Source organism: Chroococcidiopsis sp. [FACHB-1243] (genome assembly GCF_014696895.1).
GTDB lineage: Bacteria > Cyanobacteriota > Cyanobacteriia > Cyanobacteriales > Chroococcidiopsidaceae > Chroococcidiopsis.
The window spans coordinates 1-57671 of record NZ_JACJQX010000021.1 but is presented as its reverse complement, the minus strand read 5'-3'; the positions used below and the strand labels follow the sequence as shown (position 1 = coordinate 57671).

The following is a 57671-nucleotide window of genomic DNA, read 5'->3' as shown; positions in this document are numbered from 1 at the left end:
CAGCCACGCTGTCAGTGTCAATGGTAGATACTTCTGAATCGGACGTTGTGCCATTTTCACTTTGAGGCAAAGGAGGTGCTTGCCCAGGCAAAACGACTTGCACGATCGCAGATTTGGGATTTTTCACTTCCCTGTCTAAGCGTACTAGGGGCGATACGCCCATGACGGCGTAAATTGCCTGTTCCTCGGGTGTCATTTCCACCACAATTGTTTCTGGTGGATCGATCGCGACTTTGACGGGTTCCGGCTTTATGGGTTTAGACCGCTCTGGTTTTTCTATCCAGCCGCGATGGTCGCGACTTAGCGTTCCGCCTGCGGCATCGCGGCGATCGCTATAGGAAACTTCAGCGGCAATTGCCCCTTCCGATTCTACTTCTGGATCTGGATCTCGGTCGTTGAGCAGGGTAAGTGAATTAGCCGCTGCCCGTGGATTTTCTTCTTTGTAGCCCCCCTCGCCGATGCGCCGCCGCCGCCGCCGCCGATTATTCCCCGCGTCGCCAATTTCTTGATAATTGGGATGGTTGATCGGCATTAAGTCTTGGCGATCGCTATCGAAGTCATTACTAAAACTTTCTGCTTCCAATCCCCAACTACTACTACTAGTACTTTCGCGGGGTTCTACTGACCGAGGGTTGGGCATGACGCGGTATGAGTCCCGTGCTGGCTGTGGGACTGACCATTCGGGTTCTCGTGCTGCTGATGGCATTGATACTTCTCGTTCTTCCGATTCTCCTGGCAGGTGTACGACATGTCCTAAGCCGCCGCATGTAGGACAGGTGCGCCCAAAGAGTTCGTAAATATTTTGACCTTGGCGTTTGCGGGTCAGTTCGACTAAACCCAATTCTGACAGTTGGGCAATTTGCGGTCTGGCTTTGTCCGCTCTTAAGGCTTTATTAAAATGCTCTAAGACTTGTAACTGGTCGCGGCGCGATTCCATATCAATGAAATCTACCACGATCACCCCTGCCAGGTTACGCAAGCGCAACTGTCGGGCAATTTCTGTTGCCGCTTCGCAGTTCGTCCACAGTACGGTTTCTCTTGCCGTAGCGGAACGGGTAAAAGAACCAGAGTTTACATCGATGACCGTTAATGCTTCCGTCGGTTGAATAATGATATAACCGCCAGAAGGCAACTCAACTCGCGGTTTGAGGGCTTCGCGAATTGCGGCATTGATGCGGAAATATTCCAAAATGGGAATGCGTTCGCGATGGTGGTCGATCAACAACCCTTGAGGCGGCTGTCCGCCACCCCAATTCATCAAGTATTGCTTGACCCGCTTGAGTCCGGTAGCAGAGTCTACCACGATGCGATTTACGTCCGAGCCATACATATCTCGCAAGACGCGCTGAATAAAATCGTCATCGCGGTTAAGTAAAGAGGGAGCGCGGGTAGATTGCGCTTTCAGTAACACCTCTTCCCACTGTTTTTGGATCGCCTCTAGGTCTTCAATAATTGCTTCTTCTGGCTTGCCTTCGGCTTCAGTACGAATTAACAAGCCCATGCCAGCAGGTTTAATTAAAATTGCTAAAGCCCGCAAGCGGTTGCGTTCGTTTTCATTTCTGATCCGTTGCGATAAGTTAACTCCCCGTCCAAACGGCATCAAAACTACGTAGCGACTGGGTAAAGTGATATTACCCGTGAGCCTGGGTCCTTTATTGCCCGTCGGCTCTTTCATAACTTGGACTAAAACTTTTTGCTGCGGTGCGAGTAGTTCTGTAATCGCTGCCGCAGTCCGTTTCAGCTTTAACGGTCCGAGATCGGTAACATGGATAAAACCGTTTCGTTCTGAATCGCCGATGTTTACGAAAGCTGCATCTATACCTGGTAAAACGTTTTCTACGACACCGAGGTAAATATCACCAACTTGATGTCGTCCGGTAGCAACGACGAGTTCTTGAATTTGATCTTCTGAAAAAACAGCAGCAATGTGATGCTGCTCTGCTATGATAATTTGTTTTGGCATTCAATTCCCTCAAAAATTCGCAGCATCAGAAGCTTTGAGGTCTCCTCTCTCGCTTCGATTGACTGAAGGTAGGCGCTGCTGGAAATAATAGTGGCGCTCACCACGCTCGATCGCAACTAAATCTAAAGATGCTGGCAGTTTAAAAGCATAACAAAATGTTTTCAAAACTGCTGCATACATAAGTCTGCTCTGAGAACCGAGCATTTTTTGTAGTTTTAATCTTGTCTCCCATCCTGATTTGCGGACAGGAGCACAATATTAGTTCGCAAACACCTAATTCACAGACACCTAAAAAGCCTATTTTGCCTGTCATTGGCTTCAAGAAACGCTCTTAGCGACTAATGAGACGACCGCTCCGTTTCAAGTGCTATGCAAAAGAATCGTGGATGCTTCTCAATAATTTTCGCTACTGTCCCATTTGGGAGAGCGAATCAGAAACCCAATGCAGCGCTAGAAAACTTCTGTTAGCTCAATTTTAACTCATGCTTGAGAAAAAGCAATTAATTGGAGAAGTCGTAAGTCGTAAGTCGGAACTAACTGCTCCCTGCTCCCTGCTCCCCGATAACTGGTCACTGTAAAATGAGTTGCTGGCGATGGATGTGGAGCAGTTGGATTTCTTGGCGGGCAGCTTGCTCTAGCATGAACGTGACGTGTTCTGGTTTCAGGTGATTGCCGTCCTGAGAGCAACTACCCGTATAGCGCAAGTTAAAGGTATTGTCTGATTCTCCTGTATCTGGGTTGTGTGGTGGAACTAATTCTAATTCAAATAGGCGATCGCGCAAGTTCACCTGATAAGTTTTCTGAGATTTTGTCGTCTGCTCCCACCAAATTTCAGTTGAATTTTTAATAGTTTCTATCCATTCCTGGCGTTGTGTCGGTGTTGTCGTTTGAGTTGTCGCTATTGTCAGGATGTACTCTGCTCCCGTTAGAGTCTTCATTGCCGCAGGTGCTTTTAAATCGAGCGCGATCGCATCGTATATAGGTATGTCTGTTGGTAACTGGCTGCTCAGTTGTTGCCGAAAAACTGCTGGCTCGACGATTTGAGTTAGTTCAAAATCGACAATCTCTCCACTACTCGTTACTCCCAAAGGAAGAGCCAGCGCTACAGAAATCCTCGGGCTGGGGCTAAATCCGGCTGTAAAGGATACGGGCAATGTGGCTCGTCGGACGGCGCGATCGAACAGGCGCATCAAGTCGAGATGGCTCACTAGCGCCATATCTCCCAGCTTGCCAAACCGGAGGCGCAGTCTTTGAACTTTGGTATTGTTAGGAACGTACTGTCCGGCAAATTGGGAAATTGGTGGTGGTTCGATGACAATGTTGTGACCGAAATCGACTCCACAAACGCCGCAGTGAGAACAACCATCAAAAGAGCAATCAGGGACGGTTGCAGCCTCCATAGCGCGTTGCAGATCTTCCTTGAGCCACTTTTTGTCGATCCCCGTGTCGATGCGATCCCAAGGCAGAGGGCGATCTAGGGAGTCGGGAGTCGGGAAAGAAAGTAGGTTTTGCTCCCTCTGCTTCCTCTGCTCCTCTGCTCCTCTGCTCCCAGCTCGTCCCAGCTCGTCCCTGCTCCCTTGGATCAAATTCCACTCGCCTTGCTCGACTTGACGATACTTCCAGGTTAAGCCAGATTCGGCGATCGCTTGTCCCCAAGCGTTATACGCGCTTTCTACGCTGTCGTACCATGAGTCCATTCCCGCACCCAGTTCCCAAGCGCGACGTAATACGACAGATAAACGGCGATCGCCTCGTCCGATGAAGTCTTCCATTGCCGAGATCCGCACGTCGGTAAAATTAACTTTGACTCCTCTCATGCGCCGAAACTCTTGGCGTAATAATTCTTGCTTGCGCTGGAATTCGCCTGTAGAGACAGAATGCCATTGAAACGGGGTGTGGGGTTTGGGTGTAAAGTTGGAAATTGTTAAATTGAATGCCAAAGGTTTTCTACCTTGGGCGCGACATTCCCTTTGCAGCCATGCTACTGTTTCCGCGATCCCCAAGACATCGACATCTGTTTCCCCAGGTAAGCCAATCATAAAGTAAAGCTTGATTTTGTCCCAACCATGTTCCCAAGCTGTTTTTACACCTCGCAATAATTCTTCATTCGTCAATCCCTTGTTTACGATATCTCGCATCCGCTGAGTTCCAGCTTCTGGGGCAAAAGTCAACCCGCTTTGGCGATAACCTCCCAAAATATTTGCGATATTTTCATCAAAACGGTCTACTCGCTGGCTGGGAAGCGAAAGGGAAATATTTTCATTTTGCAAGCGGTTTTTAATCTCCATTCCTACAGCAGGAAGAGATAAATAGTCGGAACAACTGAGGGAAAGTAGGGAAAATTCATTGTATCCCGTCGCCCTCATGCCCGTTTCAATCGCCTCGACAACCTGCTCCGGTTCTACGTCCCGTGCGGGACGAGTCAGCATTCCTGGTTGGCAAAAGCGACAGCCGCGAGTGCAACCGCGCCGAATTTCGATCGTCAGGCGATCGTGGACTGTCTCGACGTAGGGAACTAAGCCTGTAGAATAAGCTGGGATGGGCGTAGCAACGCGCCGAATTATTTTCTCTGGAACGTCTGGACGATTGAGGTGAATGGAACCATCCATTGCCAGATCGTAAAATCGCGGTACGTAGACCCCTGGGATCTGCGCTAGATCCAGCAAAAGTTCTTCTCGATTTAACCCTGCTGCTTTACCTTCTGCTATGACTAAACCGATCTCTGGTAACAGTTCTTCTCCGTCGCCTAGAGCAATGAAATCAAAAAAATCAGCATAGGGTTCGGGGTTTGATGTCGCCGTCTGCCCGCCTGCAAAAATGAGTGGATAATGAGAAATTAGTAGCTGCTCCCCTGCTCCCAGCTCGTCCCTGCTCCCTGCTCCCTTCCAAGCTTGCCTTTCACGCCAAGTTAGAGGAATACCAGCTAAATCCAACATTTCTAAAATATTGGTAGCTCCTAACTCGTAACTGAGGCTGAAGCCTAAAATATCAAACTCTGTTAACGATCTTCTCGATTCAACAGCAAATAGGGGCGTATGCGTCTCGCGTAGCTTTGCTGCCAGGTCGGGAGCTGGGAGGTAGGCGCGATCGCACATTTGGCGGGGCTGTGCATTCAAAATATTGTATAGAATGACGTGCCCTAGATTAGATGCACCAACTTCATACAACTCAGGATATGTCAGTATCCAGCGTACATCTGCCGATTGCCAACTCTTACGTATAGCTCCTAATTCGTTGCCTAAGTAGCGAGCCGGACGTTGAATTTCAGCCGTTAGTAATGTTTCTACCGCAACTGCCATTTTACGCCTCTCGTGCCAATCCCTGACTTATCACTCTAAAGCTAGCATCAATCGGCGATCGCGTCTGGAAGAACAGTACTTGCTGCTGCGAAACATCAGACAGTCATATATCAAATAGTCATAAATTATTCGCATCTAGCTTCGCGCTAAGCTGCTGTAACCTCTACAGGTGTATCTAGAATTTCAAATACGCTATCTAGTTGAGTCAACTCAAAGATAATCCGAATTGAAGGTGCAACCGAGCAAAGGTGGAAACTTTTTCCGAGCGATTGCGCCACTCTCAATCCATGAACTAATACCATCAGACCGGCACTATCCATTGACTCTACTTGTTCTAGATTGACGACAACAGAGTCGTGTGTTGCCTGTGTAACTTCTGCAGTCAGGTATTGCTGAAAGTCAGCGGCATTCGCTGCATTAAAGTGACCGTTAGGGCGGATTACTGTAGCTCTAGGAGCAGTCATTGTTTGCATCATTAACGCTTCCGTGCAAATTGGTGAAATCGAATGGGGTTAAATTGAATAGGGTGAAATCGAAATCAAATGAAATCAAATGGGTCTATGATATGAGGTATTTTTCCTTTTGTCTTGCTTTTTCTATTTAGCTCTTTTTTACTTAAATCTTAAATATTTATTAAATCGTTCATTGTGATTCCAAGCTACCAGCGTTTCTTCTAAAAAAAAAGTATTTAACTATACCAACGAGAACATCTTCATCAATTATTTACATAGCACTCGATTGATTCAAATTAGCGATTGAAATTCGTACCAATAGAATACCACTCAGCGTAATTTTCCTACTGATTAACCAATTTCACATGCAAAACAATCTTTCGCCAAGCGATTTCGTGCAGTATGGCTGACTTTTGCTGACTTTTTATTGAGATAAATCTCTCGTACATAGCCAGGTTAAATGATTTCTAGATTCTACGATACTCGCATGATACATCAACATCTACCAGATGGTAGAAACCGAGAAGATCGAGCAGTTTGACTTGATTTTTCCAATTTGTGTGACTGAGTATACAGTTGAGTTTAACTCATAGACAGATAGCTTGAGATCCATAACGGTTAATCGTCAGTAAATACTAGTTTAAAGGGTAAATCCCCGCGACCGAAAATTAAGATAATTTGTTCCTCAAATACATATTAATTTTTGATAATTCCGATCCTGAAACATCAGAATTATGAATGTTATTGACCGTGAAGATCGCATTCTGATAATTCGATCTGATTTGCAAAAGACTGATACAACAGCCGATCGCCAATTCTAAGCCATGAGAAATTAACGATAACAACCAAGTTCCCATCGATCGTTAGAAATTACTATAGATTGCATCAGAAATCCAAATGGAAATATGAGAAATTTTTGAGCAGCAGGCAGCGAGTGGCAACCAGCGATCGGTTTCCAACAACCAACAACTAACAACGTCTTCACTTCTCGTCGAGCAGCAAAGCCTGTTGAATGAATTGATGCAATCGTTTGAAGGCAGCCGGATCGTGCTCTAATGGCGGTTCCCAAGCTGACAGTTGCATCAGCAACGGTATCACCTCAGTATCAATTGCCGGACGGAATAAAGAGGGAGGGCAGAGAAGATCGGCTCCAGAACGGAGGTCGAGTAGTGTTGGTGAGATCGATAGCTGCTCATCGTCAAAAAATTCCACGAGTAATAAAGGTCGAAACCACCCAATTTGGCGCGATTCCACTACTTGAATGACTTCAGCATATAGGTGAGTAGCTTGATGGGTTGTACAAACGATTTGTCGCGGTTGAAAGTCACATAAAGAGTTCGTCACAGCTCGCCTCCAGTTCTTCAGTCATGTGCGATCGCTACGGTCGTTGGATTTCGATGCTATAAATATTTAATAAGTTAATCAGTTTCAATCGAGATTTAAACCAAAAGTCGTTAGTCAGAACAAGAGGAGTAAGCAGTGTCCGTCGAAACCCTGGAGCAGCGTTCAACAGTTCGTAAACTCGCACCTCGGTATCGCGTGTTGCTTCATAATGATGACTTTAATCCTATGGAGCATGTGGTGCAGGTATTGATGCAGACTGTACCCAGCCTCACCCAACCACAAGCAGTAGATATTATGATGGAAGCCCATACAAATGGCATCGCTTTAGTCATTACCTGCGCTCAAGAACACGCTGAGTTTTACTGTGAAACCCTCAAAAATCATGGTTTGACCAGTACGATTGAGCCAGATGAGTAAATAGGAAGTCATAAGTCGTAAGTCATAAGTGTAGAATCTTTTACCACTTACTACTCCCCACTCACTACTCACTACTTGCTAATTGTTAAAATTCAATTTTGCCAGAATAGCCCTTTACCCAGCCCCCTTGAGGCTGGTCATTTTTATCTTAGTACTGCTGCTACTATGGTTGCCTGTAGCTGCACCAATTCATTGGTGGGTGGATGACAAAAACTTAGTGAATATTTTCACCTTGCCGTTGCTGTATGGAATATTTATTATCCTGTTGCGGCTGTGGGGAAAGTCTATCTATCGTCAGCCACAGGTGTTACAAGAATATGGTTTAGTTACAACTAGGCAGAATAGGCAGGAGCTACTGATAGGTTTGGGGCTTGGGGTTGCCAGTGTTTTGAGCCTATTTTTGCTAGAAGGCTGGTTGGGTTTGCTATGGTGGCGACAACCCTCTATTTTTTTATGGCGATTTGTCGTTGAAGGGTTAATCGTTGCTCTAGCTTATGGTTTTGCGGAAGAGTTACTTTTCCGGGGATGGCTGTTAGATGAGTTACAGCGAGATTACAATCCTCGGACAGCGCTCTGGACAAATGCTTGCATATTTGCCGCACTGCACTTTATTAAACCACTAGCAGAAATTCGTCGAACCCTGCTGCAATTTCCAGCTTTGGTGTTGTTAGGCTTAACTCTTGTATGGGCAAAACGCTATGGCAAAGGTCGTTTGGGTTTACCAATTGGTCTTCATGCTGGGTTAATTTGGGGTTATTACGCAATTAATGTCGGGCAAATGGTGCAATATAACGATCGCGTCCCAGAATGGTTAACTGGTATCGATCGCAATCCTCTCGCTGGTGGAATGGGAATGTTATTTTTAGGCGCGATCGCTTTGGGCATGAGAAGATTTAGCCACAAGTCGCGTTAATCGTTCTTCTCGTAGGCACGAGCGCTTTTATATCTCTCGATCGAGCCCCAAGTTGTCTGGCATCAATTACGGCTTTTCTTTTGCTCGACTCGTTGTCTTTTTTCTAATAAACGTTGCTGAATTTCTTGACTAGCAAACAAGTTATTCACTTCGCGAAAAACTCGTTCGACGCGCTCATCATGTGTTGGTAAATTAAAGCAAGTTTGTAAATGTTGCTTTTGACTAGTCAGGATTCGAGGTTGTGGCGAGAATTCTGGAAACATAGGACGGCTCTGTATTTCTGTTTGAATACAGCATAAAGATTACACCCAATCACAACATTGCCACTACCTCCATAAGAATAAGAGTTTCTCTATCTAAAGAGTAGTTAGAGATAGTGGAATTCCGACTTACAACTTACAAGCAAGCGCTTAATTCTGAATTCTTATCCTAGTCCTTACTTTTTGGAAAATTGTTGTTGGCTGTCCGACTATGACCTCAAAATGAGCGCGCAAGCGGCGGGGAATGAGTAACAATAGGTAAGCCGCAATAAGTGTCATCACAGTTTGGCGTGGTGATTCTAGAACGATCCGCCAATAGGAAGCTATGGCTTGATGCATCAATTGAATCGCGATCGCGTCGGATTTCCAGCGAATCGCACTCCGAGCTAGATAGCGTAAGTGATACGCTCTCATCACCGCCTCCCAATTCCTATCTAGTTGGGTTGCGTAAGTATGAAATTTGGCAATTAATTGTTCTCCTGCTGCCAATTGTCGATCTAATTGAGCTGAGAGTCCGCTAGAGTGAACGCGATATAAAGTTAAAGCTTCAGGAATTCCTTCAATTTGCCATTTGGTTTGCAATAAGATTCGCAACCACAGATCGACATCGCCGCCAGAATAACGAAATTGTTCGTCAAAGTAGCAGTCTAATGAATATTGGCGAGGTGAAAATGCGATCGCGGCAAAGACTTCCCGTCTGACGACAGCAGCCGAACCGTTGCCTATAGGATTACACCGCATTAGATATGAGGGAGTAATTCCCTTAAGTTTCGGTGTTTGATACGAGCCTAAAAATTTACCTGCTTCGTCGATAAAAGCAGAACGGCTGAAACTGACTCCAACTTCTGCGGAATTAACGAGATGATTGACGTGATGCTCTAATTTATCCCGTCGCCACAAGTCATCACCATCAATAAATGCTAAATAATCTCCTTTTGCTTGCCGAATACCTGCGTTTCTTGCTCCTGGCAAGCCGCGATTTTGTTGGCGAATAATTCTAATTCTTGAGTCGTTAAATTGCTGACAAATTTCTATACTATTATCTGGAGAACCATCGTCAACAAGCAACACTTCAATATATTTATATGTCTGAGACAGCACGGATTCTAGTGTTGCAGCGATATATTTTTCGCTATTGTAAATTAGCACAATTACTGAAACTAATTTCATTCATTCAGCAATCCTAGATAAGATTGGTTGACGCTAAACGCTCCGCTACACTGCGTGAAGACGGTTAACAGTTGATAGTTGTTGGTTGAACTCTACTATGTGTCTTCCTCGTCCCTCGCTTGTGCCTCTCTCCTCACCCCTCATAGTGTTATGAGTCTGACTTGATGCCAGAGTCTTTCTCACTGCTTGAATGACATCTAATTCATCTTGGCGAGTCAACTTTGCAGAAAGCGGCAGACTTACCGTCTGCCGCCCAATTCGCATTGCTTGAGGATAGTCTTCTGGTTGCCAACCAAATCTTTGCTGATAGTAATCGTGTTCTGGAATACTGAGATAGTGTACGCCCACACCAATGTGTTCTGCTGTCATAGCGTTGAGAAAAGTGTCGCGATCGCATCCAGTTTTTTTCTCGTCAATAAGTATTGGATAAAGATGATAAGCATGGCGAGTATGGGTTTCTGGTTCGGTAGGAAGTACCAAGGGTAGATCGACAAAAGCTCGGTTGTAGTGCTGCCAAATCTCTTGACGGCGCTGCCAACGGGGTTCTACTTGCTTCAGTTGATGGATACCAAGGGCAGCTTGTAGATCCATCATGTTGTATTTGAAACCGCTTTCCAGAACTTGATAGTGTTTGTATCCCTCTTCGCTAAACCGCTTCCAAGCATCTTTACTGATACCATGCAAGCTCAACGCTTTGATTCGGGTGGCATCTTCGGAGTTACGGGCTAAAATCATGCCACCTTCGCCCGTGCAAATATTTTTGGTGGCATAGAAACTAAAACAGCCAAAGTCACCAAAAGTACCTGCTTTTTTACCTTTATATTCTGTTTCAATCGCGTGAGCGCAGTCTTCGACGATTTTCAAGCCGTAGCGCGAGGCAAGATTGCATAAAGCATCCATCTCACACGGTCTGCCTGCAAAGTGGACTGGTAGGATCGCCTTTGTTCTAGGGGTAATTTTTGCTTCGACTTGGACAGGATCGATATTCATCGTGACGGGATCGACATCTGCTAGCACGGGTATCGCGCCCACATGAGTAATAGCGTTGACCGTGGCGCAAAACGTCAGGGGACTGGTAATGACTTCGTCTCCTGGTTGTAAGGAAGCCGCGAGTAGGCTCAAGTGTAGTGCTGCACCACAGGAATTCACAGCGATCGCATTATCTGCTCCTTTATATACCCCAAAATCTCGCTCAAACTGAGCTACTTTAGGTCCTGTTCCCAACCAGCCACTTTTGAGCGTTGCGATCGCTTCTTCTATTTCTGCTGCTTCAATAACAGGCGCGCCAAATACCAGAAACTCTTCTTGAGAACGAATAGGACTGTTTGTCATTCAATTTCTTCCATTTCCCAGATGAAATGTGCTACTTGATTCCTGCCAACGAACGAATAAATCCTGCACGCATTAGCTATAGCTTTCTGTATCGACTCCTACTAAATAGGGGTCGTTTTGTTCGGGAACTTGTTCGGGAAATACTGCAATTCTGAATTGAATCAAATCCAGTCGGGCGATCGCTCATCCGAAAACGGCTGCTCGCCATTTCTATTTATTTTTTAAAAATATAAATTTATACTAGCAACCATGCCAAGGCTATAGTACTAACACTACAAAAGTCAAGCTTTAGCGTACCCCAATTCTTCTATTCAAAAAAAGGATAAGCATTATGCCTATCCCCACAAATTTGTTTTCATCACTCCAATTGGTATTTCTAAGACACTAACTGCGTTGGTTGTGGTAATTCTTTGCCTTCTTCTTGCAATTCTTCAACCAACATCTCTAATACTTCCTTAGCATTGGCAAGGGCTGCTTCATAGGTTTCACCATGAGTAGTTGGTTGATTTGTAAAGTTTTGAAATTCTGGCAGATACACCAGATAGCAAGCGTCATCTTCTGACCACTGAATGGTGATTGTATATTTCATTCTCCATTCTCCTTTTCAATTGATTCTAATCTTGCCAAAGCATCTTTAACTTCTTTCTCTTGATATGGTTTAGCATCATCTCCATCATTCCCCGATAAAGTAATCCGGTAGTTAAGAACTGGGTGAAACCATCTGCTATGACTATCTTTACCCCTATTCTTTAACAGAATAAATCCTGCTCGATTTAATATAGTTTTCAGCTCTTTAATTTTCTTAGGCACATGTTTACTTGCTATTGTTCGCCGATCGCTGGTGACTGTTTCACCACGGTTCCCAACAAGCAAGCACCAGCCAAATTAACTCCTACAAGATTAGTTCCTTCTAACTCCGCACACAGAAGGTTAGCACCTGAAAGGTTAGCACCTGCTAAATTTGCTCCCCGCAAGTCTGCTTCTTCTAAATTGGCTTCATTTAACAACGCGCCCTGTAAATCTGCCTGAGTGAGATTGGCTCCTTGTAAATTTGCATTAGAAAAATTGACACCCCGTAAATCTGCTCCTCTGAGATCTGCGCCCTGCAAGTTAGCACTCATCAGGTTTGCGCCACTCAAAAATGCTCCGGCGATCGCGCTTTGGGCTAGTTTCGCGCCCATCAAATTTGCGCCTCGGAGGTTACTACCTCGCAAATCGGCACTTGTCATGTCAGCCTGCATCAAATTGGCTCCCAAAAAATTAGCCCGCAAATCTGCACCGCAAAGCTTGCTACCGAGTAGGTTAGCGCCTTCCAGACGCGATCGTTCTAACTTGGAGCCAGAAAAATCGGTTCCAACTAAGTTAGCCCCTGCCAAATTCATTTCTGCCAGATTTAACCCTGCTAGATCTTCATCCTCTAGATTAGCTCCCGGCAGTTGTTTAATTTTGCCCTCACGCACAGATGTAATATCCACAAATCTCTGTCTCTAAATTTCTACTAATTTCTGTCTATTTAAATGAGCTTTAACCAAAGTTTGATGAGGGCGCAAAGCTATGCACCCCTGAGTCATTCATTACTCATCACTCGCTCCTCATTCCTCGCTCCTCGCTCCTCTTCGATCAGCCACATGCTGCTACTAATTTTGGTGGGGGAGATGGGTAGGGTTAAGCCTTGTTGCATACCGCGCACGAGTAATTCTAGGGTATCTACAAGTTTTGGCTCCCAAGCTTTGCCCTGTTCTTGCTGACATTGAGCGAAAGCAGTTGATAGGGCTTCCTCTCTTGTATGAGATTGGGATAGATGGGTAAAACGCTGCTGAAAATCTGCCACTAAGCCTAAAATTCGCGACTCTAACGGGATTGTCTCCCCAATCAAACCAGCTGGCTGTCCGCTACCATCCCAATGTTCTGAGAAATGATTGATAATTTGGGCGATCGCGCTCAGGCGAGGCATGGTACGCAAAACTTGAGCGGCTGGGATGAGAGGGCAACTGGGGGCTTCGCCATACTGCACGTTGACCGATTGGGGGGCGATGCGATGGAGTAGACTGGCTAGGCGCAGGCGTTTGACCTGCCAAGCGGGAAGATTGAGTAATTGCCCCATAATTTCGGCGATCGCGGCGACTTCTGCGGCGGCGAGGGGGTTGCCCGTATCGGCAAGATCGATCAGTTGTCCTAAGCGGAGGAAGGCTTGTAATTCGTTGGAAACTAAATTGCTATCTAATACCTGGTGATGTTCTATCTGCTTGATGCTATATTCGCTGGTTTGGAGGTAATCGACCACGAGAGAAACGATTGTGTTCAAATCGTCCGGTTCTGTTTGGGAAGTCTCTTGAGCGATCGCCTGGACGTGAGATTTGAGCTGTTGCGCGAGTTCGGGGTTGTAACTGTTAATGTGGGCGATCGCTAGCTCGATTGTTTTCTCTACCCTATCTGGCTCAAACGTCCAAAAACCGTAAAATTTACGCTCTAAATCGATTGTCGGTCTGCCCCCGACTCCGTAATCTGCCTCAGACAACTCTTGACAAAGTACCATTGCCGTGTAGCCAGGGGCAAGAATTATCAAATGCCACTCTTGCGCCACTGGGTCTTCAGGGTTTAACGCCACTAAGTCTACATTTGGTAATTTGCTGGTGGGATGGTCGGCAAAGCCCGTCTCTGGAGCTGCCATAATCACCACATGGCGAGATTTTTGCGCTAAATCATGGTAGCGTTCTGCTTCTTGCAGATACCATTTACCCCGTTGAAAAGCCGTAATGACTAACGGCTGGCTACCAGAAACCAAAATGCAGTCTTCTAGGGCATGACACAGGGCAACCAAGGTATTTTTGTAATAGACACCCAGGTTGAGGGGTCGATTCGTGTTTTCGAGCGCTGATTTGAGCTGTTGTAAGATGGAGCCTTCTAGCATGATTGGTCAGTTGTCAGTTGTCAGTTGTCAGTTGTCAGTTGTCATTGGTCATTTGCAAGAGGAATTTTGACTTTTGACTTTTGACTTTTCGATCTTTACGCCGTTACAAGTTGTTTTTTATCAGTGGTAGTAATAGGGGCGGAAAGGGCTTCTTCGAGAGGGGCGCAGCCGAGGCGTTCCTCTAAGATTTTCATCACTTCGCGTCCGAAGTCGTTGGGGTTTTGTCGCCATGCTTGCAGGCAAACTTCACCAAAGAAGGAACCGAGGGGTTCGGGGTTCCACAATAATTTTTGTACCGTCCAAGGTTTGAGGTTCATCGGATCGTAGTCTGGTTTGAGTACGCCGTTTTTGAAGGCGTATTCTTCTAAATGGGTATGGGGTTGGAGTCCGATAAAGAAAATGGCTGGTTCGACTTTATCAGCGCCGAAGATCCGTTCGAGTTCGCGGTGGTAGGCGATCGTTTGGCGAATGGTTTCGGGGCGTTCGTCAATGACGTTGAAGGAGTAATTGACGGAGACGAGATCGTTGAAGCCTGCTGCTTTTAAGTCGCGGCAATTTTCCAATACCGTGCGCAGGTTATAGCCCATCCGCATTTTCCGCACGAGTTCCTGAGAACCGCTGGTGATGCCGATCTCGAAGTAATTCATCCCCGTTTTTACCATCAGATCGCATAGTTCGGGGGTGAGGTTGTCGGCGCGGATGTATGCTGCCCAGTGGATATCTGTCATGCCTGAATCAACGATCTTTTGCAGCAGTTCGATCGCATCATCGATGAATCTCCGGGCTGGGATAAACTGGGCATCGGTAAACCAGAAATTCCGAATGCCGCGATCGTAAAGTTGTCGCATTTCGGCTACGACTTCATCAGCGGGGTTGATCCGTACCTGTTTGCCTTCCACCACGGTGTAAATGCAGTAGCAGCAATTATGAGGACAGCCACGCTTTGTTTGCACGCCGATATAAAAGTCGGAAGATTGCAAGTAATAGGAAAATTCCGCCCAAATCTTTTCAATATAGTCGTAGTTACAAGCAGATTTTTCTAGCGGTGTTGGCGCTTCGTGGATTAGGCGATCGCGTGGTTGAGTTTCGCCAACAACATAGCAGCGTTCGTTGCTAAAATCTTCGCCTCGCAACAATTTTTCTAGCAGCGTTTCTCCTTCTCCGACAGAAACAACCGTTCCCTGGGGCAAATTATGCTGCAACTGCTCGTAAAATACACTAACTGCACCCCCACCGACTACGGCACGGGCATTTGGTTGGTGTTTCTGAGCGCGTTTTAGCCCGCGTTTAATCAGTCCTTGATTGCGCCAGAGTTCCTTGTAATAGGAAACTGCTAATCGCAGCAATCCGGTTGCACCTCGAAATTTGACTAACGGATTGAAGGCGTAGAAAAACTCAAAGGAATGTTGCAAGGGATTACCACCCCTACCACCTACTGGGGCATAAATCTGAATATCTCGCCAAGAGAATACTAAAAGCGTCGGCTGAAATTCGTCGATACAAGTATCTAAGGCGGAATTAAAGTCGAGTGGTGGGACTGTCCCTAAGTCAAAAATTCGCTGTTCGATTTTGGGAAAAAGCTTGTGAACGTGATCTGCCAAGTAAACAACCCCAATCGGAAATATAGGGTTGCACGGAAGGCGAACGTAGAGAATACGGTTTTCCATCTCGATCGTTTGAGGTTAGAGTTTACCAAGGTTCGAGTAGCAGCGCTGCTTAGTGAAGCTGAGCTAACTCATGTCTAGATAGCTTCCAAGTTAACCCTCAGTCACGAGCCTAAGCGCCCCTAATTAAAGAGATTTCTGAAAATAATTTTCATATAACTTTACGATAACATCGAGCTTGTCTTAGTGGTAGGTCGATCGGAGATAATGAGTTGTCGTAGCTAGAGGCGATCGCTGCCCGATATGACGCGATCGCCTCTAGGATCGCTGAATTTGCGTTACCTCGGCACGATCCCTCAATTGCCGCTCGTGAATAAGTTGGTATTTTGCTCTAACTCATAAATCATTTACAGTCAACTGATTTTGTGCGGTTGAATGCAAAAATCGAATCAAAAATTGATCGGACAATTGGTTGCTAAATCGGAAAGCCAATAAGTTTAACTTCTATCAACTCCTATCTATAGATAGAGGCGACAACAAATTCGAGCTAAGTTATCAGTTGGTAGTAGGAGTTACAACACTCGGGGATCGCTAAGTGTTAGCTTATATGTGTAATTAAATAAGAGCGGCTTTCATGCCCTTAGCTGTTATGGCTCAAATACTAGATTCCCTACCACCCGAACAATCCGACCGACTTCTTTGCTGCTATGTAAACGCAACTAGTAAGATTCAAATTGCTCGGATATCAAATATCCCTAACTGGTATTTTGAACGAGTTGTGTTTCCAGGTCAACGCCTTGTATTTGAAGCGCCACCTAAAGCAACACTAGAAATTCACACGGGCATGATGGCGAGTGCTATTTTGTCAGATAAAATTCCCTGCGAACGCTTGTGCTTGCTAGAAGAAAGCAAAGCGGAAGCACAAATGGATCGTCCAGCAGCGCGATCGGTAGAACAAAAAGATAAACTAAGTCAAAGAAATTTTAAATCCCCTCTTTTAACGACTATTGATTAGATCATCGGTTTAACTAACATTGGAGTCGCTAACTTTAGCGGCTCTATTTTAATAAATGAAAAAATAGTGAATTGAAAAATCAACAAATTCTACCGAAAGGAAGAAAGTAAGTCGCGCGATCGCTACATTTAGTAAGCTATTACTAGAAATAGAATTGCTGCTATTGTATTGGGTCTAAAATAAATTGGATTTACCTTCTTTTTTGTGGTTGTGGAAAATAGCAGCCTGGTCGATGGGTCTGTCGCTACTAGCTTATCTGCTGTTGACCGTAACAGGCTGGCAGATGTTCCAGGCAAGAACAAATTTTCATCCCAGACCTAGTTGGCTGCATTTGCTGCACTATAGTATTGGTGGCAGCATGGTTTTGCTAGTGCTGCTGCTATTAGCAATTGGTGTTGTCGGTACGCTGGGTCATTTTGGTTCCCTCGGTCATTCCCAACACTTGACGGCAGGACTAATCGTGGTAGCATTGACCTTAATGTCGGCAGTTAGTGCAACTTTAATCAGTCCTAAGCGTCAGTGGGCGCGATCGCTCCACGTAGGCGCGAATGCAGTTTTATTCCTTGGTTTTCTCTGGGTATCCCTCACGGGTTGGGTGGTGGTACAGAAGTATTTGCCTTAAAGAGTAATATATCTCGGTTAATAAGCTTCAACCCTTGCAGATCCCCCCAACCCCCCTTAGAAAGGGGGGCTAGTAATACCTTGATTTATCCTGTTTTCAAGGTGTTAGGTTAGGTGATGAGTGTCGTAATAGTTTTAGGCTAATGATAACTTGATTCCCCCTTTTTTAAGGGGGGTTAGGGGGGATCTACGATTATTGCCCTTGTAAGAAAGCTTCTATCGCCTCATTCACAAGTTGAGTCATGGGTTTACCTTGACTCTCAGCAGTAGCTTTTAGCTTTGCGTAGACGGGTTCGCGTAAAGTGATACGACGACGGGCTTTTGCCGCAGTTGCTGCATTAGCGGCTGCTTCCTGTTCGCCATTGCCATCATCTTGCAGGGCAATTTCTGGTTCCAGTGCGCCTTGAAACTCGTATTTGGAGGTAAACTCTCGTAAAGAGTCAAAGCCAATGCGATCGCAAAAATCGCCAAAGCTTTCATTAGGTTGCCGCGATTGTTTGAAGTAAACCAGCAATGGTTCTAATTCTGCCTCCAGGTTATCGAGAGGCAACTTCTCTATATACACTTGCGCCAGCCTCGTTTGGTTAGCATCTGCACCTAACCATAATTGATACGTGTTGGGACCATTGCCAACAAATCCTAGTTCTGCCATATAGGGTCTAGCACAACCGTTAGGACACCCCGTCATCCGCACGACGAAATGTTCTTGTCCTAAGCCCAAGCGATTTAATAACACTTTAATTCGCTGGAGGACGCTTGGCATGATCCGTTCCGATTCAGTTGTTGCCAAGCCACATGTAGGCAAAGCCGGACAAGCCATAGAGTATCTAACCAACTGGCTGATGGCGTTGGGTTCTGGTTCTACACCGTGAGTTACGAGTAGATTTGCGATCGCCTGCTTTTGATCTGGGGCGACATCGCACAAAATAACATTATGGTGGGGTGTCAGTCGCATTGATAAGTTGTACTGCTGCACGATTTCCCGTAAAGCAGTCCTTAACCGAAACGAACCTTCATCCTTGATTCGACCGTTTTCGACCGAAATCCCCAAAAATAACTTCCCATCACCCTGTTCGTGCCAGCCGAGGAAATCTTCATATTTCCATTCTGGTAGAGGCTTGGAAGCTTCTAAAGGCTTGCCCAAATACTTTTCTACCATCGACCGGAATTTATCGACACCCCAGTCATTGATTAAATATTTTAAGCGGGCGTGGCGACGGTCGGTGCGATCGCCGTAATCGCGTTGAGTAGCTACAATTGCTTTGATAGCATCGTATACATCAGCTTTGGTTATATAACCAATTGGGTCGGCTAGTCGGGCAAAAGTTTCTTCCTTACCGTGCGTCCGTCCTAACCCGCCACCAGCATAGATGTTAAATCCTTCTACTTCTTGCTTGTCATTGGTTATGACTACCAAAGTTAAATCTTGAGAAAACAAATCTACGGAGTTATCACCAGGTACGGTGACGCTGCACTTAAACTTACGGGGCATATAGTGCGTGCCGTAGAGTGGTTCTTCGCTATCGTGAAAAACCGTTCCCGTACCATCTTTTTGCCGTGCAGCTACAACTTCAGGGTTTTCTTCCGCACTAATGGCTTTTTCTCCATCTAGCCAAATTTCATAGTACGCCCCAGTTTGTGGTGAGAGCAACTGAGCGACATACTCAGAATATTCCCAAGCATGTTGGTATTCTGGCTTATTTTTAAACGGAGCCGGAGGAGCCATGACGTTACGATTAATGTCACCACAGGCTCCCAGCGTCGAACCCATACTTTGAATTATGGCTGCGATCGCGCTTTTCAGATTTCGCTTCAAAATGCCATGCATCTGAAAGCCTTGCCGCGTGGTGACGCGCAAAGTTTGATTGCCGTATTCTTCAGCCAGCTTGTCCAGAGTCAAATACAATTGAGCTGGTACGAACCCACCTGGGTTTTTCGTCCGTACCATAAATTGGTAGTCTTTCTCCTGACCTTTGATCCGGTTGTCGCGGTTATCTTGCTGATAAGAACCGTGAAACTTAAGAATCTGGATCGCTTCTTCGGTAAAATGAGTTGTATCTTGGAGAATTTCGGTCGCGACTGGTTCCCGCAAAAAATTGCTGCGTTCCTTAATCCCTTCAACTTTGGAAGGCTTGCGAGTTACGGGGGTGGGAGGAGTAGAAGATTTAACCATTAGAGTTGGATGCTGAGTTCACAAAAATATTTCACCGCCGCTCCGGTAAATTCGATAACACCCCTACGGCTGTTTAATCTCCGGTAATTCCGTCGATTTTGTGATGAATAGACTAACTCTATAGATCCTATCACGATCGAAAAGCTGGGGCTGACTCCATTTATAAGAGTAAACAATCCCAGCTTTGAATTGGTAAAGGCGCACAGTCGTGCGCCTTTACCTCAATCGTTAGTTAAAGCGGTAAGCCGCACCAGCTTGAATGCTGACAGCATCGGAATCGCTGTCTCTGTAGGAATCAATACCCCACTTGGCATCACCGTAAACAACCACGTTGCTACCAACTTCAGATTCAGCACCAGCAGTTAGCACGATAGCATCTTTGTTACCTAGAGGCGAAGATTGACCTTCTTCGGTATTGAAGGAGTAACCGCCACCAAGGTATAGGTTAGTATTAGGAGCAACTGGAACATCATATGTTACCAACGGCATCAGCGCGGTTGAATCGCCACCAAATAAAACTGCACCTCTGGCAGAAATAGGCGCGTTTGGAATCGCGAATCGTCCTTGAACGTTGCCACCAACTTTAGAATCGTCATCGTATATGGGGCTATCACCATCGGTAACACCTACGGAAATACCACCACCGAGATAGTTCGCATCCGTACCATTTGTGGTGAAAGTTTGAGCTGAGGCTTTTCCTACAGGAAGAAATGTAGGAATAATAGCCAATGCAGACACAGCAGAAAGAGCGAGAATAGACTTAATTGAGCGTTTCATAAGTAACTCTTGAGCCAACAAAAACTTGTGTATTGTGTGTCGTAAAGATGGCGTTTATGTATCAGACAATCAAATAACGTCTTGACCATTTATTACTGAGTTATTGGCTTGCCCGAAACCTTTGCCGTATCACCTTCACTACAACTAAGGTAGCGATCGCCAATAGCAACTTGCAGCAGATGTAGACTGTTAATAAACTGTCATATTATTTTTATAACAATTGTTCAAAATAAAATTTTCACGCTATAATACAGTCAAATAGATATATATATGGGAACCTTTTATCATAGCTTTCGTTCTAGGTAGAGTGCGTTAAATAACGCACCCTACCTAGAAATAATTAATTCGAGTGTGTTGAAATAGCCGTATTCGTGAAGGCACACGGTCGTGTGTTCTTCTTACAAACAACCATATTGCAACTGCATAGTAACGCTACATTATTTAACAGAAGCAGAAATCCAGTTTAGATAAGGTTGAGAACCTGCCAAAATAGGTAAAGCAATAATTTCAGGAACTTCGTAAGAGTGTAATTCGCGAATTTTAGCTTCTAAGTTAGAAAATTGAGCTAAATCGGTATTGATTAATAATTGCCACTCTTGTTCTTGATTAATTTTTCCCTGCCACGTGTAAACCGACTGTATGGGGAAAATATTGACGCAAGCAGCTAACTTAGATGCTACTAAAGAAGTGGCGATCGCCTCTGCTTCTTATGGCGATCCGGCTGTGACCAAAACTAAACCGTAATTTGCTTTATTCATGATTCATATCAAGATTAATTTTGGCGTAATTGCATTGCGATCGCAACGGACAAATTCCACAACTGGGATTTCTAGCCGTACAAACTCCCGCACCAAAATCTAATAATGTTAAATTCCACCGACTCACATTTGTTTTCGGAGCGACATATTCAGCCGCACTCCACAACAGCTTACAACGAGATTTGACACGATTCCCCTGCAAACCAAAGAATCGCTCTAAAATTCGTGCCACATTAGTATCTAATATTGCTAGCGGCTGCGCAAAAGCATTGGCACAGATAGAGCGTGCCGTATATAATCCAATTCCAGGTAAAGAAAGCAACTGAGCCTCTGATGCTGGAATTTTACCATCATATTGTTCGATAATTACTCGTACGGATTGGTAAAGGCGATCGGCACGGAAATGCAAACCTAAAGGCTTTAGTAAAATCGCAATTTCTGCTACTGATGCCGTTGCCAAATCTTCGAGGGTAGGATATCGAGTCAAAAAAGCTTCATAAATTGGAGCAACTGTATTAGCACCAGTTTTTTGCAGCAAAAACTCAGCGATGAAAATAGCATAGGCATCTGTAGTAGTGCGCCAAGGAAATTCTCGTAGATTTTGAGTAGCCCAACTAGTTAACTGACGACGAAACCACTTAATTTTGTTTGCAGCCAGAAGCGATGTATGATTTTTCAGAGATTGAGCGATCGCGCTTGTCACAACACCAGATTCCTCTCTTTCAAGACAAGACACTTAAACTTTTGCCATCGTTCCAAATGAGAAACAATCTTGCGCAACAAGCAACTCTGTAAATAGAGACACGACATAGCGCGCCTCTACAAACATCTAACTAGACGACAAAGAATAGACTCGTCCATCAAATAGCAGGCGAGTAATGCCCTTAGACTGGAGTTGAGAACGAGTTTTTTGCAACATCCGACTATCAGGGACTTTAATCACGCGATCGCGTTTGCTAGAAAATCGCCGCGCTACCCGATGGTTGTCAAATATCGGTAGAGTTTTTTGTTGGACTTCTTGCACGGGAATTTGTCCCAAATCGCCAAAATCCCTCAGCGGTCGCGTAATTAATTCTGCCATGCGATCGATCACGATGTAACATGTTCTCGGCAGCATTGCTTCTGATAAGGGTAACACCCTGACGAAGCTTTCGACGGGCAATCGCCTTCTAATAACTGGTGTTGTCTCTTCCTCGAAATCGTCGTCGTCGTCTAGATCTTCTAAATCTTCTAAATCTTCTAGATCGTCATCCTCATCATCTTCGTCTTCATCTTCATCGAGCAATTCTTCTCCTACCATAATTGCTGCAATCTCGCTAGCCTCTGCGCTTACCTCCTCGCGCACTTCTTCTTCTACAGGTAGGGAAGGGTTACTAAGTAATTCTAATTGTTCCGCTAGCGGTTCGATTTCTGCTCCAGTCTTCGCTGTCGAACGCCGTTTTTTAACAGGTTTGGGGGTAAGGGCTTCAATAGCTGGTTCGGGTTCAGATATTGTTTTTAGTATGGGTGCTTCTAGGGTGGGTGAGGGTACTTCTACCACAGGGGAAGCGATCGCTGCTACCTCTTCTCTCTCTGCTCCCCCAGGAGTCCGAGCCGCCCGTTTAGCTGCAATGAGCGTTTCATACTCATCTTCTGGCAAAGTCACTTTTAAGAAGCGACTAATCGTAGAGTTGCTCACTCCATAGCGATCTGCTAGCGTTGATGTTGTCTCTCCTGTATTGCGATACAAATCCAAAATTTCTGTTCTGTCAGCTTCCGTTAATTTTTTGACCGTCATACTCCAGTTTCCCCTCAGCCCGCTTCTCAACGCCAGAATTGGCGATTGCGGCTCGATATTCACTCTCGTCTCTACAGCACCAATGGCAAAAGTGGTTTTAGGTTAAGCCCGATCGAGCGCCCACCAATTCCAGCCAGAACACTGCTGCATTCAATTTTAGCGGTACTTTGTTTGTCATTGGTAATTGGTAATTGGTAGTTGCTCCCCTGCTCCCTATTCCCTGATAACTGATAACTGATAACTGATTTATAATTTTCCAGTAACTCTGAGGCTGTTGACTAGTGCTAGCCATTTATCCTGGTAGCTTCGATCCAATTACCTTGGGACATCTCGACATTATCGAACGCGGTTGTGAGCTATTCGATCGCTTAGTCGTTGCCGTGTTGCGCAATCCGAATAAAACACCTATGTTCACCGTGCAAGAACGGCTAGAACAAATTCGCCTCACCACTCGTCATTTACCTAATCTGGAAGTTGATAGTTTTGATGGTCTAACCGTCAATTACGCCCAAATGCGACAAGCTAAAGCTCTCATCCGTGGTTTACGAGCAATTTCAGACTTTGAAGCTGAATTACAGATGGCTCACATCAATAAAACGCTATCATCTGAAATTGAAACTGTTTTTTTGGCGACATCAAATGAGTACAGTTTTTTAAGTAGTAGTGTGGTGAAAGAGATCGCTAAATTTGGCGGTTCCATCGACCATCTAGTCCCACCACACATTGCTCGGGATGTTTACCGATGCCAAGCCAAAACTCACCCAATCTAGAGCCTGAAGAGAATAGAGGCTTTCCGCCGCTAGCAGATGCTGCCGATCTAGGTAGCGGAGAAATTCAGCAGGAATTGGCTCGGCTAGAAGAAATAATTCTTTCTAGTCCCCATATTCCTCTGACGCGCAGAACACTAGTAGATGAGGAGCAGTTGCTAGATCGAATCGATCTGATTCGATCGCTCCTACCAACTGTGTTACAACAAGCACAAGCGATCGTCGCGCAAAGACAAAACATTCTCTTGCAGGCAGAACAAGAAGCCGATGAAATTATTCAGACGGCACAGACACAAGCAGCCCAGATTGTCGATCGGACGACTATTGTACAACAAGCTGACCTCTCAGCTAGGCAACTCCAGCAGCAAGTTCAACAAGAGTGCTTATTAGCGCAAGAAGAAAATCTGCAACAAATCGATCGCCTGCGTCAAGAAGCAGAACGGCAAATCGAGCGGATGCGGCAAGAGGCAATTATGGAGGCAGAGGATATTCTACGCGGTGCGGATGATTATGCCGATGCTGTCCTTAATAGCTTGGAGCAGCAACTGACAGAAGCACTCCGCATCATCTACAACGGACGACGGCAGTTGGAACCAGATGAAACACAGCAGCGGAAATCCGCTTGAATCAGTTATCAGTGAAGAAAGGGAGCAGGGAGCAGGGAGCGCACGAGCAGTTAATTTCGGCTGACGACTTACGACTTACCTATTGCTTTGCCTTCAGCTAATAATTTCGGTCGTAAATATAGGTTTTCTAATAATACTGATGCTCCGGCAATCCAGGGTGGCACGATCACGGCTCCTAGAATGCCGAGAACTTGAGTTCCCCCTAAAACCGCTAGTAGTTGATAGAGCGGATGGACTTGGACGGAGGAACCAACAAGTAGGGGATCTAGGACGTAGGTTTCTAGGTTCTGGACGACGATAAACAACAACAATACCCACAAAAACGTCCAGCCACCTTGGGAAATAGCGACAACTAAAGCCGGAATTACACCTAAGATGGGTCCGAGGAAAGGAATTAAATTGGTAAATCCAGCGATCGCTCCTAAAGCTAGGGCAAATTCTGATAAACCTAAAATTCCCAAACCGATTGTAATGGCAACGGATAAAATTGCTGAAACCAAGACTCGACCTTGAATGTATCCTCCCATACGACGGGCGATTGGTTCGACTTGCTCGGCAAGACGATCGTTCCACGGTTGGGGAAATAAATTGACTAAACCTGAAATTAAATTTTCCCTACCAGCAACCATATAGCCTGAAAGCAAGAACGCCAGAATTAAGTTAAATATTCCGCCTAAAATTCCGGTGGTGATGTCGTAGGAACTGACTAATAATTGTTGACCAGAACGAATTACCCACCCCGTTAATGCTTGCAGGTCAAAAAACTGCTCGATCTCCGATTCAGTGATTCCCAATTTGAGCGCGAATTGTTCTACCAGTCCGACAAGATTGTCGATATAAACCGGCAGTATTCTCACCAAAGTTTCAATCTGAGCGATCAGGGTAGGACCGACAAGTAAACCGACTCCAGTTAAGCCAGCCACTAAAGTGAGATATACGCCAATGACTGCCAGCCAACGAGGAAACCGCAATCTTTCTGCTATGTTGACAATAGGCGCGATCGCGGCTGCTAAAACAACAGCAATCATTAAAGTTACTAATAAGCCTCGGATTTGCCACAACAAAATTGCCACAAAAACGGTGGCAACGAGGAGCAGCAAGTTAGATACAGACAACAAAGGACGATTTAGTTGCGATGCCATCGCGTACCATCACGACTATCAATTACAGTGATTCCGCGAGCCTGTAGTTCGTCGCGAATGCGGTCTGATTCGGCAAAATTCTTTGCTTTTCTAGCAGCTTGCCTTTGTTCCAGCATAGCTTCAATTTCTGGATCGCTTAAACCGTCATTAGTCGTAGTGTCGGCTTCTGGTGCGGCAGTAAATCCTAAAACCTCAGCTAAAGTCACCAAAGTATACCACTGGCGTTGTAATTCCTCCGGTGGAGTTTCTGTCTTGCCTTGGTGTACCAATAGATTACCTTCCCGCGCCAATTCCTTTGCTAAGGGTTGCAACACAGCCAATCCATTTGGGAAGTTGAAATCATCATTGACTGCCTGTTTAAATCTTTGTACGACTTCAGGGATGAAATTGTCTTCAATTCCGAATTCCGAAGTCAAGCAGGCGGATGACGAGGTTTCCTCGTCATTAAAGCCGCGTCGAATTCCGAATTCTAATTGTTTGCCATATTGATGTCCAAACAACAATCCCTCTCTGAGGGTATGCCAGCCATTGGTAGCCGCCGCGATCGCTTCGTCGGTAAAATCTATTGGTTTGCGGTAATGTGCTTGTAGGACGAATAACCTAACTGCCATCGGATCGGTGGGGCGATCGAGTAACTCGCGAATCGTGATAAAGTTGCCCAGGGATTTAGACATTTTTTCCCCGTTGACCTTCACCATCCCGTTGTGCATCCAGTAATGGGAGAGGGTTTTGCCCGTAACGGCTTCGCTTTGGGCAATTTCATTTTCGTGGTGGGGGAAAATTAAATCTGCGCCCCCTGCATGAATGTCGATCGTATCACCCAGGCGATCGCGCACCATTGCCGAACATTCAATGTGCCACCCAGGGCGACCTGCACCCCAAGGTGATTCCCACGCTGGTTCCCCTGGTTTAGCGGCTTTCCACAGAGCAAAATCAAATGGTTCTTGTTTTTTTCTTCCTTCTGGGTCTTCTGCGTCTACGCGCCCGCTAGCGCCCGCTTGCATGTCTTCTAATTTGCGTCCCGACAACTTTCCATATTCGGGAAACTGTTTGACAGCGTAGTAGACATCGCCATCTGCGGGATAGGCATAGCCTTTTTGTTCTAATTCAAAAATTAGCCTTTGGATGCCATTCATCGTATGCGTAGCGCGGGGATAGGCATCGGCTTCTTTGACATTCAGCCGCGTCATATCCTCAAAATATGCTTGGATATAGCGTTCGGCTACGGCTTCCATTGAGGAATTTTCTTGACGGGCGCGGTTGAGAATTTTATCGTCAATATCAGTAAAATTCTGAATGTACGTGACTTCGTACCCTAGAAATTGCAGGTAGCGCCGCACGACATCCCAGATAACACAAGCGCGTGCATGACCCAAATGGCAATAGTCGTATACTGTTACGCCACAGTAGTACATTTTGACTTTGCCTGGTTCGACAGTCTCAAATGGTTCTTGATGACGAGTGAGAGTGTTGTAGATTGTCAGGGTCATAACAGGGCAACTATGTTTTTAGCGATCGCGCTTTTTGCACGATGGTCACTAAATCTCATGTTAAACCGTTTGGATATTCCAGTTTACCGATCTGCCGACAAAATACCCTGTAGATCTAAAATAAACCCAGGTAGTATATCTTCTCCTGATAAGGTGGTGGGAGATAATAGCGCTTCTACTTCTCGTCCTTGACGATAAATCTCAACATATTGCTGTTTGGAGTCAATCAACCAACCTAAGCGCACCCCATTTTCTATATATTCTCGCATTTTGACTTGTACATCTTCGAGCATGTCGCTAGCCGACATCAGTTCCACAATAAAATCGGGCGCTAGGGGTAAAAACTTGTCTGGATTTGGATTTATTGCTTCAATTCGATCTCGTCTTACCCATGCAGCGTCAGGAGAACGGATAGCTCTATTAGGTAGGATAAAACCTGTAGAGGAATCGAAAGCAATGCCTAAATCGTTAGAGCGGCTCCAAGCTTGTAGTTGAAATGAAAGCTCTACATTACGGTTTCCCGTTCCCCATCCTGTAGGTGGCATAATTACTATTTTTCCTGTTGCAGTGCGCTCAAACTTGAGATCTCGGTTTTGTTGACAAAGCTGAAAAAATTGCTCGTCGGTCAAGTCTATTACTGAATGTAAGTCTAGGGCGATGGTATTCATATACACAATCTCGAAACAATAATCTATTGCAAAATTCTAAATTGCGATCGCCAAGATCTGAGGGCGGATTTGTTAATCGTTTTTGACTCCGACAAAGATTTCGGGTAAAACCCGCCCCTACGATACATTTATCTGCGTTCGCCTACATTTATTAGGCTGTTATACATTTTTGACTTTTAACTTTTAACTTTTGACTTGCTTAACTCAAATGTTGCCCCAATTCCAACCGCAATCGATACAAAATTGTATTTGGCTCGACTTGAGATAAAATTTCTTGAATTACAGTACTCGCACCAAATTGTCCCCAACTACAGCCTTTTTCTAAATACACTTGAGCGGCTTTTCCCACAGCATACGTACCATAACCAGCAATTCCCCCTTGAGCGATCGCAGTCCCTGCAAATGCAGTAATATTGAACGGATTATCTCCAGAGGCGATCGCCGTCGCACTTTTACCCAAGCCTAATAACATCCCGCTTCCTAATTCGCTCAACAATAACCCACCAGAACTGAATAAAATTGTCCTCAACAACTTTGTGGCTTCAAATCCCGTCATCGGTAAATTATATAACTTAGCCAAAGCACGAATTAGGGCGAGATCGGCAACAAATCCGCCTAAAACGTCAAGTACAGCAATCGGATTGAATCCGACAGCTAAAGCTTTATATTTGGTATATTGCCAAATTAAATCTTCCGCCGCTTCATTAAGACGATCTAGAGTTTTACCTGCGATCGCCGCTTCTGCATCTTTTACTTGTAGTAAAGCATTTAAAGCGAGTAGCGATCGCCCTTCGCGATTGAGTACGTGTAAAATCTTTTGCTGTAACTCTGCAATTTGAGGTGGTGGTGTTTCCCACTCGTAAGCAACTTGTCCATCGGGATATTCTACCCGCACTTCTTCTGCTGCTGGTTCCGCCGCCACCATGACAATTTCATCGCTAGACAAAAGTTGCTGTAAGCGTCTTGCTGTCGGACTACCTGCCCCTAATTGTTGGAGATTTTTATAGATTGCTTCCCTGTCTGTTTCGGGATATAAATCGATTTTATTGAAGACTAAAATTAGCGGTTTTTGTGCTTGCCGTAGTTCGCAAAGTGCTTGATATTCAGTACGGGTAATATCGCCAGCGACGACAAATAAAATTAAGTCAGCTTGTCGCGCTACATCCTTTGCCATTTGCGCCCTAGCTTGACCTTCAATTTCATCTAATCCTGGCGTGTCGATTAATTCAATCTGTACTTTTCCACCTGGATTCCAACGCACGGAACGGGGATATTGAGTCACACCGTGTAGGGGACCTGTGGGTAAAATTTTCTGCCCGACTAAGGCATTGAGAACCGCTGATTTACCTCGACTCACCAATCCAAAAGCAGCGATACAAATGACATTCGTTTCTAATTTATTCAGCGTGGAAGTTAGGACTTCTAAATCTGGTTTAACCAGCCCAGCTAATTCCAGCTTTACAGGTTGTGGATTGGGTTTACGCAGATGCCCATACCAAGATAGCGCTTGGCGGATACTTGCACGAGCGCGGTTGAGGTGAGATTCTTGGAGATCGATTCGCTTGGCTTGAGATTGAGTCAAGGTTGAGAGACTGCGGCAGGGTACAGATTTACTCTAGTGCGATCGCAGTTGGAATGGCAAATCGAGCGGTTACACAAGGCAGATTTTGTTTGTTTGGTTCTGCATGAATCCTCAAACGGTCTGGGAGAACGTTGAGTTACTCACAATTTCCTCAAATTTGCTTGCTAAGTTAAACCTATAACCAATAACCAAACGAGAGATGGTTTAAACCAACCTGATGCTATAGCAATTTTCAAGGGTTATTACATCTCGGATGCTAGCTGTTGACTGCTGACGGTTAACGGTTAACAGTTAACTATTTACTGGGTAAAAGGTAATTTGTATGAAAACATCAGTTAAGTACGACATCAATGCTATCAAAGACGAAGCACGTCAACTCGTTGATAAAGGACTTGTTGACCGTCACCAACCAATTTATGCTTTGTGCAAATACATTCCAGGTCGTGAGTGGGTTTGTGTAGAAATTGAGTTAGAGGAAAATGATTTTTTGCTTAGAGATCGAATCATCGATTTATTAGGTCGTGAAGATTGGCAAGAAGACTGAAAAAGTCAAAAGTTAAAAGTCAAACGACAACTAATACTTTTGATGTTTGTGAAAAAAATTGGTGAATAGGTTGTGGTATTGAGCTAATTTGAAGGTGGATTAGAGATAAAAATAATAGATAAAATCAAATGCAATAATTTCTATTGCTGAAAACCTGCGAGATTATCGAGCAAGTTTATGAATACTGCGAGGCGATCGCCATGTCTATAATATCCAATTTCTGGAAGATTGAAGCAGCTGAATTTCCCCAAAATGGTACACCTACAGAGCAGTTCAAGTTTCTTTTAAATCAGCCGATTGAAGTGCCAACTTTGCGATCGCAACTGAGCAAATTAATCTACGCATTGAGCTATCCACAAATTCTGTTGCGTCTGGGTTTTGGTTCTGAGGTAAAACCAACAGCAAGGCGAGGAGTCGATGAAGTTTTGCTATAAGACAAGATGTCAATCCTAAAACAACGTTTACACGTAACTATTCGCGGTGCTGTACAGGGAGTAGGCTTCCGTCCGTTTATCTACCGACTGGCAACAGAATTAGAACTTGTAGGATGGGTGAACAATTCTGCCCAAGGGGTTTTGGTTGACGTAGAAGGCACTCAAGCGCAGTTACAGAATTTTTTATTACGCATCGAGCAACAAAAGCCGCCTCGTTCGATAATTCAAAGTCTAGAATCAAAATTTCTCGCTCCCATAGGCTACCAGCAGTTTGAGATTCGCACCAGTACGGGTGGTGAGAAATCAGCAACAATATTACCCGACCTTGCCACTTGCTCGGATTGTCTGCGCGAAATTTTCAACAAAAGCGATCGCCGCTACGGTTATCCCTTCACCAACTGTACTAACTGCGGTTCCCGCTTTAGCATTATTAAAGCTTTGCCCTACGATCGCGCCAATACGACAATGAAAAAGTTTCAGATGTGCATTCATTGTCAGTCTGAGTATGAAAATCCATTAGATCGTCGCTTTCACGCCCAACCTAATGCCTGTCCTGAATGCGGACCCCAGCTGGAGTTATGGGAGCGAGATGGCAATGTTCTAGCATTACATCATCAAGCATTGATTCAAGCTGCTGCATCGATTTGTCAAGGAAAGATCTTTGCTATCAAGGGTTTGGGCGGGTTTCATCTGGTAGTAGACGCACGTAACGAAGCAGCCGTGCAAAAACTGCGCCGTTGCAAGCAGCGAGAGGCAAAACCCCTAGCCCTGATGTATCCATCGCTGGAATCGATTCAAGTACACTGTCAAGTTTCAGAATTGGAAGCAAGCCTATTGCGATCGCCTCAAGCTCCAATTGTACTGCTGCAACGGAAGTTAGAAGTTGACAGCGCGATCGCCCCCTCAGTTGCTCCTGGCAATCCCTATTTAGGCGTGATGTTGCCTTACACTCCTCTACATCACCTACTCATGGCTGAGTTGGGTTTTCCGATAGTTGCTACCAGTGGCAATTTAACAGATGAACCTATTTGTATTGATGAAAAAGAAGCACTGCAACGCCTGAGTAGCATTGCTGAAGTTTTCCTCGTCCATAACCGACCAATCGCCCGTCCTATAGATGATTCTGTCGTGTGCGTGATGATGGGAAGAGAAATGGTTTTACGTCGCGCCCGTGGCTATGCACCTTTGTCGATTCAGGGAGCAGGGACGAGCTGGGAGCAGGGAGCAGAGGAGCAGAGGAGCAGAGGAGCAGAGGAGCAACTACCAATTACTACACCCGACTCCCAACTCCTTAGTAGGGGCGTACAGCAGTGCGCCCCTACCGACTCCCTTCTCGCAGTAGGGGCGCATCTCAAAAATACGATCGCGCTTTGTGTCAAAGAGCAAGTTTTTGTCAGTCAGCATATCGGAGATTTAGAAACAGTACCAGCAGTGAATGCTTTTGAACGGGCGATCGCAGATTTTCAACAACTTTATCAGACAAAACCAGTGGCGATCGCCTGCGATCTTCATCCCGATTACCTCTCTACTCAATTTGCGCGTAATTCTGGGATTCCTGCGATTCCAGTACAACACCACTACGCTCACGTTCTCTCATGCATGGCTGAAAATAATTTAATTGGAATGCATGACTCTCAATCCGTCTTGGGTGTTGCTTGGGACGGTACTGGCTACGGACTAGACGGTACAATTTGGGGCGGAGAATTTTTGCTCGTTACAGAAACATCATTTGAGCGTGTCGCCCATCTGCACACTTTTCGGCTGCCTGGGGGAGAAAAGGCGATTAAAGAGCCGAGACGAGTCGCAATTGGTTTGCTCTACGAGATTTTTGGAGACGAGGTGTTTGAAATGAAGCACCTAGCACCAGTACAAGCTTTTTGCGATCGCGAGTTGGGAATTTTGCAGACAATGCTGCAAAGAAATCTCAATACGCCAGTAACTTCTAGTATGGGACGGCTATTTGATGCGATCGCTTCAATTGTAGGATTGCGTCAACAAAACCAGTTTGAAGGACAAGCAGCAATGGAACTAGAGTTTGCGATCGCCGGATTTGATCCTGACGAGTGCTATAGCTTTGAGATTTTGGCAACGTCATCGCCTGCGATCGTTGACTGGCTACCGATGGTGCGAGGAATTTTAGTAGATATAAAATGTGGTTTACCACTCGGAAAAATATCAGCTAAGTTTCACAATACGCTCGTTGAGATCGTAGTTGCCGTAGCAAAATCTGTGGGTGAAGGGAAAATTATACTTACAGGCGGTTGTTTTCAAAATAAGTATTTAACTGAAAGAGCCATTAAAAGATTGCAAGCAGAAAATTTTCGTCCTTATTGGCATCAATACATTCCACCGAATGATGGGGGAATCGCGCTAGGACAAATTGTGGCAGCAACTTTTCACTTAAGCAACAGGAAGCACCAGCCATGTGTTTAGCAGTTCCAGGAAAAATTATCAGTATTAATAACGAACAAGAACCATTGATGCGAACTGGAAAAGTTAGCTTTGGTGGAGTAATTAAAGAAGTCAGTCTTGCCTATGTTCCTGATGCAAAAGTAGATGACTATGTAATCGTCCATGTAGGTTTTGCTCTAAGCATTCTCGATCCACAAGAAGCAGAACGTACGTTGAATTATTTACAAGAAATGCAAAATTGAGCGATCGTTGGTTCCCCTTCTATTCTCCTCACAGGTTCCTCAAGTTTTCCTTCTAACTTCAAGGTAGAGCCAAAACAGTCACATGGTAATACTTTAGAAGCTTGCAAAGGTTGAAAAGATGAAAACAAAAACATTTGCAACCCTAGATGGTAATGAGGCAGTTGCTCAAGTTGCCTATCGCTTGAATGAAGTCATTGCCATTTATCCCATCACTCCTTCCTCACCAATGGCTGAATGGGCTGACGCTTGGACAGCAGAAGGCAGGGCAAATATTTGGGGTAATGTTCCTGCCGTAGTCCAAATGCAGAGCGAGGGAGGTGTTGCTGGGGCGCTTCACGGTGCTTTACAGACAGGTTCGCTGACGACGACTTTCACGGCATCGCAGGGATTATTGTTGATGCTGCCGAATATGTACAAAATTGCCGGAGAACTGACACCGACAGTCTTTCACGTAGCAGCGCGATCGCTTGCCGCTCAAGCCCTCTCCATCTTCGGCGATCATAGCGATGTGATGGCAGCACGGACAACCGGTTTTGCTTTGTTATGTGCGGCATCAGTGCAAGAAGCTCACGATTTCGCTCTTATCGCCACAAGAGCAACATTAGAATCGCGAATTCCTTTCTTGCATTTCTTCGATGGCTTCCGCACCTCCCACGAAATTGCCAAAGTGGGACTATTGACAGAAGATGACATGCGATCGCTCATCCCTGACGAGCTAGTCTTTGCCCATCGCGATCGCGCCCTAACTCCCGATCGCCCAGTGATTCGGGGTACAGCCCAAAATCCCGACGTTTACTTTCAAGCTAGAGAGACTGTCAATCCTTACTATCTAGCTTGCCCAGACATTACCCAAAAGGTGATGGATGAATTCACCCAACTAACAGGCAGACAATACCAATTATTTGAATATCATGGCGATCCAGCAGCAGAGAGAGTCATTGTGTTAATGGGTTCTGGTTGCGAAGCCGTCCACGAAACTGTAGATTACCTTAATGCTAGTGGCGAAAAAGTAGGAGTCGTCAAAGTCCGACTCTATCGCCCCTTTGATGCCAAAAGATTTGTCGAAGCGTTACCTGTAACAATCAAAGCGATCGCAGTTTTAGATCGCACCAAAGAACCAGGCGCAGCAGGTGAGCCGTTGTATCAGGATGTTGTTACCGCTGTGTGCGAATATGCAGAGCAGAGGAGACTAGGAGCAGACAAGGGAGACAAGGGAGACAAGGAAGCAATTCTAGCCACTAGTCACCAGCCACTAGCCACTTCCCCGACTCCCCAGATCGTCGGTGGACGCTACGGCTTATCATCCAAAGAATTTACCCCAGCGATGGTTAAAGCAGTTTTCGATAACCTCACGCTAGATCGACCTAAAAATCACTTTACCGTGGGCATCAACGATGATGTGACTCACACTAGTCTGCCGTACGATCCTGAGTTTTCGATTAAATCAGAGCATGTAGTGCAAGCCATCTTTTATGGATTGGGTGCGGATGGAACTGTAGGAGCCAATAAAAATTCCATCAAAATTATTGGCGAACAGACAGAAAACTACGCTCAAGGCTATTTTGTCTACGATTCCAAAAAATCGGGTTCTGTGACAGTTTCTCATTTACGATTTGGAACGCAGCCGATTCGCTCCACGTATTTAGTCAATCGGGCTAACTTTGTTGCTTGTCATCAGTGGGAGTTTATCGAGAAATTTCCATTACTCAAAGAGATCGTCCCTGGTGGTACTCTCTTGCTCAATAGTCCCTACCCAGCAGATGAAGTTTTGAATTATTTACCGCGATCGCTCCAAGCTCAAATTATTCAAAAACATCTGAAATTTTATGTCATTAATGCCTACCAAGTTGCCCGCAACGCTGGGATGGGTGGAAGAATTAACACCGTTATGCAAGTTTGCTTCTTCGCCCTCTCTGGCGTGCTACCAAAAGATGAAGCTATTACCCAAATTAAGCAATCTATCCGCAAAACCTACGGCAAGAAAGGCGATGAAATTGTCCAGATGAATATCAATGCGGTTGATGCAACACTAGCACATCTGGATGAAGTCAATTACGAACCACTAGTAGTAGAAAATAGCGAAAGCCAACTACCAATTACCAACTACCAACTACCAATTCCCAATTCAGCCCCAGCTTTTGTCCGAGATGTTTTAGGAAAAATGATGGCGCGGGAGGGTGACGAGCTACCAGTAAGTGCCATGCCCGCAGACGGAACTTATCCTAGTGGAACATCGAAGTGGGAAAAACGCAATATTGCTCAGGAAATTCCAGTTTGGGATTCAGATGTATGCGTCCAGTGTGGTAAGTGCGTGATGGTGTGTCCCCACAGCGTGATTCGCAGCAAAGTTTACGAACCGCAGCAACTAGAAACTGCTCCAGCCACCTTTAAGAGTAGCAATGCACGGGAACACGACTGGCAAGGTTTAAAATTTACCATCCAAGTTGCACCGGAAGACTGTACGGGCTGTGGCATCTGCGTGGATGTTTGCCCCGCCAAAAACAAGTCACAACCAAAACTGAAAGCAATTAATATGCAGCCGCAGCAACCATTGCGGGAACAAGAACGGGAGAATTGGGATTTCTTCTTAAATATTCCCAATCCCGATCGCACTCAATTGAAACTGCATAAGATTAATCAGCAGCAAATGCAAGAGCCGTTATTTGAATTTTCTGGCGCTTGTGCGGGTTGTGGAGAAACGCCCTATTTAAAACTAGTTAGTCAATTATTTGGCGATCGCGCCGTCATTGCTAATGCCACTGGTTGTTCTTCGATCTACGGTGGTAACTTACCTACTACACCTTGGACGCACAACGCCGAGGGGCGGGGTCCTGCTTGGTCTAATTCCTTATTTGAGGATAATGCCGAATTTGGCTTGGGCTTTCGCGTTGCGATCGACAAACACACAGAAATTGCTAGCGAATTACTGCGCCTGCTAGCACCAGCAGTAGGTGAAGAACTAGCAACAAGCATCCTCACTGCCGAACAACAGGATGAAGCAGATATCTCCGAACAGCGCCAAAGAGTTGAATTACTCAAACAAAAATTGGACGAATTATCAAATAGTCAGGGAGCAGAGGGGCAGAGGGGCAGAGGAGCAGGAGAGCAAGGGAAAAGAGCTGAGGGAGCTGAGGGAGCTGAGGAGGATGGGGGAGCAACTACCAATTACCAATTACCGACTACTAATTACCAATCTAAAATCCAAAATCTAAAATCACTTGCTGACTACCTAGTGAAAAAGAGCGTCTGGATTATTGGCGGTGATGGTTGGGCTTATGATATTGGCTTTGGTGGACTCGATCATGTCCTGGCGAGCGGACGTAATGTGAATATCCTCGTTCTCGATACAGAGGTTTATTCCAACACTGGCGGGCAAATGTCTAAAGCTACCCCCAAGGGAGCAGTAGCTAAATTTGCTGCTGGTGGTAAACCCGCACCCAAAAAAGACTTGGGTTTAATTGCCATGACTTACGGAAATGTCTACGTGGCAAGTGTAGCAATGGGCGCAAGAGACGAGCATACACTTAGAGCCTTTTTAGAAGCTGAAGCTTACGAAGGTCCATCGTTGATTATTGCCTACAGCCATTGCATCGCCCACGGCATCAATATGGCAACAGCGATGCAAAATCAAAAGGCTGCGGTAGATTCAGGGCGCTGGCTGTTGTATCGTTTTAACCCTGACCGGATTCAGCAGGGAGAAAACCCGCTCCAACTTGATTCCCACGCTCCGAAACTCCCAGTAGAGCAATATATGTATCTGGAAAACCGCTTCAAGATGTTGACTCATAGCAAGCCAGAAGCAGCTAAGCAGTTCCTAGCAGAGGCACAGCAAGATGTCAATGCTCGTTGGCGCTTGTATGAATATCTAGCTGCGCGATCGCCTGAAACTATTCATTAGCTCTCAAGTTCTTTTCCTAACTTCAAGGTTTTAGGAGGGAGACAAATGGACTTAACTACAACTTACATGGGGTTACAGTTGCGATCGCCCCTCGTACCTTCAGCCTCACCCCTTTCTGAGGATATCGACAATATCAAGCGAATGGAAGATGCGGGGGCGGCGGCTGTTGTGATGCATTCTCTATTTGAAGAACAATTACGCCAAGAGCGCTACGAACTGCACCATCACCTGACGCATGGGACTGAAAGCTATCCTGAAGCTCTAACTTATTTCCCAGAACCCCACAGCTTTCGAGTCGGCTCGGAAGAATATCTCAATCATATCCAAAGGGCAAAGGAGAAAATCAATATTCCTCTCATTGCTAGTCTCAACGGTTCATCTGTTGGCGGTTGGACTAACTATGCCAGACAAATCCAGCAAGCAGGAGCAGACGGACTGGAATTGAATGTGTATTATGTCCCTACAGATATGGACTTGACAGGCGAACAAATCGAGCAAACCTACATTGAGATTTTGCGATCGGTTAAAGCTGCCGTGACAATTCCCGTAGCGGTCAAACTCAGCCCTTATTTTACCAATATGGCAAATATGGCGCGACGTTTGGACATCGCAGGGGCAAATGCTCTTGTTTTGTTCAATCGCTTCTATCAACCAGACATCAACCTCAAAACCCTAGAGGTTGAACCAAACGTGCTTTTAAGTACGCCGCAGTCCATGCGTTTACCGATGCGTTGGATTGCAATTCTCTACGATCGCATCAATGCTAGTTTGGCTGCAACCAGCGGCATCCACAAAGGGCAAGATGCCATCAAGTTGTTGATGGCAGGAGCTAACATCACGATGCTTTGTTCGGTGTTGCTACGGCACGGCATCGACCAGATCCGCGCGATCGAGCAGGAAATGCGTGAATGGATGGTAGAACACGAGTATGAATCCGTGCGGCAACTACAAGGAAGCATGAGTCAGAAAAATTGTCCCGACAAGAGTACCTTTGAACGCGCCCAATACATGCGATCGCTCCAAACCTACAAACCAGAATGGGAACGAGTTTTCGATACGTCTCATTATTTTGGATAAAGTCAAAAGTCAAAACTAATAACAACTATCCATTAATTACTACAAATGACCAATTACCAATTACCAACTACCAACTACCAACTACCAAAACCCTATGCAAAAACGAATTGGTATTTTGACCAGTGGCGGTGACTGCCCCGGGTTAAATTGTGCGATTCGGGCTGTTGTCAGCCATGCCAAGCTACAACACGATTGGGAAGTGCTAGGGATTCCTTACGCTACCCAAGGGTTATTGGAGCGCAAGACGACGTTACTCAATTTGCATGGCTTAGATTTACGCGGTATCGATCCTTTACTCAGCATGGGTGGCACGATTTTAGGATCGATTAATAAAGGAGACACGCTAGCTCATGCGAGTGAAATTATTGCTAGTTATCGGGCGTTGGCGTTAGATGCCTTAATTGCGATCGGTGGCGATGGCAGTCTCGCCATTCTCCACCAACTAGCTTGTCAAGGAAACTGGAATCTCATCGCGATTCCCAAGACAATCGATAACGATGTGGCACTTACGGAACGAGCAATCGGGTTTGATACGGCTGTCAATACGATTGTTGATGCTTTGAATCGTCTCACCTTTACTGCTGCCAGTCACGATCGCGTCATGGTTGTGGAAGTTATGGGACGCACAGCAGGGCATCTAGCACTCCATGCTGGGATCGCAGGCGGAGCAGATTGTATTCTCATTCCCGAAATTCCTTACTCGATTGACGGAGTTTGCCATCAAATTAACGAACTGCGCGATCGCTGGGGACGAAAATTTGCGATCGTTGTTGTTGCTGAAGGTGCTAAAACTGCTAACGATAGTTCTATTGCAGAAACACAAAATTTTGCCTCTCTAGAGTGCGGCATGGGACAGTACATTGCCAATCAAATCAAATCCTACAACAACCAAAGCGATCGCCTTGACGTTCGGGTTTCGATCTTAGGGCATATTCAGCGCGGTGGTATACCATCGGCTTTAGACCGCTTGAGTGCAACAGCTTTTGGTAAGGCAGCAGTAGATTTAATTGCGCGGGAACAATACGGTCAAATGGTGGCTTGGCAAAATGGACAAGTTGTAGATGTTCCGATCGCTGATGTTGTCGCTCGAAGTCCTTTGCCTGTAGCACCTGATAACTATCTCGTACAAACCGCTCGCTGTATGGGGATTTATGTGGGGGATGGATGACAATGAAGTTTGTTGACGAATACCGAGATGCTGATGCTGCTGGGCAATACGCGCGGGCGATCGCTGCCATTACTACCCAAGCTTGGACAATTATGGAAATCTGCGGCGGTCAGACCCATTCTATTGTCAAATTTGGCATAGATGAACTTTTACCCCCAGAAATTACCTTAATTCACGGACCTGGTTGTCCCGTCTGCGTCACGCCTGTGGCATTAATCGATCGGGCGATCTCGATCGCAACGCAACCCGAAGTTATTTTCTGTTCGTTTGGAGATATGTTGCGTGTTCCAGGGAGCAGGGGAGTAGAGGAGAGTGAGAAAGATTTGCTGGCGGTTAAGGCAATGGGGGGGGATATTCGCATTGTCTATTCTCCGCTTGATGCGCTCAAAATCGCTCAAGCTCATCCTCACAAACAAGTTGTTTTCTTTGCTGTGGGGTTTGAAACGACTGCACCCGCTACAGCGATGGCGGTTTACCAAGCTGCGCGACAGGAAGTTAAAAATTTCTCCTTACTGGTTTCTCACGTATTAGTTCCGCCAGCAATGGAGGCGATTCTTGCCTCACCTCATAATCGAGTTCAGGGATTTTTAGCAGCCGGTCATGTCTGCACGGTGATGGGATACACCCAGTACGAACCGCTCGTACAGAAATATCGCATTCCGATTGTCGTCACGGGATTTGAACCGTTAGACATCCTCCAAGGGGCGTATATGTGCATTCAGCAATTGGAATCGAGGCGATCGCAACTGGAAAATCAATACGCTCGTTCGGTGCGGCGCAGTGGAAATGAAACCGCTCAACGATTAATGCGTGAAGTATTTGAGGTCGTACCGAGACAATGGCGCGGGATTGGTCGTATTCCTCAAAGTGGGTTGGGCTTACGCGATCGATATGCTGAATTTGATGCTCAAAAGCGCTTTGATATTTTTAACTACGCAATTGCAGAATCTACCGAATGTCTGAGCGGACAGATCTTACAAGGCATCAAAAAACCTCACGAATGTCCTGTCTTTGGCGATCGCTGTACGCCAGAACATCCCTTGGGTGCGCCGATGGTTTCCTCGGAAGGGGCTTGTGCGGCATATTATCGCTATCGGCATCGGGTGTAAGAAGGCAAGAGGCAGAGGAGCAGAGGAGTTGTAAGTGAGCGAACCCGAAGACTTTATCCTGTCTTGTCCCATCCCAATTGACAAGTATCCCCGCGTTCTACTGGCGCATGGGGGTGGTGGAAGGTTAATGCATCAGTTGATTTCACAAATGTTTTTGGCGACATTTAGCCATAGCGATCGCGCGTCACATGACGCTGCCGAAATTCACCTCACAAGTCACAGAATTGCCTTCACCACTGATTCTTATGTAGTTCAACCCCTGTTTTTTCCAGGCGGCGATATCGGAATGCTGGCAGTTAACGGCACTGTCAACGATCTGGCGATGAGCGGAGCGCGTCCGCTGTATTTAAGTGCTGGGTTTATTTTGGAAGAAGGACTATCAATGGAAACGCTTTGGCGGGTGGTGCGATCGATGCAACAAGCAGCTCAAACAGCCAACGTGCAGATCGTGACTGGCGATACAAAGGTTGTGAATAAAGGGAAGGGAGACGGCATTTTTATCAATACTGCTGGTGTTGGAATTATCGAGCATGACCAGGCGATCGCCCCCCAATCAATTCAGCCTGGGGATGTGTTGCTGCTCAATGGCGATCTCGGTCGTCACGGCATTGCTATTATGACCCAGAGGGAGGGTTTAGCCTTTGAAACTACCATCGAGAGCGATGCAGCACCACTATCAAGTCTGATTCTAGAACTGCTTGCGGCTGAAATTGAAATTCACTGTTTGCGCGATTTGACTCGTGGCGGTTTATCGAGCGCCCTGAATGAAATTGCCCAAGCTGCCTGCGTCAAAATTGAAATTGATGAAAATTCAATTCCTATAAGTGAAGAAGTGCAAGGAGCGTGTGAAATCCTCGGTTTCGATCCGCTTTATGTGGCAAACGAAGGAAGATTTGTCGCTTTTGTGCCACCAGAATTTACCCAAACAGCAATAAAAATTATGCGATCGCATCCTTTAGGAAAATCTGCTCAAATTATTGGCAGTGTCACCGAACGCAAAACATCTGGTTTTGTCACGATGAAGAGTAAAATTGGCGCTCAACGCATTGTCGATATGTTAAGCGGAGAACAACTACCACGAATCTGCTAATCCGAATTTGCTCATCCGAATTTGCTCAATAGCCGCGATCGCTATCTTTGCTCCCTACTGTCCGATCATCCCATCACTTGTGGTAGCGTGGCATAGAGAAAAAAGCCGACTGCCACGATTGCCAATAACCCCTGAATCAAATTTCCCACCAGAGAACCGACTACAATTCCGATTCCAGCTTTCAAGGCTCGTTTAAGATCGCGTTGATAAATGTACTCGCCAATAATTGCTCCTAACAAAGGTCCGAGCAAAATTCCTAACAAGGGACCACCAAACGGCAAAGCAGGCAATAAACCAAAAATCCCCAATAGCAAACCAACAACCGCACCAATCTGTCCCCATTTGCTGGCTCCTGCGCGTTTCGCTCCCCAGAAGGTAGCCAGCAGATCGATACCGACGCTAAGCGCCAACACCACCACCGTCACAATTAGAGGTACGGCAATGCTTCCAAAAGAACCTTGCACCACACCCCAAATTGCGATCGCGACTAAAATCAAACTCGTCCCAGGAATCCCTGGAACCACTGCCCCAATCACACCGACAACCATCAGGGCAACTAATAACCAATAGAGAGTTAGCATAATTTGTCATTTGTCATTAGTGAATTGTTAATTTTGATTTTTAACTTTTGACTTTTGACTTTTTCCCTACTCCCTGCTCCCTACTCCCTGCTCCCTAAAAAGGGTAACGTCTAATTTATCGGCAATACCACCGATCCAGGTTTCATCTTGCTTGGTATAGCTGCGGGGAGCATTTGCACCCAAAATCATTACGCCTTGCTGACCAATAGGCTGACAAATGACTCCTTGAGTGTTTTCTGGCAAGTAGTCAAATTCAAATCGTCCTGGGTAAACGCTCAAAGCCACTAAGTAAACTGGTTTATGTTTTTCCAGCACCCGTTGGACGATCGCCCCTGGAGTCACTTCGGTTTTCTCTGGTAATATGCCGCGCCGCAGCAATACTTTTCCCCGATAAAACACGATCAGCGATCGCGTAACGGTATTTGTCAATAACAGATAAGATGCCCATGCTAGTTCTGTCTTAACTGTTTCGGGCAAGTCTGGAGCCAACTCGAACTTTTGCTCGCCCACGAGTTCTACCGCATCCGGCAGGCGCGGTGCGACTTGCTGCCAAAGCAAGCCAGTCAAAATCAGCACCGCACTGACAATCGCCCCCAAAACATCCGACCGTGCCTGAGTCACTGTCAGTTCCGGTGTCAGCAACCGATTGACCAACAGCAACACAGCACCTAATCCTCCTACCACGAGGGGTATTAGCCGTATAACTCGATTTGGATCTGATTTAGTCATTTTAGTGGTGCGTGGTGCGTGGTGCGTGGTGCGTGAAGAAAGGGTGTAGGGTGTAGGGTGTAGGGTGTGGGGTTTAATTGTGACTTGTCTTGTTCCCTCAGCTTCCTCAGCAACCTTGCGCCCCCTTGTCCCCCTTGTTCTCCTTGTCTCCCTTGTCCCCCACATTAGCCGCTATCCACCAACATTCACTCCTCTCCTGGTTCGATAATCCGTTGGAATAGATAACCCGTGCCTCTAGCGGTAAGGATTAATTCTGGGTTACTAGGGTCGTCTTCTAACTTCGCCCGCAGTCGCGAGATATGCACGTCTACTACGCGAGTGTCTACATGTCGTTCGGGCGTATAGCCCCAAACTTCCTGCAAAATTTCCGATCGCGAAAAGGCTTCCCCCGAACGGCTGACTAACAGCTCTAGCAAGCTAAATTCCATTCCAGTTAATCGAATCCGCTCGTCTCCTTTGTAAACCTGTCGCTTGTTCGTGTCAATTTTGATACTTCCTACTTGGATCACGCCAGAGCTAGGAATTCCCGAAGCACCTGTTTTATCTACCCGTCGCAATACCGAGCGAATGCGTGCTTCCAGTTCCTTCGGGGAAAATGGCTTGACTACGTAATCATCCGCACCTAATTCCAGTCCGGTGATCCGATCGGCGACATCGCCCAGGGCTGTTAGCATAATAATTGGTACATCTGATTCCTTGCGTAGCTCTTGACACACGCCGTAGCCATCTAACTTCGGCATCATCACGTCCAAGACAACCAAATCTGGATCGGCTTTGCGAAATGTATCCAAAGCTTCCTCGCCGTCTGCTGCTGTCACGACATCGTAACCAATCATCGACAGCCGCGTTTCTAAGATCCGCCGAATGCTGGCTTCGTCGTCCACGACTAGGATTTTTTCTTTATGACTTTCCAAATTGACCAACGCTCCTTAAAACCAACATTTTTGAATTTTAATTTTTAGTACTATTACATGAAGATCTTATCCCATTCAATCCACGTAAATTAGCCGAAATTCTCGCACTCACTTACTTTCAAGGTTTTTTAATATTTGCGGTTTTGCCAACAAAATTTAACTTAACGCAACAAAAGCACTAAACGAATGCCCAAACCCCGTACCTATTTCGTTTGCAATGAATGTGGCGCAGAGTCGCCTCAGTGGTTTGGTAAGTGTCCTGCCTGCGGGACTTACAATTCCTTAGAAGAACAAATTACGAGTACAACTCTCGGGACGCTACCAACTCGTGGGGTTAGCTGGCAGCAAACGCCGCAAAGCAATGGTAAGTCGATCGCTAAAGCCGCAAAACCCCGCGCTTCTCTAACTTTCGACCAAATTAGCGATCGCCAAGTGAGTCGCTGGTGTTCTGGCTATGACGAACTCGACCGAGTACTCGGTGGTGGTATTGTACCAGGTTCTATGGTTTTGATCGGCGGCGATCCAGGGATTGGCAAATCGACTTTGTTACTACAGGTTTCTAACCAACTCGCCCAAAACTATCGCATTCTCTACGTTTGCGGTGAAGAGTCGGGACAGCAAGTGAAGTTACGCGCTTCTCGTTTGGGTGTATCTAAATTTCAAAACTCTATAGAGGAATCAGATCCCCAGCCTCAAAACCAATCGCCTAACGGTCATTTAGTTAACAATGGTAGTGCAAGAGCCGATTTATACGTTTTGCCAGAAACGGATCTCGAAGAAATACTGAGGGAAGTCGATTCGCTCAAACCCAATGTAGCTGTAATCGACAGTATCCAAACCGTCTATTTTCCCACCTTAACTTCCGCCCCTGGCTCGGTGGCACAGGTGCGAGAATGTACCTCAGCCCTAATGCAAGTAGCAAAAAGGGAAGATATTACGATGTTAATTGTGGGACACGTTACCAAAGAAGGTGCGATCGCGGGTCCCAAAGTATTAGAACACTTGGTAGACACGGTACTCTATTTTGAAGGCGATCGCTTCGCCTCCCATCGGTTGTTACGCACAGTCAAGAATCGCTTTGGCGCTACTCACGAAATTGGCATCTTTGAAATGATCGATCGCGGGTTGCGGGAAGTCGCCAATCCCTCAGAATTATTTCTCGGTAGTCGCGACGATCCTTCACCAGGAACCGCAATTGTAGTTGCTTGTGAAGGCACGCGCCCGATTGTGGTAGAGTTGCAAGCCTTAGTCAGTCCCACCAGCTATGCTTCACCCCGTCGTTCCACTACAGGTATAGACTACAGCCGTTTACTGCAAATTTTGGCAGTGTTAGAAAAACGAGTTGGCATTCCTTTGTCTAAACTGGATGCCTATGTCGCCTCTGCTGGTGGCTTAAGCGTGGAAGAACCAGCTGTAGATCTGGGAGTCGCGATCGCCGTAGTCGCTTCTTTCCGCGATCGCATTGTCGATCAGCGCACTGTCTTGATTGGAGAAGTCGGGTTAGGCGGACAAGTCCGCCCCGTTTCTCAAATGGAATTGCGCCTGAAAGAAGCTGCTAAACTAGGCTTTAAGCGGGCAATTGTACCCAAAGGGCAACCTTATCCTGACGTAGATCTGGAAATTATTCCTGTCGCCAAAGTACTCGATGCGATTATCGCTGCAATCCCCCCACAATCGTTCCCAGATTTAGATTTAGAAGAGGAATAGTATTTGGGTTAGCAGTAGGGCATTCGTTCCCCCTTTTTTAAGGGGGTTAGGGGGGATCGAAATCTGAAACTTCAAATGCGTCACTCCCGCTAGTATTGTCGATCGCGATCCAACTTTCAACTTGTGGTAGATCGCAGAGTCGGGTTGAATGTGAAAAAATATAAATTAGCGCTCGATCGAGCGATCGCCACACAACTAAATCCTTAACTTAATTCGGTCAAAACTCCAAAGATTAATAGAACCGCAAACTAAGTTTCCGTAATATTGCTGTAGTTGACGCTCGGTTTTCGTGATACACAGAATGAGTTATGTAAATTTCTATGGAGAGTTATTGTCATTATGGTAAATAGTTCTGACTTTCTGCATCCTCGCAGTCGTTACTATGGCAAAGTACAGCCTGAAAATTTAGTCTTTAACGCCAATCTCCAAGAATTCGCCCAGCATGTCAGTTACATCTGTAACTTAGAAACTGCCGGAAAAATTTCTCCAGATGAAGCATACAAAAAAATTCGCGACTTGTGGAAACAACTCAAACACTCGAAAAAAGAGTTAGGAATTGGTGAAAACCCATTTCAAAATGACGACAAGCAAAAAGATAGCTAACGTTCCATTGCCATAGCACGATGTTTACATCCGCGTTAAAAATTTCTCTTTTGTAGAGACGTTACATGTAACGTCTCTACATTTTTGATTATCCCACCAATACATTCTGTGCTAAACGCTTTGACTCTACCATCTGATAATATCCCTGTAACTGACGAGTAGCCGCCGCCCATCCCCAGCGTTCCGCCTCCAAACGGGCATTTTGACGAATGGTTTCTCGCTCCTGTTTTTGCTCTAACAGATGTAAAGTTGCCGCGATCGCCCCTTCTTCATCTCTAGGGTCAAACAAATAACCATTGACTCCAGATGTGACAATATCGACAATTCCACCTGAATTTGCCGCAACTACAGGACAGCCAGCCGCCATTGCCTCAAGTAAAACTAGTCCCAACGTCTCAGTCCGCGAAGGAAACAGAAACGCATCAGCAGAAGCAAACGCTGCACCAAGGTCTCTACCCGTGAGATAGCCGACAAAGTGGGTATTCGTTCCCGCAAAATGCTTCTCTAGCGCCGAACGATGAGGACCATCTCCCACCAAAGCCAAACGCGCCTCTGGAATTGCTTCTAATACGGGTTTAATCCGTTCGATTTCTTTTTCCGCCGACAGACGACCGACGTAGAGTAACAAGGGACTATCGGGATGACCTTGAGACAGCCGCGATCGCATTTCATGACAAGCTAAATCGGGATGAAATAACTCCGTATCAACTCCCCGCTGCCACAAGTCTACTCGTTGGATTCCGTGGCTGGATAGTTCCTCTACCATTGCCGTTGAAGTACACAGATTTAGTTCTGCTTGATTATGGGCGGTTTTGAGTAACTCCCACAGCAAGCCTTCCAACATTCCTAGTCCGTAGTGCTGTAAATACTGCGGTAAATGAGTGTGATACGAGGCAACAAGAGGAATTTTTAGCACTTTGGCATAAAATAACCCCGATAGTCCTAGTACTGCGGGGTTGACTACATGAACGATATCGGGTTGGAATCTCTCCAGTTCGTGACCGATCGCGGGACGTGGTAATGCCATTTTTAACTCTGGATACAATGGCAAAGGAAAGCCAGAAACACCGTAGACTTTCGCCCCTTTATATTCTGTAATCCCCCCTTCAGGAGCAACGACTAAAACGCGATCGCCGTTACGTTGTAAATGTTCGACCGTGTGACGCAACCGCGTGACAATACCGTCAACCTTGGGTAGGAAGGTTTCTGTAAATAGAGCAATTTTCATACTTATTGAGGGGCGCTTAGGCTGGGGAGAGTTACCAGCAAGTATTTTCCGATAATCTCAATTTCTTAGCAATGTTGGGATCGCTCACAAGATAGACAGTTGCTCGAATTTAAATTCTCCGCCAAAATAGCCATGTTCGGCTGCAAAGCGACCGATAGCTGGGCGATAAGCTTGGTATACCACAATAGACTGGGCATCGTATTGTGCCACGATATGATTTCCCGACTTTGGCAATCGGTCGATCTGCGATCGGTAAAGTTCTGTCACTAGCGGCATTGAAACAACACATTATCCCTCAACCACAGATTATGAGGGACAAATGACCAATTACCAATGACCAATGACCAATTACCACCAACTATCTTCTCCAAGAAACCTTGGGCAGAATGTGTTTTTTATCGACGCGATCTTGGTACTTGACCGCAAAATTAAGCAGAGAATCAAGCAATGCTTCTGAGAGGAAATGCGGTTGCAAGCCGAGACTCAGCAAGTTGGTGTTTTTGGCGTTGAAATAGTGTTCTTCCCGCTCGATTCTGGGATTATCGAGATTGTTGACTTCGACTTTTAGTCCTAGCGCATTGCTAGCTTTTTGCACCATGACAGCCAAGTCGCCGACGCTAAATAGTTCGGTGAATTGGTTGAAGACGCGGAATTCACCAGAATTAGCAGGATTTGCGATCGCTAGTTCGACACAACGCACCGTATCCCGAATATCTAAAAAGCCACGGGTCTGCCCGCCCTTACCATATACTGTCAGCGGATGTCCGATCGCTGCTTGGATGCAGAAACGGTTCAGCGCCGTACCAAACACCCCATCGTAGTCGAGGCGATTGATCAGCATCTCGTCCATGCCCGTCTCTTCTGTTAGGACTCCATAAACCACGCCTTGGTTCAAATCTGTAGCACGTAAGCCCCAAATTTTACAGGCAAAGTGAATGTTGTGGCTGTCATGGACTTTGCTCAGGTGGTACATACTACCTGGCTGCTTTGGATAGGGTAAGGTATCCTTGCGCCCGTTGTGTTCGATCGTAATGTACCCTTCTTCAATGTCGATATTAGGCGTGCCGTATTCGCCCATTGTCCCCAGCTTGACCAAGTGACAGTCGGGGAAACTATCGCGCATGGCATAGAGAATATTCAGCGTTCCAACGACATTATTTACTTGCGTCAGTACGGCGTGTTCGCGATCGATCATAGAAAAAGGTGCGGAACGCTGTTCGCCAAAGTGGACGATCGCTTCCGGTTCAAATTGGTGCAACGTTTTGCTCAAAAAATCGTAGTTAGTAATATCGCCGACAAACAAATCGATCTTTTTGCCTGTGAGGTCTTGCCACCTTTGAATCCGATGCTGAATCGTTGCGATCGGTGTCAGGGTATCTACTCCAAGTTCGAGATCCCAGTGCCTCCGTACCATGCTGTCTAGAATCCCAACCTCGTAACCTCGATTGGATAAGTAGAGCGCGGTTGCCCAACCGCAATAGCCATCGCCACCAATAACCAATACTTTCATCGTCTGTGCGTGTTACTCGCTGATATTCGCTAAATCTACCAGGTTTGTGTCCCCCTTTTGCGTCCTAAATAAGGAGTATATTTTCTGTACAATTGCCTAACCAATCAAAGCCTCTTGCCTCTTGCCTCTGACCTCCTATTTGAATTTTCGGATTTTTGTTAAAAAATGTTACATTTATGCCGTCAAAACGCTACGCCGTCTTGACACTATGCGAGTAAGCCGATAACGTGATATACATACCCGGGTAAGACGATTGAAAAAAATATGCAAGCTAAGCAAAAAGTTACGCTGTATTTAACGCCTGAACTGCATCGGCGGCTCAAAATCAGAGCCGCGATCGACTCGGAACCAATGTCAGAACTTGCTGCCCGCGCGCTCGCTTTTTATTTATCTCACCAAGAGTTGATAGACGAAGCAGAGTCATACGGCAACACGCACAGAGTTTATGCATGTCCTGAATGTGCAACGACGGTGGCATTGAACGAAGGCGAACTAGTATCCCTCAAGGATCAGCCGGGGGTAATGGAGCAGTCCAAGCCGGCAAGAGTTGCTGCTGAAGCAACAGTACAAGAAGGGCAACTAGCCCTTGCCAGCCACTAATTTCATTGAAGCTGATTCATCAAAGCTGAATCCGAAGCGCTGTCCGTACTATCTTTAGGGTCAAAAGTAAGGTCAAAGGCAATGAAAGAAGAGCTAAATATTCTCATACAAGCTCAATACCCGCTGATATACCTTGTGACCTCTGAGGAAGAGCGGGCTGAACAAGCAATAGCAACGATCGCCCAGTTAAGACCGCAGCGCCGAATATTCATCTGGACGGTGACGCACGGAATCGTAGAACACGGTCAGCCACGCCACGTCACGCAGCATAATACCGTATCTCCAGAAGCAGCGATCGAGTGGGTGATCCGCCAACGAGAGCCGAGCATATTCATATTTAAGGATTTACACCCCTTTATTGACGCACCAGTAACGACGAGATGGTTGCGAGATGCGATCGCCAGCTTTAAAGGTACGCAGAAAACGATTGTTCTGATGTCTCCGATGCAGCAGGTTCCAATCGAGTTAGAGAAAGAAGTTGTCGTACTAGACTTCCCGCTACCCGATTTGGCAGAATTGAACCAAGTATTAGAGCGACAGTTAGAGCAAAATCGCGGACGACGGCTGACAACAGATGCCAGAGAGAAATTATTAAAAGCAGCTTTAGGCTTAACGCGAGATGAGTCAGAAAAAGTCTACCGCAAAGCTCAGGTGACAGCGGGACAACTATCAGAAAATGAAGTAGAAGTCGTCTTATCCGAGAAAAAGCAATTAATCCGGCGCAACGGCATTTTAGAATACATTGAAGAGGATGCCACAATTGATGCCGTTGGTGGTTTAGAAGAGCTGAAACGCTGGCTCAAACAACGTTCTAATGCTTTTACTGAAAGAGCGAGAGAATACGGTCTACCTCAGCCGAAGGGAATGCTAATTTTAGGGGTTCCTGGGTGTGGTAAATCTTTGATCGCTAAAACGACATCTCGCTTGTGGGGTCTGCCCCTGTTGAGATTAGATATGGGGCGAGTTTATGACGGCTCAATGGTAGGTCGCTCTGAGGCTAACCTACGTAATGCCCTCAAAACCGCCGAGTCGATTTCGCCGACAATTTTATTTATTGATGAGTTAGATAAAGCCTTTGCAGGTACGGCAGGTTCAGCCGATTCTGATGGTGGTACGTCTAGCCGCATCTTCGGATCTTTCCTGACCTGGATGCAAGAGAAAACTTCTCCTGTATTCGTGATGGCAACAGCCAACCGCGTGGAAAGGCTGCCTGGGGAGTTTTTACGTAAGGGAAGATTTGACGAAATATTCTTTGTCGATCTGCCAACTGCAGAGGAGCGCAAAGATATATTCAGCATTCACCTGCTCAAGCGCAAACGCGATCTATCCCGCTTCGACCTCGATCAGCTAGCAAAAATTGCTGACGGTTTCTCTGGTGCAGAGATCGAGCAAGCATTAATCGCCGCGATGTACGATGCTTTTGCTCAAGATCGAGAGTTTACCCAACTAGATATTATTGCTGCAATTAAAGCAACGCTACCACTCTCTCGGACAATGACCGAGCAAGTAACGGCTCTGAGAGATTGGGCAAGACAGCGTGCTAGACCCGCAGCATCCTCCGTAGCTGAGTATCAGCGCATGGAGTTTTAAAAAGCTTTCTCCTACGTTCACAGGGGGAAAGGCTAGCCGCCCAGCTAGTAGATTACCTAAGCCGCATATCCCATCCCAAGACTGCGGCGACATTAACTAAGCTAAACCGTTGTCGTTTATCGTTACTATCCTTTAGGAGGAATCCCAAATGTCTCACTTTAGCACTCTGCGTACAAAAATCACCGATGCAGAAATCCTCAAGACTTCTCTGCGCGACTTAGGAATTAATGTTAAGACCGAAGCTGATGTCCGTGGTTACAACGGTCAGCGCGTTCGCTCTGACATCGTAGCAGTTCTAGAAGGCGAATACGATCTGGGTTGGTCTCGCAACAGCGATGGTTCTTTCGATCTAATCGCTGACCTGTGGGGTGTTGCTAAGAAGCACAACCAAACCGAGTTAATCAACTCCATCAACCAAAAGTATGCAGTAAACAAGACCTTGGCAGAAGTCAAGCAGCGCGGTCTGCAAAATGCCAATGTCAAATTGGTCGTGCAAAAATAAGTTCTCTGCGCGTTCCCAAGCTTGCGGGTTAACCAGATTTAGAAGGGGTTAACCCCTTTTTTTTGTCAATTTCCGTGTAGAGACGTTATATGTAACGTCTCTACACGGAAATTGATGCTAGATCTATGCTGAAATCAAATCTTAAATTATTGTTGCTGGGTGTACTAACTATAATATTTTCGTATTTTAATAGTATTTTGCAGCTTGAATTTCAGTATATCTACTGAGTTTTACAAATGTTAGAAAGATCGTATACATCATAACTGAATACAATCAAATACAACCGATACAACCGAATAAATCAGTGAGGTAATGAGCGATCGCATTGAGAGAAAATTTTTAGACTCATGCGACAGTTTTTGTATGGGTATCTAGATTTCACTCAAGCTGCAGCACCTCTCAACGAGTTTTTTTGCTTAATTACGGAATCTGCTGTAACAGATGTGGATCGCTATAAAGCGTTATTACTAACACACCTATCAACATTTGCTACTGGCGAACAGCGATCGCGATCGCTGTCAAGTTTTAGTGCTGAAAATTACATAAACAAATCGCTCTATCAAAAATTCACGTCAACTCAAAGCTTGAGCAAAAATGGCAGACAACATTAACGACTTACTAGATCGGTGCGAACAAAGATCGCAAGTGCTGACTCAATCGGCAGAACAAGCTAACGAGCAAGTCACTCAAATTTTAGAATTTGCTACCAATTTAGCGGCAAATCTCGCTTCCATCGCTGAGGAAGCATTTACTAAGTTTGATGCTCTCAGTGACGAACTAGAAGCTGCTGAACAAAACTTAGAGAGCGAAATGGAAGCTGCTAAGCAGGGGTTCAGCGATTTACAGCAAAAGGTAGGCGAACTGCAATCTCAAACAGAAGCAAAGATCGAGCAGATTGGCGAACAACTAGAAGAGTTAAAGAACCGGAAGGAAGAAATGCTTTCGGAAGTGGAGCAGGAAACCGAAACAACCAAATCGGGTTTTGAGGAGCTATCGAAGCTCGTGGAGGAAGTCGAGCAAGAAGCAGAGAAGCATTTAGAAACAGCAAAAGAGCAGATCGAGCAGTTTCACGGCAAAGTTGAGGATGCAGAAAGTCGTTTTGGCGATCGCAAATCCTCTGTTTTAGAAGATTTTACAGCTTTGACAGAAGAACTACAAAATCAGCTCGAATCACTCACAAGTGACTTCTCCGACGTAGCTAACGAGAAAAAAGACAAAATCAGTGCAGTTGAGAGTAGCTTAGATTCAACTTCTCAGGACGTATTATCAGCACTGACGCAAAAGTTTGTCGAAGAAGTTATGGGTGAACTAACGAGTTCAGCCGAAAAAATCACCGAAGCCACATCGCATTTGCAGGATGCAGGAGATGAGGTAAACGATGCATTAGACGGCAAGATAGGTGAGATTTTGGACAAAGTTGGTGAAGTTACTGACATTGTTGAAAAAATCGAACCAGTTCTAGATATGGTTGATAAAATCTTAGGCTAATCGATAACTTTTAATTTTGCTAAATTCAAAACAGGGATAATACAGCATGGCACAAGTGCTAGATTTTGGGCGTGATGTTGATGAAGCTAGTGAGAAGCTGAACGAATTATTAAGTATTCTCGAAACTGCTTGTACGCAAATGGAAGAAGTGTGTGCCGATCTAGAATCTGAAACTGAAACTTTAGATAAATCTGCCGAGAGTGTTAGTACAAATATTGAAACTTTAGCCGAATCTTTGCAGACGGCTTTAGAAGAGTTTAGCAATTCTGAAGAAGAAACGAAAGCCGAACTCGAGGCTTTGCAACAAGCAATGACAGAAATCGAAGGAAAACTAGATGTAGTTACTCAATCTGTAGAAGAAGCTCAGACCAATTTTGAATCAGAAATTAACGAGAATAAATCAGAGTTAGAATCAAGTTTAGAAGAATTAAAAGAAGCGTTTAAGAATTTAGAAGATACAATTTCTAATACTGAAGATTCTGTGGGCGAAGGTCAAACAGAAGCTAAAGAAAACATTGATAGTTTAACTGAGGTGATCGAAGAACTTCAGGAACAAATTGAAGCATTCCAAAGTGAGTTAGAATCAAAATTTGCAGAAATAGCAAATGAGATAAGCGATACTCAAACTGCTAATCTTGAAAAAGCTTTTAGCGAATACAGCGATAAACTCACCGGAGAGCAGCTAGACACAATCAACTCTGGTTTTGAGGAATTAGAAAATAATTTTAGCGAGTCTTTTGGAGATTTTAACGAACAAGTTACTGAATTTGCTGACGAACTCAAAGAACGATTGAGCGAAATGCTAGAAAATACTGGCGAACACGTAGAAGATAACCTCAAGAACGAGCTACAAGAATCCTTTGAGAATGCGATTCAGGAAGTTGTAGAAGGAATGATTGAAGAAGTAGCGGAAAACATCATGATGATGACAACAGGTTCGTCTGTAACAGGTGCGTTGAGTCCTATCTTACCAGCATTAGCTGCTGCCAAGGTTGCTACCGGAGCGATCAAAGCAGTTTTGGATTGTGTCGATATATTCTAAACGCTGTTTTCAACTCATCGATCGCGTCTCAACTATTGAAAGTCTAAAATATGAACGAACAATTAGGACAAACCCTGGCATCTTTATCCCAAATGGCGAGTGTATTTCCTGAAAAACTAGATGGTTTAGTACAACTATCATCGGAAGTTCAAGCAGAAGCCGATCGCCTGGTTAGCAATATTGAAGAAAAGCAAGAGCAGATCGCGGAAATTCTCGAACAAATTCAAACTGCACTAACCGAATTAAAAGAGGAAGCTACAGAGCATCAATCTCAACTTGAAAGCGAAATTGCCGAACTTGAAAGTGGAGTTGAATCTTTAACAGAATTTATCTCTGAGGCTCAGGGACAAATCAGTAGCGAAATTGAAACGACTCAAGGCAAAATTTCAGAACTCAAAGAACATTTAGATGAAAGTAGTTCTACAACTGAAAGTACGGGTGAAGAAACTCAAACCACGCTAACACAAGCTCAAGAAAAAATTCAATCCGGTCAGGATAAATTAACTTCTGCTGTAGAAGCAACTAGTAAAGAAGTAGAAACTTTCCAAGAAAAACTAGAAGAATTAAAATCTGCTTTCAGCGAACAGATCGAGCAATTCACTGAAAATATGGAGAAGTCACAAGGAGAAGTTGGCGAAAAGATTCAAGCTATGGCAGATACTTTTGTTGACTTACATCAAGACTTTGCTTCCAAGTTAAATGAGTTAAGTAGCCAAACTGTCAAAGGTGAAACGGACGATCTATTAAATCAAGCTCAAGAAAAAATTCAAGCAGAACTGAAAGAATTAATTACAGAAGCCGTTAAAAACGTGACGGATTCCGTAGAAGAGATGAGTCAGAAGATTTCTGGTTCTAGCGAAGATGCTTCTATTGCTCGTAAAGCATTAGAGCCATTATTCGACCAGCTTGATGAATTTATCGATCCGCTTAAAGATGGAGTTGAAGCTGTGAAAGATGTAGCCGAAAGCCTGGGAATAGATTTTGGCTAAAGCAATTGGGTGAAACTATATTAAAACTATAATCGAGGTAAATCGTGGCTGATTTTGAAACAACTGCAACAGAAACAGTAACTAAACTGACAGAATTATTAGGTGAAGCCGAGCAAGTACAGTCAGAATTAACAGGCTTGCGAGAACAAATTGCTCAGGTTTCCGAGCAAATGGATAGTCACTGGCAGACATTAAGCGATCGCGCTCAATCTTTATTAGAACGAATTAATAGCGCTAAGGAAGATTTGAGTGAAGAAGCTGAATCGCTCAGTCAAGAAGTCACTCAGCTCAAGGAAAATGTAGAAACTTGGCAGAATGAAACTAACGAAGAAAACGAAGCTACCAAAACAGAAATCAGTTCGTTTGGTGAAGACTTAGACTCGACTAAATCTGAGCTAGAATCGACTTTAGAGGCAGTAGAAGAAGTTTTTAAATCTCTTCAAGAAAAACTAGAGGAAGTTGCCACAGAGTTAGAGGAACAGTTTTCAGAGCAGGAAGATTTTCTCCAAAATGATGTATCCGATCGCCTAGAGAGTCACCAATCTGATTTAGAAGAACGAGTTTCAGAGTTTGAATCGTACATTAAAGATGAATCTGCTCCAGCAATTGCCGAATTAGTCAGCGAATTTGCAACTCAGGTTGAGGATGTAATAGAGCAACTAACTGAGAAAACCAAAGATTTGCAAGAATCGACATCAGATACAACTGAAGATGCAATCTCTAAATATAAAGAAACTCAAGAAGAAGTCTTCGATCGGCTGATGGATACGGCAAAAGATCTCGAAAAAATGATGGAGAAACTGAGCGGCTTTGTTGATAAAAGTAGTGATACAGCTGAGACTGCTAAAGATACCATGACTGAGGGCGTAGAAGCCACTAATGTAGGATTAAACGTAGCTCTGGGAATAATTGAAGATACTTATGAGATATTAAAGAAGTTTATTCCTTAGAAAAAATCCAAGTGTAGGGTGGGCAATGTCAACCCTGCCAAGGTGAGATTTTTCTTTGTCTAATAAACGAGCAGTAGAAACGCCGCTTTTGGATAAGCCAAGGATAGTATTTCGCAAAATACGTTTTGTTCGCATGTGAACGACTCCAACCCCTGCATAAATTTCCCAATCGCTCGCTATTTAAGAAGATAGTTCAACACACGGCAGGGTGATATGCAAACTATACAAGTAAACGTGGCGGAGCGCGATCGCCATCTAGCTACAGCAACGGAAATTTCCCAAGAATGGCGTTTGTGTCTCACTCAAGAATGTCCGGCGCAAAGCGATACTGCCCGAGAAAGCATAGTCCGTTGGCTGATTGGCGAAGATACAGAACGCTATCAAACGTGTAATTCTCTTCAGTTATCCATAGCACAGCAAGCTATGGAATACCGCTTTCGCATCCTCAAACAGCGATATTTAGGGGTTTCACCTCAGCAAGCATATCACCGCTTGACAATACGTTTGTGCAGTTTAGTGCTACTGCGAAATAAAATTCACGCCCTCGTTGCTTTGGGTGGCGATCGCCGTCGGGCAGTCGTTGATGTTTTGCAAGAAATTATCCAAGATTTATTGCAGCGCGATCGCTATTTGCAACAACAAACAGCTTGGATTGCGGCGTGTACTGACGATATGAGACTGCGAACTGCCTTGCTATTAACTACTGTAGAGGAATATTGTTTGCGTCCGATTCACAATCGACCTTTAATCGTGCATCGTTTTGTCAATTTTCTTCGCCGGACGCAGATGGGAGGAGTCACGCAAGTTCCAGAACGCAGAATTCTCAAACTATTGTCTGACGAATTCCTTTCTGATGATAGCGATCGCACTTGGAGCGCGATCGACGTGCGATCGGTCAGCGTGTATCAAGACAGCCAAACCCAAGCAGAACAGTACGCAGCCAGACATCTCGTGCAATCGGAATTTAGCAACTATTTAACTAACAATTTGGGAGAAACTGCCGCGCAATGGTTAGAACTATACTTGCAAGGTAGGTCTCAAGAAGCGATCGCCCAACAGTTAAATTTATCAGTCAAAGAAGTCTATCGACTGCGAGAAAAAATTGTCTACCATGCCGTGAAAGTATTTGGATTAAAACATCATCCAGAACTCGTGAGTCATTGGCTGGGAACGAGTTTAGAAGAACACAGTTTCGGTTTGACACCTAAGCAATGGCAGGAATTTTGGGAGCAACTAACTCCGAGGCAGCGCCAGGTTGTAGAGTTAAGAAAGTCTGGCAAAAATTTAGATGCGATCGCCTACACTCTCAACCGCAAGTTAAATCAAATTACTAGCGAATGGAATAAACTTTGCTTAGTAGCCCAAGTCGTGCGAAGTGGGATGAACTAAAATACTAATTTTTTTAGATAACAAGTTTTCGAGGCAATAAGTTTTTGAGGCAATAACTTTTTACTTACTCGATTCCTCAACGGTTTCAATCGCTGCTAAACAAAACTGAGAAACAGCCATAATCGCAAACACAGAACCAAAATAGATAGCAGTGAGGAATTCAACTGTGTTATCGAAAGGAATGAAGGCAGTCATGGTCATCGTCTCCTGAGAGGGAGCAGGGAGCAGGGAGCAGGGAGCAGAGGGGCTTCAGGAGAAATCCAAAATTCATCGAAGTGCGAATTGTTTTCCTTTCTTAGCCTTCTTTTCGCCTACTCTCTCGAAACAGTAGACCACCCTTTTGTGTTGTAGTCAAGCAAAAATTTTGCTTTTTTTTGCTGTCTGGCAACCGCTGCTATACGTTTACAGTAGCGATCGCTCGTTCGACAATTTGTAAGGCTGCGTCCACTTCTGCGGCTGTCACAATCAAGGGTGGCACGAAGCGAAGCACTTTTGGTCCGGCTGGCACGAGTAATAAACCTTCAGCGATCGCCGCTTTAACTACATCCGCTGCGGTAATTTCGCTGTCGGCAGCTAACTCCATCCCATTAATTAAACCCCAACCGCGCACGTCAGCAGTTAAGTTGGGATGCTTGGTAGCGATCGCGCGTAAGCCCGTTCTGAGCTGTTCGCCGCGTGCTTGCACGTTTTCTAACAAATTCTCCCGTTCAATTGTTTCGCACACCGTTAAGGCAACCGCACAGGCAAATGGGTTGCCCCCAAACGTACTGGCATGATCTCCTGGTGCAAATACATCGCAATGCTGCTTGCACAT

General features: G+C 45.3%; 58 protein-coding genes (1 of these 58 running past the window's edge). 26 read left to right on the top strand and 32 right to left on the bottom strand.

Annotation, left to right across the window (positions count from 1 at the left end; translation table 11 throughout):
- From H6G17_RS16765 to H6G17_RS16745, 5 genes are all read right to left on the bottom strand, one after another.
- Window positions 1-1963: the 5' portion of an Rne/Rng family ribonuclease gene (locus H6G17_RS16765; protein ID WP_192159058.1), read on the bottom strand. 137 nt of this gene lie to the left of the window's left edge; 1963 of the gene's 2100 nt are visible here — the first part of the coding sequence; it begins with the start codon at window positions 1961-1963; the stop codon falls past the left edge of the window.
- A gap of 9 nt (window positions 1964-1972) precedes the next feature.
- Window positions 1973-2143 (bottom strand): hypothetical protein, encoded by a 171-nt coding sequence (locus tag H6G17_RS16760; protein ID WP_015156311.1) that lies wholly within the window; start codon window positions 2141-2143, stop codon window positions 1973-1975.
- 389 nt (window positions 2144-2532) lie between these two features.
- Window positions 2533-5262, bottom strand: coding sequence for a TIGR03960 family B12-binding radical SAM protein (locus tag H6G17_RS16755; protein ID WP_192159056.1), 2730 nt, complete (start codon window positions 5260-5262; stop codon window positions 2533-2535).
- A 146-nt stretch (window positions 5263-5408) separates the two neighbouring features.
- Complete coding sequence (locus tag H6G17_RS16750; RefSeq protein WP_192159054.1) at window positions 5409-5738, bottom strand: STAS domain-containing protein; 330 nt, start codon at window positions 5736-5738, stop codon at window positions 5409-5411.
- Between the two features lie 957 nt (window positions 5739-6695).
- Window positions 6696-7058, bottom strand: coding sequence for a hypothetical protein (locus H6G17_RS16745; protein WP_192159052.1), 363 nt, complete (start codon window positions 7056-7058; stop codon window positions 6696-6698).
- A gap of 135 nt (window positions 7059-7193) precedes the next feature.
- On the opposite strand from H6G17_RS16745, the gene clpS reads away from it, so the two are divergent.
- Window positions 7194-7475, top strand: a complete 282-nt coding sequence (clpS, locus tag H6G17_RS16740) for an ATP-dependent Clp protease adapter ClpS (protein ID WP_015156315.1) — start codon at window positions 7194-7196, stop codon at window positions 7473-7475.
- Between the two features lie 127 nt (window positions 7476-7602).
- Window positions 7603-8388 (top strand): CPBP family intramembrane glutamic endopeptidase, encoded by a 786-nt coding sequence (locus tag H6G17_RS16735; RefSeq protein ID WP_242038436.1) that lies wholly within the window; start codon window positions 7603-7605, stop codon window positions 8386-8388.
- A gap of 62 nt (window positions 8389-8450) precedes the next feature.
- On the opposite strand, the gene H6G17_RS16730 is transcribed toward H6G17_RS16735, so the two are convergent.
- The 8 genes from H6G17_RS16730 to H6G17_RS16695 form a co-directional block, all read right to left on the bottom strand.
- Window positions 8451-8651: a hypothetical protein gene (locus H6G17_RS16730; protein WP_192159048.1), complete on the bottom strand. Its 201-nt coding sequence runs from the start codon at window positions 8649-8651 to the stop codon at window positions 8451-8453.
- Window positions 8652-8798: 147 nt separating this feature from the next.
- Complete coding sequence (locus H6G17_RS16725) at window positions 8799-9818, bottom strand: glycosyltransferase family 2 protein (protein ID WP_192159046.1); 1020 nt, start codon at window positions 9816-9818, stop codon at window positions 8799-8801.
- Window positions 9819-9863: 45 nt separating this feature from the next.
- Window positions 9864-11150, bottom strand: coding sequence for a DegT/DnrJ/EryC1/StrS family aminotransferase (locus H6G17_RS16720; protein ID WP_192159044.1), 1287 nt, complete (start codon window positions 11148-11150; stop codon window positions 9864-9866).
- Window positions 11151-11526: 376 nt separating this feature from the next.
- A complete protein-coding gene (locus tag H6G17_RS16715) occupies window positions 11527-11739 on the bottom strand; it encodes a type II toxin-antitoxin system HicB family antitoxin (protein WP_192159042.1) in 213 nt (70 codons plus the stop codon).
- Entirely contained in the window at window positions 11736-11960 is a 225-nt protein-coding gene (locus H6G17_RS16710) for a type II toxin-antitoxin system HicA family toxin (RefSeq protein WP_192159040.1), read from the bottom strand. Before H6G17_RS16710 ends, H6G17_RS16715 begins: the two co-directional genes overlap by 4 nt.
- A gap of 11 nt (window positions 11961-11971) precedes the next feature.
- Complete coding sequence (locus tag H6G17_RS16705) at window positions 11972-12625, bottom strand: pentapeptide repeat-containing protein (protein ID WP_192159038.1); 654 nt, start codon at window positions 12623-12625, stop codon at window positions 11972-11974.
- Between the two features lie 92 nt (window positions 12626-12717).
- Window positions 12718-14061, bottom strand: coding sequence for a DICT sensory domain-containing protein (locus tag H6G17_RS16700; protein ID WP_192159036.1), 1344 nt, complete (start codon window positions 14059-14061; stop codon window positions 12718-12720).
- Between the two features lie 95 nt (window positions 14062-14156).
- Window positions 14157-15728 (bottom strand): photosystem II high light acclimation radical SAM protein, encoded by a 1572-nt coding sequence (locus H6G17_RS16695; RefSeq protein ID WP_192159034.1) that lies wholly within the window; start codon window positions 15726-15728, stop codon window positions 14157-14159.
- A gap of 586 nt (window positions 15729-16314) precedes the next feature.
- Between H6G17_RS16695 and H6G17_RS16690 the strand changes: the two genes are divergently transcribed.
- The gene (locus tag H6G17_RS16690; protein ID WP_347276441.1) at window positions 16315-16680 is read left to right on the top strand and encodes a DUF1830 domain-containing protein; all 366 of its coding nucleotides are present in this window, start codon (window positions 16315-16317) and stop codon (window positions 16678-16680) included.
- A 184-nt stretch (window positions 16681-16864) separates the two neighbouring features.
- Window positions 16865-17302 (top strand): DUF4079 domain-containing protein, encoded by a 438-nt coding sequence (locus H6G17_RS16685; RefSeq protein ID WP_192159030.1) that lies wholly within the window; start codon window positions 16865-16867, stop codon window positions 17300-17302.
- 192 nt (window positions 17303-17494) lie between these two features.
- On the opposite strand, the gene sir is transcribed toward H6G17_RS16685, so the two are convergent.
- The 6 genes from sir to H6G17_RS16655 form a co-directional block, all read right to left on the bottom strand.
- The gene (gene sir / locus H6G17_RS16680; RefSeq protein WP_192159028.1) at window positions 17495-19474 is read right to left on the bottom strand and encodes a sulfite reductase, ferredoxin dependent; all 1980 of its coding nucleotides are present in this window, start codon (window positions 19472-19474) and stop codon (window positions 17495-17497) included.
- Between the two features lie 228 nt (window positions 19475-19702).
- The gene (locus tag H6G17_RS16675; RefSeq protein ID WP_192159026.1) at window positions 19703-20251 is read right to left on the bottom strand and encodes an outer membrane beta-barrel protein; all 549 of its coding nucleotides are present in this window, start codon (window positions 20249-20251) and stop codon (window positions 19703-19705) included.
- A 437-nt stretch (window positions 20252-20688) separates the two neighbouring features.
- Entirely contained in the window at window positions 20689-20946 is a 258-nt protein-coding gene (gene cutA, locus H6G17_RS16670) for a divalent-cation tolerance protein CutA (protein WP_347276440.1), read from the bottom strand.
- A gap of 55 nt (window positions 20947-21001) precedes the next feature.
- On the bottom strand, window positions 21002-21712 hold the full coding sequence (locus H6G17_RS16665) for an A/G-specific adenine glycosylase (protein ID WP_192159157.1): 711 nt from the start codon (window positions 21710-21712) through the stop codon (window positions 21002-21004).
- 126 nt (window positions 21713-21838) lie between these two features.
- Complete coding sequence (locus H6G17_RS16660; RefSeq protein ID WP_192159024.1) at window positions 21839-22786, bottom strand: helix-turn-helix domain-containing protein; 948 nt, start codon at window positions 22784-22786, stop codon at window positions 21839-21841.
- 97 nt (window positions 22787-22883) lie between these two features.
- Window positions 22884-23078, bottom strand: coding sequence for a hypothetical protein (locus H6G17_RS16655; protein ID WP_041462581.1), 195 nt, complete (start codon window positions 23076-23078; stop codon window positions 22884-22886).
- Between H6G17_RS16655 and coaD the strand changes: the two genes are divergently transcribed.
- Both coaD and H6G17_RS16645 read left to right on the top strand, forming a co-directional pair.
- Complete coding sequence (gene coaD / locus H6G17_RS16650; protein ID WP_192159022.1) at window positions 23068-23556, top strand: pantetheine-phosphate adenylyltransferase; 489 nt, start codon at window positions 23068-23070, stop codon at window positions 23554-23556. The two genes, H6G17_RS16655 and coaD, sit on opposite strands and share 11 nt — an antisense overlap.
- Entirely contained in the window at window positions 23529-24179 is a 651-nt protein-coding gene (locus H6G17_RS16645; RefSeq protein WP_192159020.1) for a DivIVA domain-containing protein, read from the top strand. The genes coaD and H6G17_RS16645 overlap by 28 nt, the downstream gene beginning before the upstream one ends.
- A gap of 68 nt (window positions 24180-24247) precedes the next feature.
- Here the strand turns inward: H6G17_RS16645 and H6G17_RS16640 are convergent, their stop codons facing one another.
- From H6G17_RS16640 to H6G17_RS16625, 4 genes are all read right to left on the bottom strand, one after another.
- Window positions 24248-25321 carry an AI-2E family transporter gene (locus H6G17_RS16640; RefSeq protein ID WP_192159018.1) on the bottom strand — a complete coding sequence of 358 codons (1074 nt, stop codon included), beginning with the start codon at window positions 25319-25321 and terminating at the stop codon, window positions 24248-24250.
- Window positions 25306-26811 carry a cysteine--tRNA ligase gene (cysS, locus tag H6G17_RS16635; RefSeq protein WP_192159016.1) on the bottom strand — a complete coding sequence of 502 codons (1506 nt, stop codon included), beginning with the start codon at window positions 26809-26811 and terminating at the stop codon, window positions 25306-25308. The genes H6G17_RS16640 and cysS overlap by 16 nt, the downstream gene beginning before the upstream one ends.
- Window positions 26812-26894: 83 nt before the next feature.
- Window positions 26895-27479, bottom strand: coding sequence for a Uma2 family endonuclease (locus tag H6G17_RS16630; protein ID WP_192159014.1), 585 nt, complete (start codon window positions 27477-27479; stop codon window positions 26895-26897).
- Window positions 27480-27678: 199 nt separating this feature from the next.
- The gene (locus H6G17_RS16625; protein WP_192159012.1) at window positions 27679-29061 is read right to left on the bottom strand and encodes a GTP-binding protein; all 1383 of its coding nucleotides are present in this window, start codon (window positions 29059-29061) and stop codon (window positions 27679-27681) included.
- Between the two features lie 322 nt (window positions 29062-29383).
- On the opposite strand from H6G17_RS16625, the gene H6G17_RS16620 reads away from it, so the two are divergent.
- The 9 genes from H6G17_RS16620 (at window position 29384) to hypE (ending at window position 41035) form a co-directional block, all read left to right on the top strand.
- The gene (locus H6G17_RS16620; protein WP_015156335.1) at window positions 29384-29605 is read left to right on the top strand and encodes a DUF4327 family protein; all 222 of its coding nucleotides are present in this window, start codon (window positions 29384-29386) and stop codon (window positions 29603-29605) included.
- A gap of 143 nt (window positions 29606-29748) precedes the next feature.
- The gene (locus H6G17_RS16615) at window positions 29749-30039 is read left to right on the top strand and encodes a hypothetical protein (protein WP_192159011.1); all 291 of its coding nucleotides are present in this window, start codon (window positions 29749-29751) and stop codon (window positions 30037-30039) included.
- Window positions 30040-30045: 6 nt separating this feature from the next.
- The gene (gene hypF / locus H6G17_RS16610) at window positions 30046-32472 is read left to right on the top strand and encodes a carbamoyltransferase HypF (RefSeq protein WP_192159010.1); all 2427 of its coding nucleotides are present in this window, start codon (window positions 30046-30048) and stop codon (window positions 32470-32472) included.
- Window positions 32463-32693, top strand: coding sequence for a HypC/HybG/HupF family hydrogenase formation chaperone (locus tag H6G17_RS16605; RefSeq protein WP_192159009.1), 231 nt, complete (start codon window positions 32463-32465; stop codon window positions 32691-32693). The genes hypF and H6G17_RS16605 overlap by 10 nt, the downstream gene beginning before the upstream one ends.
- A 118-nt stretch (window positions 32694-32811) precedes the next feature.
- On the top strand, window positions 32812-36591 hold the full coding sequence (gene nifJ, locus H6G17_RS16600) for a pyruvate:ferredoxin (flavodoxin) oxidoreductase (protein ID WP_192159008.1): 3780 nt from the start codon (window positions 32812-32814) through the stop codon (window positions 36589-36591).
- 45 nt (window positions 36592-36636) lie between these two features.
- Window positions 36637-37668, top strand: coding sequence for a dihydroorotate dehydrogenase-like protein (locus H6G17_RS16595; RefSeq protein WP_192159007.1), 1032 nt, complete (start codon window positions 36637-36639; stop codon window positions 37666-37668).
- Between the two features lie 94 nt (window positions 37669-37762).
- A complete protein-coding gene (locus tag H6G17_RS16590) occupies window positions 37763-38836 on the top strand; it encodes an ATP-dependent 6-phosphofructokinase (RefSeq protein ID WP_192159006.1) in 1074 nt (357 codons plus the stop codon).
- Window positions 38837-38838: 2 nt separating this feature from the next.
- Window positions 38839-39945 (top strand): hydrogenase formation protein HypD, encoded by a 1107-nt coding sequence (hypD, locus tag H6G17_RS16585; RefSeq protein ID WP_192159155.1) that lies wholly within the window; start codon window positions 38839-38841, stop codon window positions 39943-39945.
- A gap of 34 nt (window positions 39946-39979) precedes the next feature.
- Window positions 39980-41035 (top strand): hydrogenase expression/formation protein HypE, encoded by a 1056-nt coding sequence (hypE, locus tag H6G17_RS16580; protein WP_192159005.1) that lies wholly within the window; start codon window positions 39980-39982, stop codon window positions 41033-41035.
- Between the two features lie 65 nt (window positions 41036-41100).
- On the opposite strand, the gene H6G17_RS16575 is transcribed toward hypE, so the two are convergent.
- From H6G17_RS16575 to rpaB, 3 genes are all read right to left on the bottom strand, one after another.
- Window positions 41101-41616, bottom strand: a complete 516-nt coding sequence (locus H6G17_RS16575) for a DUF456 family protein (RefSeq protein ID WP_015156344.1) — start codon at window positions 41614-41616, stop codon at window positions 41101-41103.
- Between the two features lie 66 nt (window positions 41617-41682).
- Window positions 41683-42345 carry a cofactor assembly of complex C subunit B gene (locus H6G17_RS16570; RefSeq protein WP_192159153.1) on the bottom strand — a complete coding sequence of 221 codons (663 nt, stop codon included), beginning with the start codon at window positions 42343-42345 and terminating at the stop codon, window positions 41683-41685.
- Between the two features lie 185 nt (window positions 42346-42530).
- Window positions 42531-43259, bottom strand: a complete 729-nt coding sequence (rpaB, locus tag H6G17_RS16565) for a response regulator transcription factor RpaB (RefSeq protein ID WP_015156346.1) — start codon at window positions 43257-43259, stop codon at window positions 42531-42533.
- Between the two features lie 186 nt (window positions 43260-43445).
- Here rpaB and radA point away from each other — a divergent pair, with 186 nt between their 5' ends.
- Window positions 43446-44966, top strand: a complete 1521-nt coding sequence (gene radA, locus H6G17_RS16560) for a DNA repair protein RadA (protein WP_192158994.1) — start codon at window positions 43446-43448, stop codon at window positions 44964-44966.
- A 46-nt stretch (window positions 44967-45012) separates the two neighbouring features.
- Here the strand turns inward: radA and H6G17_RS16555 are convergent, their stop codons facing one another.
- Window positions 45013-45159: a hypothetical protein gene (locus H6G17_RS16555; protein WP_192158991.1), complete on the bottom strand. Its 147-nt coding sequence runs from the start codon at window positions 45157-45159 to the stop codon at window positions 45013-45015.
- A 146-nt stretch (window positions 45160-45305) separates the two neighbouring features.
- On the opposite strand from H6G17_RS16555, the gene H6G17_RS16550 reads away from it, so the two are divergent.
- Window positions 45306-45569, top strand: coding sequence for a hypothetical protein (locus H6G17_RS16550; protein WP_192158989.1), 264 nt, complete (start codon window positions 45306-45308; stop codon window positions 45567-45569).
- Window positions 45570-45657: 88 nt separating this feature from the next.
- Here the strand turns inward: H6G17_RS16550 and H6G17_RS16545 are convergent, their stop codons facing one another.
- The 3 genes from H6G17_RS16545 to H6G17_RS16535 form a co-directional block, all read right to left on the bottom strand.
- Window positions 45658-46797 carry a glycosyltransferase family 1 protein gene (locus H6G17_RS16545; protein WP_192158987.1) on the bottom strand — a complete coding sequence of 380 codons (1140 nt, stop codon included), beginning with the start codon at window positions 46795-46797 and terminating at the stop codon, window positions 45658-45660.
- 84 nt (window positions 46798-46881) lie between these two features.
- Entirely contained in the window at window positions 46882-47073 is a 192-nt protein-coding gene (locus tag H6G17_RS16540) for a DUF4291 family protein (RefSeq protein ID WP_192158985.1), read from the bottom strand.
- An 82-nt stretch (window positions 47074-47155) separates the two neighbouring features.
- Entirely contained in the window at window positions 47156-48307 is a 1152-nt protein-coding gene (locus H6G17_RS16535; RefSeq protein ID WP_192158983.1) for a UDP-sulfoquinovose synthase, read from the bottom strand.
- A gap of 264 nt (window positions 48308-48571) precedes the next feature.
- On the opposite strand from H6G17_RS16535, the gene H6G17_RS16530 reads away from it, so the two are divergent.
- From H6G17_RS16530 to H6G17_RS16490, 9 genes are all read left to right on the top strand, one after another.
- The gene (locus H6G17_RS16530; protein ID WP_192158980.1) at window positions 48572-48907 is read left to right on the top strand and encodes a hypothetical protein; all 336 of its coding nucleotides are present in this window, start codon (window positions 48572-48574) and stop codon (window positions 48905-48907) included.
- An 81-nt stretch (window positions 48908-48988) separates the two neighbouring features.
- Window positions 48989-50497: an AAA family ATPase gene (locus H6G17_RS16525; RefSeq protein ID WP_192158979.1), complete on the top strand. Its 1509-nt coding sequence runs from the start codon at window positions 48989-48991 to the stop codon at window positions 50495-50497.
- Window positions 50498-50645: 148 nt separating this feature from the next.
- Window positions 50646-50999 (top strand): DUF1257 domain-containing protein, encoded by a 354-nt coding sequence (locus H6G17_RS16520; protein ID WP_015156354.1) that lies wholly within the window; start codon window positions 50646-50648, stop codon window positions 50997-50999.
- Between the two features lie 347 nt (window positions 51000-51346).
- On the top strand, window positions 51347-51610 hold the full coding sequence (locus H6G17_RS16515; RefSeq protein WP_192158978.1) for a hypothetical protein: 264 nt from the start codon (window positions 51347-51349) through the stop codon (window positions 51608-51610).
- Complete coding sequence (locus H6G17_RS16510) at window positions 51594-52487, top strand: hypothetical protein (RefSeq protein ID WP_192158977.1); 894 nt, start codon at window positions 51594-51596, stop codon at window positions 52485-52487. Before H6G17_RS16515 ends, H6G17_RS16510 begins: the two co-directional genes overlap by 17 nt.
- Window positions 52488-52533: 46 nt before the next feature.
- Window positions 52534-53529 carry a hypothetical protein gene (locus tag H6G17_RS16505; protein ID WP_192158975.1) on the top strand — a complete coding sequence of 332 codons (996 nt, stop codon included), beginning with the start codon at window positions 52534-52536 and terminating at the stop codon, window positions 53527-53529.
- A gap of 50 nt (window positions 53530-53579) precedes the next feature.
- Entirely contained in the window at window positions 53580-54518 is a 939-nt protein-coding gene (locus tag H6G17_RS16500) for an ATP-binding protein (protein ID WP_192158973.1), read from the top strand.
- A gap of 44 nt (window positions 54519-54562) precedes the next feature.
- Window positions 54563-55468 carry an apolipoprotein acyltransferase gene (locus H6G17_RS16495; RefSeq protein WP_192158971.1) on the top strand — a complete coding sequence of 302 codons (906 nt, stop codon included), beginning with the start codon at window positions 54563-54565 and terminating at the stop codon, window positions 55466-55468.
- Window positions 55469-55681: 213 nt separating this feature from the next.
- A complete protein-coding gene (locus H6G17_RS16490) occupies window positions 55682-56857 on the top strand; it encodes a HetZ-related protein 2 (protein WP_192158969.1) in 1176 nt (391 codons plus the stop codon).
- A gap of 60 nt (window positions 56858-56917) precedes the next feature.
- On the opposite strand, the gene H6G17_RS34175 is transcribed toward H6G17_RS16490, so the two are convergent.
- Window positions 56918-57052, bottom strand: coding sequence for a hypothetical protein (locus H6G17_RS34175; protein WP_015156360.1), 135 nt, complete (start codon window positions 57050-57052; stop codon window positions 56918-56920).
- A gap of 199 nt (window positions 57053-57251) precedes the next feature.
- Window positions 57252-57671: aminotransferase class III-fold pyridoxal phosphate-dependent enzyme (locus tag H6G17_RS16485; protein WP_192158967.1), on the bottom strand; the 420-nt coding region annotated here is incomplete at its 5' end.

Excerpts from the sequence above, each read along its gene's own strand:
- H6G17_RS16760 (WP_015156311.1), bottom strand. The coding sequence starts at position 2,143 with ATGTATGCAGCAGTTTTGAAAACATTTTGTTATGCTTTTAAACTGCCA.
- H6G17_RS16755 (WP_192159056.1), bottom strand. The coding sequence starts at position 5,262 with ATGGCAGTTGCGGTAGAAACATTACTAACGGCTGAAATTCAACGTCCG.
- H6G17_RS16750 (WP_192159054.1), bottom strand. The coding sequence starts at position 5,738 with ATGATGCAAACAATGACTGCTCCTAGAGCTACAGTAATCCGCCCTAAC.
- H6G17_RS16730 (WP_192159048.1), bottom strand. The coding sequence starts at position 8,651 with ATGTTTCCAGAATTCTCGCCACAACCTCGAATCCTGACTAGTCAAAAG.
- H6G17_RS16725 (WP_192159046.1), bottom strand. The coding sequence starts at position 9,818 with ATGAAATTAGTTTCAGTAATTGTGCTAATTTACAATAGCGAAAAATAT.
- H6G17_RS16720 (WP_192159044.1), bottom strand. The coding sequence starts at position 11,150 with ATGACAAACAGTCCTATTCGTTCTCAAGAAGAGTTTCTGGTATTTGGC.
- H6G17_RS16715 (WP_192159042.1), bottom strand. The coding sequence starts at position 11,739 with ATGAAATATACAATCACCATTCAGTGGTCAGAAGATGACGCTTGCTAT.
- H6G17_RS16700 (WP_192159036.1), bottom strand. The coding sequence starts at position 14,061 with ATGCTAGAAGGCTCCATCTTACAACAGCTCAAATCAGCGCTCGAAAAC.
- H6G17_RS16695 (WP_192159034.1), bottom strand. The coding sequence starts at position 15,728 with ATGGAAAACCGTATTCTCTACGTTCGCCTTCCGTGCAACCCTATATTT.
- H6G17_RS16690 (WP_347276441.1), top strand. The coding sequence starts at position 16,315 with ATGGCTCAAATACTAGATTCCCTACCACCCGAACAATCCGACCGACTT.
- sir (WP_192159028.1), bottom strand. The coding sequence starts at position 19,474 with ATGGTTAAATCTTCTACTCCTCCCACCCCCGTAACTCGCAAGCCTTCC.
- H6G17_RS16675 (WP_192159026.1), bottom strand. The coding sequence starts at position 20,251 with ATGAAACGCTCAATTAAGTCTATTCTCGCTCTTTCTGCTGTGTCTGCA.
- H6G17_RS16660 (WP_192159024.1), bottom strand. The coding sequence starts at position 22,786 with ATGACGGTCAAAAAATTAACGGAAGCTGACAGAACAGAAATTTTGGAT.
- H6G17_RS16655 (WP_041462581.1), bottom strand. The coding sequence starts at position 23,078 with ATGGCTAGCACTAGTCAACAGCCTCAGAGTTACTGGAAAATTATAAAT.
- H6G17_RS16645 (WP_192159020.1), top strand. The coding sequence starts at position 23,529 with ATGCCAAGCCAAAACTCACCCAATCTAGAGCCTGAAGAGAATAGAGGC.
- H6G17_RS16640 (WP_192159018.1), bottom strand. The coding sequence starts at position 25,321 with ATGGCATCGCAACTAAATCGTCCTTTGTTGTCTGTATCTAACTTGCTG.
- cysS (WP_192159016.1), bottom strand. The coding sequence starts at position 26,811 with ATGACCCTGACAATCTACAACACTCTCACTCGTCATCAAGAACCATTT.
- H6G17_RS16630 (WP_192159014.1), bottom strand. The coding sequence starts at position 27,479 with ATGAATACCATCGCCCTAGACTTACATTCAGTAATAGACTTGACCGAC.
- H6G17_RS16620 (WP_015156335.1), top strand. The coding sequence starts at position 29,384 with ATGAAAACATCAGTTAAGTACGACATCAATGCTATCAAAGACGAAGCA.
- hypF (WP_192159010.1), top strand. The coding sequence starts at position 30,046 with ATGTCAATCCTAAAACAACGTTTACACGTAACTATTCGCGGTGCTGTA.
- H6G17_RS16605 (WP_192159009.1), top strand. The coding sequence starts at position 32,463 with ATGTGTTTAGCAGTTCCAGGAAAAATTATCAGTATTAATAACGAACAA.
- nifJ (WP_192159008.1), top strand. The coding sequence starts at position 32,812 with ATGAAAACAAAAACATTTGCAACCCTAGATGGTAATGAGGCAGTTGCT.
- H6G17_RS16595 (WP_192159007.1), top strand. The coding sequence starts at position 36,637 with ATGGACTTAACTACAACTTACATGGGGTTACAGTTGCGATCGCCCCTC.
- H6G17_RS16590 (WP_192159006.1), top strand. The coding sequence starts at position 37,763 with ATGCAAAAACGAATTGGTATTTTGACCAGTGGCGGTGACTGCCCCGGG.
- hypD (WP_192159155.1), top strand. The coding sequence starts at position 38,839 with ATGAAGTTTGTTGACGAATACCGAGATGCTGATGCTGCTGGGCAATAC.
- H6G17_RS16575 (WP_015156344.1), bottom strand. The coding sequence starts at position 41,616 with ATGCTAACTCTCTATTGGTTATTAGTTGCCCTGATGGTTGTCGGTGTG.
- H6G17_RS16570 (WP_192159153.1), bottom strand. The coding sequence starts at position 42,345 with ATGACTAAATCAGATCCAAATCGAGTTATACGGCTAATACCCCTCGTG.
- radA (WP_192158994.1), top strand. The coding sequence starts at position 43,446 with ATGCCCAAACCCCGTACCTATTTCGTTTGCAATGAATGTGGCGCAGAG.
- H6G17_RS16550 (WP_192158989.1), top strand. The coding sequence starts at position 45,306 with ATGGTAAATAGTTCTGACTTTCTGCATCCTCGCAGTCGTTACTATGGC.
- H6G17_RS16545 (WP_192158987.1), bottom strand. The coding sequence starts at position 46,797 with ATGAAAATTGCTCTATTTACAGAAACCTTCCTACCCAAGGTTGACGGT.
- H6G17_RS16540 (WP_192158985.1), bottom strand. The coding sequence starts at position 47,073 with ATGCCGCTAGTGACAGAACTTTACCGATCGCAGATCGACCGATTGCCA.
- H6G17_RS16535 (WP_192158983.1), bottom strand. The coding sequence starts at position 48,307 with ATGAAAGTATTGGTTATTGGTGGCGATGGCTATTGCGGTTGGGCAACC.
- H6G17_RS16530 (WP_192158980.1), top strand. The coding sequence starts at position 48,572 with ATGCAAGCTAAGCAAAAAGTTACGCTGTATTTAACGCCTGAACTGCAT.
- H6G17_RS16525 (WP_192158979.1), top strand. The coding sequence starts at position 48,989 with ATGAAAGAAGAGCTAAATATTCTCATACAAGCTCAATACCCGCTGATA.
- H6G17_RS16520 (WP_015156354.1), top strand. The coding sequence starts at position 50,646 with ATGTCTCACTTTAGCACTCTGCGTACAAAAATCACCGATGCAGAAATC.
- H6G17_RS16515 (WP_192158978.1), top strand. The coding sequence starts at position 51,347 with ATGCGACAGTTTTTGTATGGGTATCTAGATTTCACTCAAGCTGCAGCA.
- H6G17_RS16510 (WP_192158977.1), top strand. The coding sequence starts at position 51,594 with ATGGCAGACAACATTAACGACTTACTAGATCGGTGCGAACAAAGATCG.
- H6G17_RS16505 (WP_192158975.1), top strand. The coding sequence starts at position 52,534 with ATGGCACAAGTGCTAGATTTTGGGCGTGATGTTGATGAAGCTAGTGAG.
- H6G17_RS16500 (WP_192158973.1), top strand. The coding sequence starts at position 53,580 with ATGAACGAACAATTAGGACAAACCCTGGCATCTTTATCCCAAATGGCG.
- H6G17_RS16490 (WP_192158969.1), top strand. The coding sequence starts at position 55,682 with ATGCAAACTATACAAGTAAACGTGGCGGAGCGCGATCGCCATCTAGCT.
- H6G17_RS34175 (WP_015156360.1), bottom strand. The coding sequence starts at position 57,052 with ATGACTGCCTTCATTCCTTTCGATAACACAGTTGAATTCCTCACTGCT.